Below are 57,671 nucleotides of genomic sequence, written 5' to 3'. Positions count from 1 at the left end.
GCACCGTAGTCCGTGAGGGGTCAGGGACCGCGGAACGCGGCCGCCGTGCGGCGAGCGGAGGAACCGATTTTCTCTGTGCCGCTTGCGGCGCTGGTAAAATTGGAGGGGCCGCGATGTCCTTGACGCCGGAGTGCGACCTGAAAGTCGCACGAATCTCTGTTTCGAGAGGAGAACACGTGATGTGAACTTTACGAAACCGACCGTTCCATCGGTCGTTCCCTACCCGAACATGCGAAGTTGGCAACGACTCCGTGTGGAGCTTCGGGGACAACGTAACCACCGGGTGACCGGTCCACCGAACCGTGAGGCGAAGTGGAAACTGCCAGCACAAAGGCGGTGAGGTGCAAGGGACGAGCAATGACGACCAACACAAGTGAACTTCCGATAAACGCCGTAACAAGGAACAAGCCAAATGTGCTGATAGGCTTGAACCAAAAGGTGTGCAGCAAGGTGTGGTCCTTTCAGGTTGGACCTCCATGGACGGAAAGCTGCCGGCGAAAAGGAAGGGTCCGACTGGCTCTGAGATTCATGCGGAACAGGGTAAGCCCATAGCGCTGCCGGTAACGGCAGGCGAACCGTAAGGAACGCTGTTGGTGTTGTGGGTAAAGGAAGGCGGAGAAAGCAAAGGCCCGGCTGTAGTAGTCGGGATACGGGCTGCAACATTGCCCGACACGAAAGTGGGCAGACTTCCGCCCGGTCATTCATGGCGAGAGAACATGACTAATTGCTGGACGAGGAAAAGCAGATGACGGCAATCGATGCGAAAGCAGCGAATGCCGGTGCGTCCTCGCACGAAGGGCAGATGTGGGATCAGACAGACTGGTCGCAGATTGAAGCAACCGTGAAGCGACTTCAAGTGCGTATCGCCAAGGCCACTCGCGAAGGCCGATGGGGTAAGGTAAAAGCCTTGCAACGTCTGCTGACCCGCTCGCACAGCGGCAAGATGCTGGCTGTGAAGCGGGTGACGGAGAATCGCGGGAAGAAAACGCCGGGAGTGGACGGAGAAATCTGGACAACCCCGGTGGCCAGATGGAAGGGAGTAATGTCGCTGCGGCACCACGGCTACCGTACGATGCCGTTGCGACGCGTTTATATTCCCAAGAGTAACGGCAAGAAGCGCCCACTCGGGATACCCCGTATGCTGTGCCGCGCAATGCAAGCCTTATGGAAGCTTGCGCTGGAACCAGTGACGGAGACCTTGGCGGACCCGAATTCCTACGGATTTCGGCCCAAACGCTCGACAGCCGACGCCATCGAGCAGTGCTTCATCACGTTGGCAAGACGAAAGTCCGCCACGTGGATTCTAGAGGGCGATATCAAAAGCTGTTTCGATGAAATCAGCCATGATTACATCCTCGAGCATATGCCTATGGACAAGGCGATCCTGCGGAACTGGCTTCAAGCCGGATACATTGAAGAGGGAACTCTGTTCGAGACGCGGGCGGGAACCCCGCAAGGGGGCGTGATTTCGCCCACAATCGCGAACAGAGTGTTGGATGGGCTTGAGGCCGCAGTCGATGCAAGCGTGGGATCGTCGAAATCCACGTACCGAAAAGCCAAACCCCACGTCATCCGTTATGCCGACGACTTTATTGTAACCAGTGCGTCGAAAGAGGTGCTGGAACACAAGGTCTTGCCGGCGATCAGGAAATACCTGGCTGTTCGCGGACTGGAACTCTCGGACGAGAAAACCAGAATCACGAACTGAGGCATGCTTCCTGCTGCGAGAGGATCGTGACCCGACTGGGCGGAGACCGTGTGCGGACTCCGGTCGCAGCACGACTAGAGCCGTGCGCGCCGGCGCCTCGCCCGGGCCCGACTCTTCACGGAAATGAATCGGTCGCAATTGTTCGATTCATATATGTCGTTGGACGTGTCAGGGGTAGGCCGCGATGATGTCAACATGATCGCACAGCCTTACCAGCTCTACATCGAACGCACTGACGCGGCGAAGAACATGGCTCGCTTCTATGCCCTGCAGATTTCCATGTCGCTGTTCGGTGAAACCTGCCTGATACGTCGCTGGGGGAGGATCGGGACATCGGGGCAAATGATGATCCATCATTTCGGGCGGGAGGAAGAGGCCGTCAGACTGTTCCTCGATCTGACACGACAAAAGAGAGCCCGTGGCTATCGACCGAGGACTATTGCCCAGCGGCCGTCAGCTGACCGACGATGACGCCCGCGGCGCAACAATGCAGGGCCGCCAAAGCGGCCCCGGCGCGTCATTTGCGGCGGTTCCAGTCGGTCTCGAACGAAACGTCGATCTCGACTAACAAGGGGATCTTGATCGAAAGCTTCAGACCGAGCTTTCCCTTGCGGAAGAAATGACAGATTACCTTGCCGAGATTGCGGAGCCGGCGGCTGTGGCTGCGAGGAACTGGGCGAGTTGTCGCATGGTGGGTTCTCCTTTCGGATTGCTGATATCGTGGGGATCGACTGCAGACCTCGAAGGAGGGCCGCACCGGGACGGTCGAAGCGGGAGCGGAGAACCTGGAGCCGCCTGAATTTTGAGAGGGCGAGGAGCAGCCTGCGGCGGGGAAAATTCTGGCTGCGCATGGTTGCGTCATGACGAAGGGGATGCATCATCCCCAGATGCAGATAACAGCCTGTCGAAGGAGAGACGCGACGGCTCGGTCAGCCTCTATGGCAAGTGCTTGAATTGGGGCAGGGAAGAAGCCGCCTCAGAAGGGCGGCTCGGCCTCGATCGCACCGACCTGTTCGGCCAGGTGCACGGCGAGCTCGGCCTGGGCAAGGGCAAGGTCGAGCTCGGTCTCGATCTGGCGGCGCTCGGCTGCGTCGCATGTGTTCTTCAGCTCGGCACGTAGTTCTTCGATGTGCTGTTCGATCGTCATGGTCTCATCTCCGTGAGTTCGTGAAAGACGAGCCTGCAGGGCGGGACGGGGTGGCGGGGTCAGGGATCGCGAATGCGACCGCCGGAGGCGGCGGGTGGGGGAGCCGATTTCGTGTTGGCGCTTACCAAGCGGCGGTGCGAAATTGGGGGTAACCGCTCGTCCTTGACGCTGCCATCCCGGCCCGGCATCATCGGCGATCTGAGCGGCTATCCCCATTTCCGTATCGCACCAAAAAGCCGGTACCGGGCTCGACGCGTGGTTCCGGCTTGACATTTTGGTTGAAGAGGCCCCGCCCGATGGGCGTAGAGGTGAAGGTGCCGATGGTAGCCATTGTCATGTTCCTTTCGTTGTTCGGGCCGCGCCCTTCGCGGCCTCGATGGCTGTCGCAAAGACCGGGGACGATCGGACCGCACCTGTCGAGGCCGGAATGAAATGGAGGGCGGCCGGGAGGAACTTTGTTGCTGCGCGAGGAATGGCGGCAAAGCCGTCAGGGGAAGAAAGTTTCGGATGGCTGTTGCGGGAGGAGAGGCGGAGCCGCTCTCCGGTCAGACATGCCTCATCGAGCCCGCGGATGGAGCGCCGCTAACGTCAGGCAAGGGGACGTGGCAATGGCCGCCGCACACAGTTGGGCCGTAGCTCCGATCTCGGCACATCGGCGGACCGATCACTCCGGCTTTAAGTCAGGCCGTACCAGGTCCCACGACCGGCTCCATGAAGGGTCAGATGTCCCTGCTCGGTCAACGCCCGAAGATGATCCTTGACGGTGTTGCGGCTTGCGCCTGTGGCCTTGGCCGCGTCCATCACCGTGACGCGCCCGCGTTCACGCGCCAGTTCGAGGATCGCGACCGACAACTCCGGCAGGTCGCCCAGCAGGATGTGTTCACGCTCGATCTTGCGCTCGAGCCGCTGCTTCTGGCGCTGCAGGCTCCGGAGGAAAAACTCGACCCACGGATTCCAGTCCTGTTGATCTGTTCTGATCGTGCCCTGCGTTCGACGAAGCGCAAGGTAATAGGCTTCCTTGTTCTGCTCGACAACGCTTTCGAGAGAGCTGTAGGGCACGTAGGAATAGCCAGCCCGAAGGAGGAGCAGAGTGGTCAAGGCTCGCGACAGGCGGCCATTGCCATCCTGGAAAGGATGGATTTCCAGAAAGACCACCACGAAGACAGCGACAATGAGCAGAGGGTGGAAGGTGCCATCCTTCTCCTGGGCCTGTTGCCAGGCCACTAGGTCCGACATTCGCCCCGGCGTGTCGAAGGGGGAAGCTGTCGCGAAGACGACGCCCAGGCTTCGTCCATCTTCGTCGAAGGCCTCGACATTGTTGGCAAGGGTTTTCCAGTTTCCCCTGTGTCGCTCATCCTTGGTCGAGTGAGCAAGCAGATCCCGATGGAGTTGGCGGATGTGATTTTCGTCAAGCGGGATCGCGTCGAAGGCGGAGAAGATTGTTTCCATCACCTCGGCATAACCTGCGACCTCCTGTTCGTCTCGGCTGGTGAACGAGCCGATACGGAGGTTCGAGAGCAGCCTTTCGACTTCGCGGTCGCTTAGTTTTGCGCCTTCGATACGGGTCGACGAGCCGATGCTTTCGATCGTCGCCACCCGCCGCAAACTGGACAACCGGTCGGGCGCGATGCGGCCGAGCGCTCGCCACGCACCTTTGAATTCGTCGATCTCGGCGATCAACGACAGGATCTCAGGCGTGATACGCAATTTCGCAAGATCAAGGACCGTCATCCATTATCCCATCCGTTTCCATCCAAATGGGATATGGCACATCGAGATCCATTTTTCCATCCATTTTCATCCAATATGAACTAATGGACGGCGGAAGTCACAACGAAGAGGCCCCGCCCGATGGGCGGAGCCTCGATGAACTCAGTCGCGATTGGGGCGAGACCAGATCAACTGATAACCGTCCTCGCCTTCGACCTCAGCCAGCGTTGCGTAGATCGGAGCCGGGAAGCTCGGGTCGTCCAGCTTGACCGAGAGGTAGTCGCGGTCCGTTTGTTCCGAGCGCTTCTGCCAGGCGGCGCCGAGCTCAACGTTATGCGGTGCACCGCATAATGTCGATTATGCAGAGAGCGGGATTTTGCGGAGTGTTGGTCGCTGAAGCCTGCTTTTGCCGGTGTTTTCGGTGGATTTTACTCCGCATAATTCCGGAGGGTTGAGGAGTGGCGCCCCGCTTTGAGCGGAGCGCCGTGGTGCTGGTCAGCGTGACCAGATGAGCTTGTGCTCGCCCTTGTCGCCCTGGACGAGTGAGGCGTAGACGGGCGCCGTGAAGGACGGATCGTCGAGCTTGAGCGAGAGGTATTCGGCGCCCGTTTCCCGGGCGGTCCGGCTCCAGCCGGCTCCGAACTCGACACCCGTTGCTGTGACCCGGAAGTCCGGGGCGCGATCGTTGTCGCGGTCGCAGGGTTTGATGGATGCCTTGACGTTGAGGGTGAGGGTCTTGATGGTGCCGTTGTAGGCGCCGGTTTCGTCGCGGGTGAAGGTGCCGATCTGAGCCATTGTCGTTTCTCCTGAGAGTTGTTCGAAGCCGCCCGATGCGGCCTCGATGGCGGTCAAGAGGCGACGGGTTGGCCTGCTGCATCCAAAGGACCACAGCGCCAGCGGAGGACGGCGGTAGCCGAGCTTGTTGCTTCGCGAGGAATGGCCGCTTGCGGTCAGGGGAAGAAGGTCGGCGAAGCCGTTGCAGGCCAAGGCCGGACCGGCGCCAGACCAGCCGAGATGAGAGGCCGTATCGGGGCTTCGCGGCATTGTCGGCCGAGAACGACGTGGATGATCAGAGCCACATCAGCATGAACACCGCTGTCGCAGTGTCATTGCCCCTACCGATGTCATTGCCCTCATGGTCCGGGCCGACGACACCAAACCCGCTCGATATGGTGCGGGCCATGTCAAGCAGGATGCCGGTGGAACAAGCGTCTCACGCGGTGCGCCGAAGCCGCCTCAGATCTGTAACCGATCCGATCACGCCGGTGTTTCCAAGTCCGAGAGTAGCGATGCGATCAAAGCATCCGGTGCCTTGAACCGTCCGCGTCGCAGTTCTGGCGGGACGACCGCCTCGACCGCTTCCAGCTTTTCGGTAGGATCCATGCGCAGGTAGACCTCCGTTGTACGAATGTCGGTGTGACCCAGCCACAGGGCGACCTTCCGGATGTCATGGGTAGCCTGTAGCATTATGACTGCGCAGCTATGTCGAAGCTGGTGCGGCGAGACGTTCTGATCACGCAGCGAAGTGCAGGTTTCCGCCGCCTTGCGGACATGCTTGTCGAGAATATACTCGAATCCCGCACGCGTCATCGCATCCCCTTGTGCGTTGACGAAGAGTTCCGGCACTCGGACCAAGCCCCTGATGCTCAGCCAGGCGCGAAGGTCCCGAGCCGTGTCCTTCCACAGCGGTAGGCAGCGCTCCTTACGGCCCTTGCCTTGAACCATTACGGTCGCGCCGTGTCGAAGTGACAGGTTTTCTGCGAGAACGCCGACCAGTTCGGAGACCCGCAAGCCTGCTCCGAAGCAGAGGTGCATCATGGCCCGGTCGCGCACGCCAAAGCGTGTCGCAAGATCGGGGACGTTGAGGATTGCTCGCATTTCCTCCATTGTCAGGTGACGGATGAGCTTCTGGTCGTGGCGCTTGGCCGGGATCGCATGGACCCGGCCGATCTGCTCCAGGGCGGAGGGCACCTTGTGCTCCACATAGCGCATGAACGTCTTGATGGCAGCAAGCCGGACATTGCGCGTGGACGCGCTATTGCCGCGATCGTGTTCAATGTAACCAAGGAAAGCGACGATCATCGGCGCGTCGAGGTCCTCAATCGTCAGCAAAGACGGACGGGTGCCCAGCCGTTTCGCCGCATAGTCGAACAATAGTTTGAAGCAGTACGCATAGGTCTCGCAGGTTTGCGGACTGTAACCCCTTTGGCGGGGCATATAGTCACGCAGAAAGCTGGTGATGAGTGGAGCGAGCTTCGTCATACGTCGCCCTCCCCAACCAGCTTTTCCGCGGCCGCTGCGATGTCGACCATCATTTCTGGCGTCGCCTGAAGATACCAGTATGTATTGTGGATACTGACATGACCCAAGTAGGTCGATAGGGCGACGAAGTGCTTGGCAATCGTGCCGCGTTCGGCGCCGCATTGTTCCAGGACACGGGTTGCGAAGGTATGTCGAAGATCATGGATGCGCGGCTGCCGACTTCGATCCGGCGCGATGCCCGCTCGTCGCAGGATGCAGCGGAATGCATAGTTCACCGTCGATGGGTAAAGCTGTCGGTGCTTGACGGATGGGAAGAGCCAATCGCTCTCGCCTGCAAGCTGGCATCGCGCGTCAAGATAGCCTTTGAGCGCCTCGACGACGGTCGCGTGCAGCGGCACTAACCGGCTTTTACGGAACTTGGTTTCGCGAATGTGCAACACGCCGTCATGCAGAATGTCATCAACCCTGAGCGCAAGAGCCTCGGAGACACGCAGTCCAGTGGATGCAATCAACCCAAAAAGCATGACGTAGAGTTCGCGACGCAGCGGATTGGGCCTTTGGCGCCTTAGGTGACCGGTAGTATCGAGAATCCGGGCTATCTCGTCCGCTGTATAGATGTAGGGAACCGGCCTATTGGTGATCCGCTTGATATCTGGGGGCGGTATCTCGTGGCGAGGGTCTTCCGCCTGCAGGAAGCGAGCAAACAGGATAATGGCTGTCAGGCGATGCGCCATGGCGTTTGGGCTTTTGGCCGCCATGGGCAACCACGTAAGAGCTGTTGCAGTGCGAATGTGGCTCTCGCCGCGTTCCGCTGCAAAGCGCGCGAACGCGAGAAGATGCCGCTCGGCCTGGACAAGCTTATAACCTAGCGCCCGGCGTAGACTGATATAGCGGTTGACGTCGGCACTCAGCATGGCAGCCTCCCGCCCCATGGTTGCGCGATCTCGGACAAGAGGCCGATGTCTACCTTGGCGTAGAGCGCGGTCGTTGATGGAGAACGGTGACGCAACACGGCTCCAACGCCGGCAAGGCTTGCGCCGTTACGCAGCATCGCAGTCGCCGCCGAGTGCCGGAGCACATGCGCCCCTCGATGGATACTTTCAATCCCCGCTCTGTCGAGCCCGCGGCGCACGATACATTTCACGGCAATTCGGCTGAGTGGCCTGATCGGTGCAATATCCGTCAGGAACACTCGAGTCGTCGCAATGCGCGGCCTTGCCCGCTCGATATAAGCTAAAATGGCATCGCCAACGTCTTGAGGTAGCGGGAGCCGTTCCTCCCGCCGGGCCTTGCCGACAAGCGTTATTCGGCCATTTTTCCAATCAATGTCACGGAAAGTGAGATTAGCGGCTTCGCTGGCCCTGAGGCCCAGCCGACCCAAGAGTAGTATGACAGCGCGGTCGCGTAACCGGCTTTCGCCGCCACAAGCGGCAAGGAGGCGGTCGATATCACTTTGACCAAGGAAACGCGGTGTCGTCGCCAATTGCCAGCTCGCAAAGCTCGGAACTGCATAATCCCGGCCAGCGGGGCATTGCCCGTTCGCCACAAGATATTTGAGGTAGGCGCGCGTTGCGACAGTGATACCCTGAGCCCGAGCGCGGCCATGCGGTTTCGCGCGATCAAGCACGAAGCCACGGATCGCGGCCGCTGTATAAACCTCTGGATCAGTGCCGAGCGACACCAGAAGGTCGATCAAGATTGGCTGATAGGTATCGAGTGTGGAATCCTTGATGCCACGCTGCTCTCTCATCCAGCATCGGAACGCGGCAAGCGCCGGCCAGGTCTCTTCCAGCGACGGGTGCAGTTCTGGAGGCAGAAGGTTCTTCTCGTGCAGATAAGAGAGGAACAGCCCGGCCGCACCCTGCGGAGCACGCGCTTTTTTGCTACCTCGGAACACCGACGCCGATGCGGCGAAGCCAACAGCGAGCGTGTCGATCTCGAAGCCCGTCGCTCGCACCCAGTCACTCCATAGCGCCAACAGGCGCACCACCTCCACGATCGTTGCAGGCGAATAATTCCGCTGGGATAACCACTCCTTGAACCCATCGACATGCGGCTGTAGCCAGTTGATCCGAACATTAATACTGCGGCGATGTCTGTACTTTCGCTTTGTCACTATTACCTCCAGTTGCTTGTCGGCGCCGGAGAAGTCCGGCGTGTTGAACAAATCGGAGGTTTAAAATCCATTCCAGCAGTCGGTATGCAGCTCATCCGTTATCGGCACGGCGAGTTTGGCCTCACAGGCCGACGTGTCTTGCTGCTGGTCCTCAAGATGATGACAATGACATCGGTAGGAGCAATGACACTGCGACAGCGGTGTTCATGCTGATGTGGCTCTGATCATCCACGTCGTTCTCGGCCGACAATGCCGCGAAGCCCCGATACGGCCTCTCATCTCGGCTGGTCTGGCGCCGGTCCGGCCTTGGCCTGCAACGGCTTCGCCGACCTTCTTCCCCTGACCGCAAGCGGCCATTCCTCGCGAAGCAACAAGCTCGGCTACCGCCGTCCTCCGCTGGCGCTGTGGTCCTTTGGATGCAGCAGGCCAACCCGTCGCCTCTTGACCGCCATCGAGGCCGCATCGGGCGGCTTCGAACAACTCTCAGGAGAAACGACAATGGCTCAGATCGGCACCTTCACCCGCGACGAAACCGGCGCCTACAACGGCACCATCAAGACCCTCACCCTCAACGTCAAGGCATCCATCAAACCCTGCGACCGCGACAACGATCGCGCCCCGGACTTCCGGGTCACAGCAACGGGTGTCGAGTTCGGAGCCGGCTGGAGCCGGACCGCCCGGGAAACGGGCGCCGAATACCTCTCGCTCAAGCTCGACGATCCGTCCTTCACGGCGCCCGTCTACGCCTCACTCGTCCAGGGCGACAAGGGCGAGCACAAGCTCATCTGGTCACGCTGACCAGCACCACGGCGCTCCGCTCAAAGCGGGGCGCCCTCATTCGATCACATAGCCCAGCGCGCGATAACCCACGCGTCGCTTTGCGGCCATCCGGGCCAGAACGGGAACGGTGCTATCGACATAATCGACGACCAAGACGTCTCTCTTACCATCATGCTGGCGATGCAGACGACCGACATACTGCGCCAGAGTTCCCTTCCAGGCGATCGGCATGGTCAGGAACAATGTGTCGAGCCGGGCGTCATCGAAGCCTTCCCCGATATAGCGCCCTATCGCAAGTATCAGGCGCTCATCATCGTCTGCGACATTCAACGCCGTGTTGGCTTGCTTGCGATCCTTCGCCGACATGCCACCGCGCAGCACCACCAGATTTTTCACGAACGGCTCGAACTTCTGCTGGAGATAATCGAGGTGATCCTTCCGCTCCGTTAGCAAGATGGGCGAACGTCTGGCCTCGAGAGATTTCAGCACGTCATCGAATATCAGGTCATTTCGGCCTTGGTCCTGCGCAAGGGCCGCATAGATCGCTGGCATTGACGGGCGCTCTGCCGAGACGAGTGACGCTGGCAACTCAAACTTCGTCGAACGGTCGCGGGCACGGTGGCGAATACCACGCTCGGCAGCTTGAACTCTTGCATCGACCCGATGGCGAACGGGGCCGCATCGCATGAAGATGATCGGATGATGACCGTCCTTTCGGGCGACCGTCGCTGACAGGCCGACGACATATCGCGCCTTGGATCTGCGAGCGACAAGTTCAAAACTTGCAGCGGACAGATGGTGGCACTCGTCGACAATCAGATGACCGTAATTGCCCACGATGTCATCGACCTCGCCATTGCGAACCAGGCTTTGGATCAGCGCCACATCGACGATCCCTGTCGGCTTCCTTTTCCCGCCACCGATGATGCCGATCTGCTTTGGGTCGATGCTCAGGAAGGAACTCAGACGCTCTACCCATTGGGTGAGAAGCTCTCTGCGGTGAACAAGAACCAGCGTGTTGCGGCTCCGATGCGCTATGAGTGCAGCTGCGACAACTGTCTTACCGAAGGCAGTCGTGGCGGCGAGCACGCCGTTATCGTTGGCGACAAGAGCATCAAAGGCCCGCGATTGTGGCCGTCGCAGTTCCCCTTGGAACGAGACGCCGGCGGGTAGAGCCTCTCCATCTTCGCGGAGATCCTCCAGAATGGCGGTCGCGCCATGGCTCTTGATGAGCTCAATTGCTTCGTCGAAGCAGCCTCGTGGCAGCGCGACATGGCGTGGATGAAGCTCGGCACAGGAGATGATCCGCGGCTTGCCGAATGTCGGCAATCGCATTGCTTGCGCACGATAAAATTCCGGGTTCTGGAATGCTGCCAGGCGCACGAACTGCGCAATCAGTGCGGACGGAAGCCCGGTCCTATCGATGTAAACCTGGTCGGCGATCACGACCTTGATACTTTGCGGGATCGCAGCCTCAATTCGCCGCGGCTCGCTCCGACGTGACGGCAACATCTTCCACGGCTCATCGGCATGTTCGTCATCGACTGGCATCCGGACGCCCAAGACCCGCCCCGACAATTCGGCTTCGTCCGCGATCCTGAAGACTTCGTCCGCCGACAACCTGGGTAAAGACGACAGGTATGCCCACTGGTCATCGTAGGGTTGCAGGCCGCCATCGACAAAAACGCTGTTTCCATTTTCGCGGGCTTTCCTTTGCAGGGGAAGCGCTATCAGATTGCCGAAGCCGCCAAGTGGCATGGTATCCTGGTTGGGAAAGAAACGGTCATAAGACGTGAAGCCGATCTCGGGGCGGTTCTCCATCGTCTCTGTGATCAGTGCGGCCCCCAGTTGCCGGGCGACCTTCGCGGGAACGGGTTCGGAGAAGAATATCCAGACATGGCCGCCGTTTCCCGACCTCGACCGTTCGAGGGCCGCGGCAATTCCTTTTGCACGACAGGTGGCGAGCAGGGCTCTAGTATCGTCCGCCCAGCTTTCTTTGTCGAAGTCAGCAGCAAGGAACCAGCATGTTTCATCTTGCAGCAATGGATATACGCCGGCAACAAAGTCGCTTGAACGGGCATCGCCGCCACGAAGGTGCTTTTCGATGATATCCTCAGAATACGGGATGAACGCCTGATGCGGGCAGTCGCCGCATTTCACCTTCGGCTTTCCGCAGATTCCTTTCGCCCACTCGTTGGAACAGGATGGCGAATAGCCGGTGCGTCCATCCTTTCTATTTTCCCATCGCACCGGAAAGACATCGGGGCGCCCGGCAAACAGCTGCCGGAATAACTCCACCTTCTCCATCGACGGTGAGCTGTTGGTAACAGGGGCATCGGCGAAGGCTGGCTTCTCGGCGGCAATCTGGCTATCGGAAATCATCTGTTGCTCAAACGCTTCCAGCTCACGCTCAAGCGCCATCCGCTCGTCATTCAGATCGGCTAACCGCCGTCGAATGCGCGCAATGTTCTCCCAAGCATCATTCTTTTCCGCCAACTTTGCAGCTTTCGCCTAAATGATCCCGCGGACCAGCATAGGCCAAAGACGTCCGTATTTTAAGACGCACTATCTATCTCAGCGGCACAGAAGGCTCCGGAATTATGCGGAGTAAAATCCACCGCAAACACCGGCAAAAGCAGGTTTCAGCGACCAACACTCCGCAAAATCCCGCTCTCTGCATAATCGACGTTGCCGGCGTAGATGCGGAAGTGCGGGCCCTTGTCGGAGGGGTTCTCGATGCGGGCGATACGGGCCTTGACGTTGAGGGCCAGCGTGCGGATCGAGCCGGAGAAGCCGTTTTCGGTGGAGGTGAAGGTGCCGATGGTAGCCATGTCCAAGTTCCTTTTGCTGTTTCGGGCCGCTCCATTGCGGCCTCGATGGCTGTCGCAAGGACCGGGGACGATCGGACCGCACCCAAGGGGCCGAAATGAAATGGAGGGCGGCCGGGAGGAACTTTGTTGCTGCGCGAGGAATGGCGGCAAAGCCGTCAGGGGAAGAAAGTTTCGGATGGCCGTTGCGGGAGGACGATCGAGGCGGAGCCGCTCTCCGGTCGGACATGCCTCATCGAGCCCGCACATGGAGCGCCGATAACGTCAGGCAAAGGGACGTGGCAATGGTTCCTATCGAGGGCCAATCGCAACGGTCGAAGGCGGTGCAGCAGCCAACCAAATCGGCAAACGCCCAGAAACTCTGGTCGGCAGCACCAGTGCTATGCGGAGATGGAGGCAGGAAATCCGTAGCTATTGTCGGAAAGCTCGGAGCTCACGGTCATGTCGAGAGAGTTGTCTGCACGACGAAAGACTTCATAGGCGAGCCGCCGCGCACGACGGCGGGTTACAGAAGCTATGACGGCACGCACAAACGGCGGCTTCGCTTCGTCATACGGGCGCGCGAGCTCGGCTTCTCGCTCAATGAAATCCGCGAACTGCTGCGCCTCATCGACGAGCGCAACCGGCCTTGTGCCGAGGCACGCGACGTCGCTGCCGTTCACCTTGCCGACGTCCGGGCGACGATCGCCGACCTGAGGGGCATGGAGCGCGTTCTCAAATCCGTCGTTGCCCAATGCGGCGACGGCACGCCCCCGGAGTGTCCGCTGATCGAGACGCTGTTCCAGGAGCGGGCTGTCAACTGATCGAGCTAGGGCGCCTATGCGGCGCCCCGGACCTCGTGCTGACGAGCAACGGTCTGCTGCACGTGCATCCAGTCGGCGATCTGCTGCGCCTTGCTCGCGGCGCTGAAGATGGCGCGCTTGTCGGAGCGCAGCACCTCGAGCCAGGAGGCGATGTAGCGGGCATGGTCGGGCCGGGGCTCGACGCTGAGGCCCAAGTCTGCGCAGATCATCGCGCTCAGGAGCTCGACGGTGCATTCCTCCATCGCATAGGCGGCCGAGCCGAACCGTCCGGAGAGATCGCGGTCGAGGCGGTGGCTGGCGCCGGAAGCGTGGCCGCATTCGTGAAGCAGCACGGCATAATAGGCGACGGCGTCACGGAAGCAGGCGAAATCGGGCATCTGCACGTTATCCGTGGACGGGCGGTAACAGGCCTGCGAGCCGCCGTGCCGAATGTCGATGCCGAGGGCGGTACAGAAGCGTTCGGCCCGCTCGATTCGCTCGACCTCGGGCAGCACCGGCATTGCGGGCGGCGTGTAGCCGTCGACCTGCGCGCAGTTGAACACGGTATAGCCGCGAGCGAACATGCGGCGGCCGGGCTCGTCGCGATCCGCGTCGCCGTCCTGGGCGTCCGCCTCGCCGCGATCGGTGGTCTTCCAGAACACGACAAGGTGACCGCGTTCGCCCTTGCGAACCTGGGCGCCTAGCGCCTGCCATTGGCGGTAGGTGCCCCAGATGCCGGCGGGATAGCCGGCCGCGTGCGCCGCAGCCCAGAGCGAGACGATGTTGACACCGCGATAAGCCTTGCTGGCGGCGACGTTGACGGGTGTGGTGATGGCCGATCCGTCGTGATGCCAGGGCATCCGGTAGTCGCCGGCGCCGGCCTCAATGGCGGCGATGATCTGGCTGGTGACGCGCTCGTAGATATCGGTCGGTGTCTGGCGGTTGTGATCAGTGGTCATGGGTACCTCCTTCAGCTCGCCCTCTCCGTCGAGGGCGAGGCGGCAGGGGCAGACGCGGGAGGCCGGCCCGTCACACCCTGTTCTCGGTGCTGGTGCGGAACAGGGTTGATGGGCTGGCAGCGTCTGCCACACCCGAGCCCTGCCTCGACGGGCGAACTGAAGGAGGCGCAGACCATGATCGCGCGCGCGGAACGGGCCGATGTCTTGCGGTGATGCAGGCATTGGGACAAATGGTCGGCTGGCAAAGCGCTGTCAGCGGGCCTTTGGCATCGGTTGCCTGCTTCAGGCAGGCGGCAGTGCCGGGATCGAAGAAGCTATCGGCCAGCACCCCGACATGCAATGTTCGCGCGAGGCTCGCGAGCATTGTGCGGAGCCGGGCACGGTCCGCAATCATCGCCGGAAGCGGGCCGAGTTCTGCCGATATGCCGTCGAGCGTCTTGGCTATGCGCGTTGCGGCGGGTCCGGACAGCTTGGCGCCGGCCTGAGGCTCATCGAAATAAGTCATCGAGTTAGCCGAGGCTGCTCTGGTTCTCGACGTCCGCACGGAAGCCGGATCGGCTGGAGCCGGCATAGCCGTCGAAGGCGGCGATGGAGACATGTTTATACTGAATCATGCCGGCGATTGTGCCGAAGGGATGCGCGACTGCGAGGTGCAGGCAATGCAGCGCGGGTGCCTTTCCGTGACGCGCAGTGAAGATGGGATGATCATGCGTCATCGCGTTCGATCGGTCGCCTACAAGGGTATGTCAAACCAAGGTGAGCCGGCCGAGTGGATTACGATCGAGCCTGTCGCCAAAGCTATCGACGTTCTGGAACGCCTGTCATTTCGGGTAGCATCTGCCCGTGGCCTCACGACGCTCTGGCCGGTTCTTATCGCAAGGCCCGTTTGCAAGGATCACCTCTCGGCCGAGATCGTTCGTCAGCTCAACCGTTTCCGCGACCATCGCAACGACCTGTTCGGCACAACGGACACACCGGCAGTTCCGAACGGACCAGGTGATCGGCCCTGGCGGATCACGACGAGGCAGTTCAGACGCACGATCGCATGGCACATTGCCAACCGTCAGGTCGCGGGAGAGCTGGAAGGCGTGGGTCTGAGCGAGCGAAAGATCGTACGACATATGAGAGGCTCCATTCGGAGCGGGCCAATTCCCGCTCGATGGCTCCTCAAAGGGGGCCTAGCGACGGGCGCGATCACCGCGAGGCGAAGCCGAAGCGGCCGCAGCTTGCTATCGGACCCTTTACGGGTTGAACGTGGAAGATCCGGCGCTGGGCCAGGACGCCATCACAGACAAGCGGGATTGACTTGCTTCGTCTGGAACGCAGATTCTGCGCACGGCTTTCACGCTTGTGCCATTCGTTTCCCGCCGCTCTCGGCAGCAAGGTCGGTTCCGTTTTAGAGCCGACGGCAAGAGCGCCTGAAGAAATCGATCGGTCGGACTCACTGAGGTCGGCTTTCTGGAGCGCCTCCTTTATCGATTTTGCCTTCAGTGCGACCAACGTACTTTGCACGCAGCTCTCGATATCAGCGACGCTTTTGCCCTCAATCGAAGCGATTTCAGCAATGGTCCTGCCTCGAGCAATCCACCGAAGGCAGGCCTTTTCGAGCGGCGGGAGCGTCCGTTCCTTCATGGCGAAAATCGCGTCCAGTTGGGCCGTTGGCGACGATGCCCCCGAGAAAAGTGGCTGCCGCCGAGACCTGTGCGACGGCAGCCAAGGTGCCCCGGGAGGAGTCTGGGAGATCAATATCTCGTCTTCAGTACTCGGAGTTATGTTATAACATCTCGCATAATAGGAATTATGGAACGGGCAGGCGATTTGAGAGCCGTTGCTTTTTACGCCCAAACCTCGTTTTCCTAGATTGTGCAAAACCTCGCCCATATAAACGAGATCATTTGTTCGTCTCCGCGAAGTCTGGAGCGGACTTCGCGCTGGAAATATAGCAGCGTAGCCCAATTGTCTGCGCAACAGTCCTCGCGGAATGAATTGAGATTTTGCGACACTCTGAGGTAATGCCGATGATTTCCAAGCGACCGGCCATCGAAGCCGACAAGCCTTTTCTCGTATGGCTAAAGGAGGTTGGTATGCGAGAATACGCCGTTGCACTCTGGGGCTCCTGGTCGCCTGATCTGGACGTGCGGAACTCTATCGATGGCTGCCAGATCATCGTCGAGGACGGCCATGATGTCGGCTGCGTTACCGTTGAGAAGCATAGTGACCACCTATGGCTCGAGGAATTATTCATAGAGCCCGCATCTCAGCGGCGAGGAATTGGTTCGAAAATTCTCTGGGGCGTTATAGCGGATGCGGAGAGCGGTGAAATTCCGCTCCGCTTGAGCGTCCTGACCAATAATCCGGCCTTGGATTTCTATCTGCGGCATGGCTTTCGAATTCATCAAGAGTCGGCAGAGAGGCAAGTAATTTGAGCCGGATTCACTTGCCCCTACTAAACAATCGGAAATCCTAGGGTAACGATCTCGGCATTTCGTAGCAATCGGTTACACGTTTCAAACGTAATATTCCCGCAGGATTTTCATCGTGCGATCAGAGCGGCTGGCTATGACAAATGAAACGCCATATCCGTTTACCCGATACCGCAGGCAAAATAGTATGGCTGCAATGCCCATCGTGTGTCACGGCAATCATCTTGGTCAGCAACTGAGATCCCAGGGGCACGACATCCGACTGATGTCCCCCGAATATGTGCGCCCCTATATCAAGGCCCCAGAAAAACGATGATCGTGATGCGGAGGGAATAGCAGAAGCAGCCACGCGGCCAACTATGCGATTCGTTGAGGTCAAGGAAGAAGAGCAGTTGGATATGCAGAACCTTCATCGCGCTCGTGATCGGGTTGTTGGAGAGCGAACTGCTCTGAACCAATTGCGGGCAATTCTCTTGGAGCGCGGGATTATCGTTCCTCAAGGCCGCCGTCATAGGCTGGAGAACTGGCTTCACTTGGCAATGAACCGATCGCAAACCTCCCGTTTGCGTCATCGATTCAGATTCATCAGCTTTTGGGAATCCCGAGAGTCAGATTCATTGAGGGTTGGTATTAGGAAGGGTGTGACCAGTAGTAAGGCCCTACATCACGGCCTGCTCCCATCTAATGGGTTACCAATGAAATCCTACCGGCGTTCGCCCATCCATTTTGTTGAAACTCTTCTTATCTGAACGGGGCTTTTTATTGCGAGGAATGAACAATGAATAAAACGGTTTACCGCGGTAAGCTCGACTATATCGTAAATGGCAAGGACGTTGTCACCAAAGAATATGAGGTAGGCGCTCATTCCCTTGCGGACGCCATTGCTGCGGTCGAGGAGTATCTGAGCGCCACTCCTCCTCCTTCACTATGGGTGCGGATATCAATGGACGGAGTCGAAATAGATTTCCGTCAGTTAGAGAGTTCAGCAACCCTGCCGCCTAAGATGGGGCCATTTCATTAGATCGTGCTGGCGCTTCCACCTCTTCTCCCTTCGGAGAACGCTGCGACATGAGAAGGGTGCAAATCGAGGGAGCGCTCCTTTCACCTATCGATGCGTACGTCCATATCGCGCTTCCGAGCAATTCGCTGCGGCGGCCGAACATCAGGGCCGGCCGATCGGCTGCCGGGTCTCCTCGTCGACGACAAATATGTCGCCTTCGTATGGTCCACCGTAAGCGGTTAGCTGACGGCGTCTGACCTGAAGTTCCAGGGCAAGAGGGCTTCGATTTCGGATGCGGGCCAGCCTTGAGCGATGCGGGTCAAGGTCTGCGAGAGCCAGTCGAGCGGATCGACGCCATTCATTTTGCAGGTTTATGCCGACCGGCGAACTATGCCGAATGCTTCTTCTGGCGTCGACGGCACACCGCACGTTCCCGGCCTGTTCGGCCGGGAACCGTTGGTTGACTCTCGGCATAGTTCTGATGCTCAGAGGGCATTCAGGAATTCCAGAAGCCGGTCGTTTGGTCGAAATCGCTCGGCCTTAGCGCGTTCGTATGGCTTCAGCTTTGCGAGTGCAGATTCTTTCAGTTCGAGGTGCGCATGAAGATAGGTCAGCGTCGTTTCCATCGCTTCGTGGCCCAACCACAGGGCAATGACCGAGCAGTCGACGCCCGCCTGCAGCAACTCCATGGCAGCGGAGTGGGTTCTGTCGCAAGCTTCTCAGCGAATTTGCAACCTGATTGATCATGGCATAGATTCTGGTTGAATATGAGCAGGCATGTCGAGTTTCCCCGATCATGATCGATTTCAAAGGAGAAAGACGTGATTTTATACGCGGTATTTTTCTACGTGAGATATGCGGTCTCCTATCGTGATCTGGAAGAGATTATGGCCGAGCGCGGCGTTGCTGTTGACCACGCGACGCTGAACAGATGGGTGGTGAAATATTCGCCCCTGATTGCCTGCCAGGCCCAGCGCCGCAAATCCGCAACCAGCAGCTCCTGGCGGATGGACGAGACCTATATCCAGGTCAAAGGCAAGTGGACCTATTTCTATCGCGCTGTCGACAAATTCGGCAAAACCCTTGATTTCATGCTGTCTGAGCACCGCGATGAGGCCGCGGCCAGCGCTTTCTTCGCCCGCACGATCAAGAGCAATGGCTGGCCCGAAAAGGTGGTCCTCGACAAGAGCGGCGCGAACCTGGCAGGATTGCAAAACATCAACCGGCTGCTGCTGTTGTATGGATGGTTCTGGCTGATCGAGATCCTGCAGGTCAAATATCTCAACAACATGATTGAGCAGGACCACCGGTTTATCAGGAAGCTGACCCGACCCATGAAAGGCTTCAAATCTTTCCGATCTGCGTCAGCGACACTGGACGGCATCGAAGTGGCCCACATGATCCGCAAGCGGCAATTTTCAACATATGGCCAATCGGCATTTCAGCAATTCGCCGCACTCGCGGCATAACTGTGTCCAGCGATAACCGTCTCTGCGACCTTTCCAAAAACTTGCAACAGAACCTGCGAAATTTGTCGTCAGCGTCTCAAGGTCGGTCGCAGCGACGGCGGCCAGCAGGGCGTCGCGGTTATGGAAATGCTTGTAGGGGGCATTGTGCGATACGCCGGCCGCATGACCGACGGCCCGCAGGACGACGGCCTGTTCGCCGCCGTCATCCAACAGGTTCGCCGCGGCCTGAATGAGCGTATCATGGGTGCTCATTTCAGGCAGTCGGGTTCTTCGTCCGGGCTGACGCCCGCCAGCGTCTTCGAATCGCGCCAGAGCGCCTGAGCCAGTTCCTCGTCGTACGACATCGTGGCGGAACGTGTCTCGCCGAGGACGCCGTCCTTCCATTGATAATAGCGCCCGGACCCGAAATCCTTCCCGGTGGCGAGATCGGCAAGCGCGTGGCCGGACTGGGTCAGATCGCCGAGGGTCAGACCCATCCGCCGCATCAGCCAACGAACCGGCGGCGATCCGATCAACGCCCGCGCCGGTCCCGGCAGATCCCTTAGCAACCCGGTTTCCGCGATGGCGCCCGGATCGTAGGCGATAGACGAAATACTGAGGCCCGCAACCTTCAGCCGCCGGTCAAGCTCGTAGGCATGTAGCACGGTACAGAGCTTCGAGGTCGTGTAGCGCGTGCCTCCAGGGAGCGGTTTGCCTCCGTCCAGTCCCGTCTTCGCCAAAGCGAACGCATCCGGCCTTACCGCGCGGCCGATAAACTTGCCGTCTGCCGTATCGGGATCGTGCGTCCCGCTGGCGGTGAACACCACGCGGCCATCCCCTTCGAGGCTATCGATCAACAGCTGCACCAGCAGGAAATGGCCGAGATAATTGGTGGCGAAAGTCAGTTCGAAACCGTCTTCGGTGTAGGTGGCGTCGCCGCGGAACGTCGCTCCGGCATTGCACAGGATTGCCTGTAGTCCGCTGATCGAGCCGCTTTCGATCATTTGGCGGCACTGCGCGGCCCCCTTGCGAACCGACACGAGAGACGAGACGTCCATTTCGACGATCGCCACCTTCACGCCCGCGCCCGAGCGGATCGACGATGCAGCCAGTTCGAGGTGCGTGGGATTTCTGCCGGCCAGAACGAGGTCGATTCCCTGTGCGGCCAGTTGCCTGACGCATTTCAAGCCGATACCGCTGTGCCCGCCGGTGATCAAAATCGTCGACATTTTCCAGCCCTGTGGTTGATGCCGTCAACAAATACAGGCGGAGGTTGACGGCGTCAACCTAGCGAGCAGTGTCTTATTGGGTGTCACTTACTATATTAGTTGGTCGACGACCGCCGTCTGGGCCGATGGCCGACTGCCATCTATGAGGGGACCCAGTTTGCCAGCGGCATCAAGGAGGTCATCGCGCGGATCCTGCGGATCGATCCCGGCCTGGTGGATGTGAGAGCCCGACGGTAGGCACAGCATCCGGCATGGGGCGGATGCTGACGGAGGGATGACCGGCGCGCGCTATGTCTCCGATCAACAGCAATCCCGCCGAGGGACTTTTCCCCCCGACTATCATGTCGACGCAGCCGCCGGGGCATATGCGAGCACCGCACGAACATCCGCGCATGCTTCGCTTTCGAATGCTCCGTGGATGAATTGGCGCACAGCCTCGGCGCTGATCCCGTCGTGTTCCGCACCGCCAATGACACGCGTGCCGATCCCCCAGATTGGCCAGCCGCTTTCATCCCGCTACCTCAATGAATGCTTGTCGAGAGGCGCGGAGCGCTTTGGCTGGGTACGACGGACACCCGAGCCAGGCTCGTTGTGAGGAGCAGACGGCGCCTTGATCGGATGGGGTGTGGTGAGCGGCATCTAACCGGCCTTGTTGACGGCGACGGTGGCCAAGCTTCGCATCGGCGCCGACGGCACGACTCGCTTCGTGACAACGCACCATGAGTTTGGCAAGGGCATGAGGACCGCGCTCGGCGCTGTGCTGCTCGATGGACTGGAAATCGACCCGGCGCGGGGGTCCTGGGGAACCTTCAGCGTGGTGCCGATCGCGGCGCTGGCAGTCGAGCGAATGCGGGCGGCGCTGTCGAACTGCTCGGTGGCAGGCAGGGGTCGGGCAACATCCATCGGCAACTCGCGGCTGTGCGCCGCCCCTATCTGAGCGTCGACGTGTCGCAACTCGGGCCCAGCCAGGAAGCCGCGGCACTCGAAAGGTTGCGCAGGGGACAGTATGCAATCACGGGCGCGGCCTTCCCCTAATTTACATCGATGAGCTACATCGCCCATTTCGTCGAGGTCCGGGTGGAACCGACCACAAGTGCGAGCGACGATCGTCGTGTGTCCGGGCCGAGACTGGCAGCGAACACGAAGAAGTGTTGCACCGCTGCAGTAATAGGCAGAGTTTTCATAGTAATAGTCATGGTCGGAAATCCCTGAAGCTATAATCGTACCCGTAGCAATCATGGAGGCTAGACATGCGACCGACGTCCGACGATCAAGACGGCCCTTTGAGATTGGCCGCCCAAGATTCTGAGTTTTCTCGGCGTCGATTTTTGCAACTGTCAGCAATCGGTGCGTCTGCCGGTTTAGTCTCAGGTCCCGTATTCGGTGAGGACAGCGGTCAGCTGCCGGCTGACACTTCGGCTTGGACCGCTGCCAATATTCCTGACCAGCGCGGGCGCAGGGTATTGGTGACGGGTGGGAATGGTTACCCACAGGAAGACCGAAGCGGTCTGGGGTATCACGTTGCGCTCGGTCTGGCCCGTGCCGGCGCCGACGTGACGATTGCATCACGCAACAGGGAGCTGGGCGAGGAAGCGGTGCGCAGGATCGGCGCGGCTGTGCCCGGCGCCGCCATCCACTTTGAAACGCTCGATCTCGCGAACCTCGCATCGGTCAGGCAGTTTGCGGACAGCATGAGCGCGCCTGGCCAGAGCCTCGACCTCCTGGTCAACAATGCTGGCGTCATGGGGCGCCTGAGCAGAGAGGCGAGCATCGACGGGTTCGAACGGGTTTTTGCCACCAACACGCTTGGACACTTCACGCTGACCGCCTTGCTGCTGCCGATGTTGCAGAAGGGACGCGATCCGCGGATCGTCTGGGTTGGCAGCTCGCGCATGTCCGCCGCTATTCCGTTCGACGACCTACAGCAGGAACAGAAGTACGATTACGCTGCAGCATACGACAATACCAAGCTCGCTAATCTCACGCTGGCCTTGGATATCGAGCGTCGAAGCAAGTCGGCTGGTTGGGGCGTTGCGAGCCTCGCCGCACATCCGGGTGTCGCGCGAACCAGCCTCATCCCGAACGGACCCGGCCTTAACAGCCGCGAAGGCGAGCGCTTCAGGACGATGGGTGAGATGTTCCAGCCGGCGGAGCGGGGCGCACTTTCTTTGCTTTATGCGGCGACGTCACCGCAGGCCGTTGGTGGGGGCTATTACGGCCCTAAGGAAGGGGTTAAAGGTCCGCCGGCAGAAGCGCCGGTTCCGCCCGCCGCCCAGGACCGTCAGGCGGCGACCACGCTGTGGACCACATTGGAGCTACTGGGAAAAGTCTCGTTCGGCTAGGCCGGCAAACGCGAAGAGAGCTTTACCTCGCCCCGCCCATCAGATCTGCCGCGTGAGAGCGCGTGGGATGTAAAATCGGTGAAGTAGACCCACCATCCTTGGTAAGCGATGCATACACCCCATCTGGTGATGGCAGGTCAACGGGTTTATCCGTGACAGAGCGATCCAGGAATTAGCTCGGGTGTGAACTTCTATGTCTGCTACTGTGTCTGATCATAGAACCTTCCATATGATTGAGGCCGTCGCCGGCCCATTGGAAGGAGCTCCGCGACAAGTGCGGCGACATTGGTCGAATGACTTCAAGGCACAGGCTGTGGCCGAGACGGTGCAGCCTGGAGCGAGCGTCTCGGCAGTAGCACGGCGACTTGGTGTTGATCCGTCACAGTTGTTCACGTGGCGTCGCATTGCCCGGCAGAAAGCCATGTCTTTGCCGTCGAAAGCCGAGAAGGGGCAGCAAGCTGCCCAAGCATTCCCATCTTCCGCAGTCGACATCATCATCGGTGATGCGGTAATCCGCACGGGTGCCGAGATCGATGAGGCTCATCTTGCTCGGGTGATCCGTGCGGTGCGCTCCGCATGATCCCGGCCGGTGCGAAGGTGTTTCTGGCAAGCCACCCCGTGGACTTTCGCAAAGGTCCAGATAGCCTTCTGTCGCTGGTGCGCGATGCCGGTAATGATCCGTTCAACGGCTCGCTTTATGTCTTCCGTGCAAAAAGAGCAGACAGAATTAAGATCGCCTGGTGGGATGGTTCCGGTGTTTGCCTGTATTCGAAGCGGCTGGAAAAAAATCAGTTCGTTTGGCCGAAGATCGGCCATGCCAGGGTGCAGCTCAACCACGCACAATTGATGGCGTTGATCGACGGCATGGACTGGAAACGCGTCCGTACCGTTGCTGTGAAACGGCCGGAACTTGTTGGGTAAAAGCCCTGCGGCAGAGTGAATCAGGCGGCTAAAACTGCGGGAAATCGTCGGCAAAATGTGCTCTATTTGCAGGCATGACACCAGCCGATCTGCAGCTTCCCGATGACGTTGATGCGCTGAAAGCCATGATCCTGGCGATGGCTGAGAAGGCTGCGCGCGCGGACGCTCTGGAGAGTGAAGTCGCTGATCTCAAGGCTCGCAATGCGGACGCCGACGAGCAGATCGCCAAGCTGAAGCAGGTCCTCAAAGCCTTCGACCGTTACCGCTATGGAAGACGCTCGGAGAAGCAGAGCAAGAACATCGACGCGGATCTCGACGAGCAGGGTGCGTTTGTCTTCGAGGAGATCGAGACCGGCATTGCCGCCATCCAGGCATTAGTCGAAAAAGGAAGAGGTGCAGGCGCTGCGAAACGTGCGCCGCGTCCACGCAAGGGCTTCCCGCCGCATCTGGAACGTATCCATGTGGTGATCGAGCCGGACGAGCTTCCTGAGCATGCCGGCAAACCGAAGATCCTGATCGGTGAAGATACCTCCGAGCGGCTGGATGTCATCCCACCGAAGTTCCGGGTGATCGTCACCCACCGTCCGAAGTATGCCTTCAAAGACGAGGACGGGGTCATCCAGGCCTTGGCACCGGCGCACATCGTCGAGAGCGGCATCCCAACGGAAGCGCTGCTCGCCTATATCGCGGTCTCGAAATACGGCGATGGCTTGCCGCTTTATCGGCAGGAGGCAATCTTCCTGCGCGACCATGTCGAAGTCGATCGCGGCATCATGGCACGGTGGATGGGCAAGCTCGGGTTCGAGCTCGAGATCCTTGCGGACTACACCTTCAACCAGATCAAACAAGGCGAGCGAATATTCGCCGACGAAACGACATTGCCGACGCTGGTGCCAGGATCGGGATCGGCCAAAACCGCGTATCTATGGGCGTATGCCAGGGACGATCGGCCATTCGGCGGAAGTGGTCCGCCGATGGTGGCCTATCGTTTTGAAGACAGTCGATCCGGCGATTGTGTCGCTCGGCATCTCGACGGCTATCGTGGCATCCTGCAGATAGATGGCTACACTGCTTACAACCGCGTCGCCCGACCTGACCGGGGAAACGACGGCGCGCTATTGGCTGGGTGTTGGGCGCACAGTCGCCGCCGGTTTTACGAACTCCATACGAGCGACAGTTCCAAAGTGGCAACGGCGACGATCGAAAAGATGGGCGCGCTGTGGGCGATCGAGGAAAAGGTGCGTGGACAAAGCCCTGATCGGCGTGTTGCCGCCCGCCAGGAGGCGTCCATGGTCGTGGTTGCCGATCTCTACAAGCTGTGGCAAGACACGCTGCCTCGCATCTCTGGGAAATCCAAGCTCGCCGAGGCCATCCGCTACGCCATCAACCGGCGTGAAGCCTTCGAACAGTTCCTTCACGATGGACGGATCGAGATAGACTCCAACATCGTTGAACGGGCTATCAGACCCCAAGCAATCGTTCGGAAAAATAGTCTATTCGCGGGTAACGCCGGCGGCGGCCGGACGTGGGCGACCATCTCAACCCTTATTCAGTCCGCCAAAATGAACGATGTTGATCCGCTCGCTTGGCTAACGCAAACACTCCAACGCATTGCGGCCGGATGGCCGGCCAGCGATATCGACGCTCTCATGCCCTGGAACTTTCAAAAGTAACGGTCTCAGTTCACCGCTTACCATCCTTGTGAAGAATCAGGTGATAAAACAGGAAGCCATTATTTCAAGAGAACTATAGTCTGAACTGCGGAGCGAACTCAACGCACCGCAGTTTGTGATGGCGGCTTACGTTTCCCGCCTGTATGGTAGATCACCAGGGCTCGACCTCTTCCCGTCCGAGGAAACCACCTGTTACGCCAGGCTTTGGAAGCAGCGCCGCCAGGACTGAAGCTTCGGCTCCTTCCTCTACGGTTTGCGCTCGCTCGCCCCCGCCGTTAAGATCTGTTGCGGGGGTGAAGCCCGGCGCCACCGAGTCACCTTGATGCCGCTGTCCGCCAGCTCCTTCGCCAAAAGAACGGTTGCCATGTTGAGAGCCGCCTTCGACCTGTTATAGCCGATCATCTGAACGCCCGCGAATTCCCAGGCGGGATCGCTGTTTCTCGTCAGGGAGCCAAGCCCGCTCAAAACGTTGACGATCCGCGCCGAGCGCGCCTTCTTGAGGAGTGGCAGCAGGGCCTGAGTGACTTCCAGCGCGCCGAAGAAGTTGACTTCGAAGAGGCGGCGGACCTCAGAAAGATCCGCTTTGCCCACCGGGCCGTCTAACGGTGATCCCGTGCCGGCGTTGTTCACAAGAGTATCGAGTTTGCCGAAGCTGCTTTCGATTTGGTGCGCACTGGCACGGATCGTTGTGCGGTCCGTGACGTCCAGTTGAAGGAAGCGGGCATCAATAGCCTCTGCTTGCAGCCGGCCAGTCGCTGCCTCGCCAAGGGAGCCATTGCGGTGCACTCAGCAGTACGATATATCCCTGGTGGCCGATCCCCTTGTTGGCTCCAGTGATCAAGGCAACGCCTTTTGTTGAATCGGTCATAGAGTTTCCTTACCGAGATAATTGGCCTCTTCGATTGACGGGGAGGCATAGGGTTGGCTGGCCAACTGCTGTCATCGGACCGGGACCAGCAAAGTAATTGTAAGGTCGTTCATGGGATTCTTATTGAGGTTTCAGCGCTTACTTAACTACCTTCGTCCGGAATGTTTAGAACTTGTCCGCAGGCTTTACAATGTACTGCGTCAGCATCGTGTCGTAGAAGTCCACATTCGTCACAGGAGAAGGAAACCTTACTGGGTCGGACTACGGCTTGTGCAAGTCGAACAAAAAGCGAAACACCTAGTATCATCGCTACGATCGAAGTTAATTTCCCCAGTGTCCCTGGTAGAGTGATGTCGCCAAATCCGGTGGTAGTTACAGTCGCGACGGTAAAATACAATGCATTTATAAACCCGCCAGCCCCCGTTTGATAAAAGAATGTTGTATATACAAATCCGGTGGTTAGAAATAGAAGCGTAAGTAGGTTTATACAAGCTCGTATAACGTCTTCCCGGGCGTTCAAACCAAAATGATATATCATCAGCTTAAATACATTGCTCTGGCTTAACGACCAAATACGAAATGCCCGAAGGAAGGCGAAGCTGGAGAAGGTTTCCGGGAAAAGGAGCGTCGAAAGAACGAGAACATCCACCCACGTTGTCGGACGTACTATCCAAGCGCGAACAGTCGACGAAATTGAAGCGCGTATGATGAGGTCTAATGCCAGTAAAACTGCTAGAATGTAGTCAAAAAGCATATAGCTGGGGTTGCTGATGTAGGGCCCAACAATAAAAAAGAATATGATCGACAAATCGATAAGGCCCAAGACGCACTGGAAACGAACTGCGCGGGGACTGGCGCCAAGATAAAGCGACCTTAGGCGACATCTGAGAGCGCCGATTGAGCGCCAGATAGAATTTTCGTGGCTCCAAAAATACCTGCCGTCTGTAGCTTTTGGTCTAGCGGGGAGATCAGCGCACACGACCCGTCCCCATCTCAAGGAAAGAAGACGGGTTACGCCAGAACATCAGCTTCCACCGCCGCTGATACAAACTCATCGCGCCCCCGGGTGGTAACGCCGCATTCGCCTGATGCCTCGATGCATGCCTTCTTAGCAGCAAGATATCTGATACCCCTTTCGGGGGGCCAGCGAAATTCGAGTGCTTGTAAAGCCTTCTCAGGTCCATCAATTAGTTCAATACTCCCGTACCCTATCCGCATGTACACGGGGTTGCACCCCCAACTCACAGCATCGTTCTTGCCTATAAGACGCCCTATCGGCCTCATGCCTTTAGGAGGCTTCTCCCAGCTAACCGACAAACTATTACCTCCTGGCAATTTGCTATTATCATCGTCGGAAATTTAATAATATTATCGAGATTTTTCTACGAAAATTCGCCCAAAGGGAGTTTCATTTGCAATCTTCATTACCCTATCTAGGGCACGTCCTGCTTAATCCGGTTCATATCCAGCGGCCTTGAAGTAGTTGGCATATTCGGCTGGCGAGGACTGGTCGAGAACGGTGGCGACTCGCCCCACAAAGCTTTGATAGTTCGCCCGGCCTTGGCTCGCAGAAGCGCCTTGAGTTCGAGAAAGCGATTTCGATGGGGTTGAAGTCTGGACCGCACCGCTCGATTGTATCCCGAACGCCGGCGATCTTGTGGGGCTGGCAAATTGTCCGTCACGACGATGTCACCCGATGCCAATGCTTCCTTGTAGGCCTTCGAGCCATCAAGCTTTGGTAGGAAAGCATCCCATTTGGCCCCCATGAGGTTGGGATCGAGCAGCACTTTCTCGTACTGTTCGTTAACGACCTGATGGTACCGCGCCATCCAAACATGTGATTGTTGGCCACGTTGAAGATTGTCGGCACATTGAACAGGGGTTTGCCGTCCACCTTCCCAGTGGGCCGAGGCGTCCGCATCGTGCCACCAGCCGCCGGATCATGGCAGCTGGCGCATGACATTTGGTTGTCGGATGAGAGTATGGGGTCGAAGAACAGGCTCTGTCCAAGTGCCACTTTGCCCGCATCGAGACGATCGATTTCAGGCAACGGCGCAACGGGTTCGTTGCGATCAAAACCAAGCGAAGGTTCAGACAGAGCAAAACACAGTCCCATCGCCACAGCAAGGGAACGGCGGGACGGCTTCATTGTAGCCGCACCCGCGCCCCTTCGACATTGACATCGGCATCGAAAATATAACCGGCGCCGCGTTCCGTGCGAATGTATTTCGGGCTGGATACGCTCTGTTCCAGCTTGCGTCTCAACCGCAGGATCAACACATCGACGCTCCGATCATAGATCTCCTGGTCATAGATGCGCGTCGCCAGAAGCAGCTGCTCGCGCGAGAGGATCTGCCGCGGCGCGTTGAGGAATGCCATCAGCAGATTGAATTCGCCGGCCGTCAGCTTGATGTTTTCGCCGGACGGATCGGTCAGGCGACGATGCCGCGTGTTCACGCGCCAGCCGTCGAACGTGAAGATCTTGTTGGGTGCGGATCCCTTCCGCTCGGGCTTCTCGCGCATCGCGACCTTGACGCGAGCCAAAAACTCCGTAAGGCCGAAAGGCTTGGTGATGTAGTCGCTAGCACCGAGCTCGAAACCGATCACCTTGTCCGTTTCGTCAAGGCGATCGCCACTGATGATGATGATGGGAATATCCGATTTGCTGCTGAGGTTACGCACGATCTGCAGACCGTCCTCCTGGCCAAGGTTCAGATCGACGATGACCAGATCGGCTTCTTCCGCCGACATCTGCCGCGTCAGCTGGCGGCTGTTTTCAACCGCTTTCGCTTGGAAAGCATTCTGCGAGAGATAGTCGACCAGCAAATTTCTCATCGAGCTGTCATCGTCAACAACAAGGATGTTCTTCATGGCTAACTCCTTAAACATGCGCAGATTTGACTGCAGGGAGACAGCTGGGAGGTTATGGAGTGACCCGATGTGCGGCAACGTTCATGCGGCGCATGGCGCGATAACGTAAACGAATGATGATCATGCGCACGAAGCGTAAAAACCCCACAGAATCGATAACCTCAACGTATGACTGTGAAAATTGCTAGGGCTACTACTAAGCACCGCCAAAGGGCGTCTCCCAGGCAAGACGATGAGATTTCAATTGTAAGACCTAAACGCCTGCAATTTCCTCGACAAGGCTTACAAGTTACGATCCATGCCAACGTCTGAAAGGCATTCTGAGTCCCCCAATTGCTCCCGTGGTGACTCGAATACTGCCGGCCCCCGACCGTACCGCGACTGCGGGAATTTGACCGGTGACGGCCGTGTCGCCAGGGCGGACAGCGGTCTGGACTGGCGGGAAGATGAATGTCCGGTGTGTATCAGTTGTGTGGGAAACGGCGGACACGAAAACTTACAGCTTCGTTTTCCGATCCAGGCCAGTTTATCGGTATCGAGATACCGTTGGCGAGTGGCGTATTGCGGCGAAGCTATCCGAATTCCTCATTGCCGTCGTGGCGATACACCTTGTCGACTACGGTCAAGACAGTTCCATGGGGTGTATCTCCAACTGGCTGTTCGACAATATAGTGGAGGGATTCAAATGCGCGATCGTCGGGCCGGCAGGCAGGCAGCGGTATCACGCCGATGATCTCGATGTTTCACTGGCTGGTCGATACGGGGTTGGACGCCGATGTTGTGTTCATTACCAATGTGCGCACGCCAGACGATATCATCTCCCGTCAGGAGCTTCTGCATATAAGCGCGCGGCTGTCCAGCAAGCTGAAGCTGGCGATCGTGCCCGCTGCTGCATCGCCGGCTCGACCGTGGCACGGACCGACAGGCAAGCTCTACGAGATGCTCGTGAGGACTTTCGCTCGCGATTTCAACGAGCGGGAAACTGTCTGTGGGCTGCCGGGCTACACGGCGGTTGCTAAGGCCCTGCTGGCGGATATGGGTTCCCCATGGAGAAATATAACGATGAAAGCTTTGGCGGCGCACCGCCGGCTGCGTCCCCACCCGCAGCAACCAAAGGTTCATCGGCAGCTATCGCGGCGGCACCATCTGTGGCCATAGGCACCCCGCTCCCGAAAGCCCGAAGGGGCTGCGTCTCCGGGGCAGTCGAGGCCTGCGGCAACCAGACCTTTCGCCGTCATTGTCGCGTGTTGTCGCAAATTTCACGGCTTCCCCACAGCGCAAGTGTCACTTCGGGACGGCTTTGCGCTCACCGGCGTCGCCAATCCCCTGCCCCGCGCGCGTCGTGCCCGCAGCGGCGACCTCTCGCGCCGTATGTCAGCTGACCGGAATTGATGAGATTCTGCTGTGGTTTCCTGGTCATAGATCGGCACGGCGGCCCCCCGAATTCCGGCACCACGATTGTCAACGCGGGACGTCGGAAGCGTTTCGATTGGATCGAGAGTTCGTGCTGTTGCGGTAACGACAATCTGGCCCAATTCTCAAGGAGCCGCAGGCGAAGCTTTGCGTACCGGCGATAACAGCAATGACAAAACCGACCCGACATGTATTCCGGCGGTATCCTTCTCCATTGCCCATCGACTGAGTATCTCCCCTCCCCTGCGCGCTGCCCAATAATCGCCGAGAACACTGACCCAGCGGGTGTCGCAGCTGAACAGCGCCATACGGTGTCGCTCACACCAAAAGGAAAACGGGAACGACCAGGTTCTGAGCCGTGGCGGTCGTTGCATGCCGTGCGAGCATGCAGGGCAAATCTCTCCTGCTTTCCACCGAAGCAGGCTGCGATAGCGCGATGGCAAAGCATGAAAAATCATAGCGAATAGACGTTCCACCGAATTGCTTGTCGCCACGGCGATGTACTCCAGATCGCGCGGCACGGGTTCCCTCTCCAGCTCCAGCGCGGGTCGATCCCAGCCGACATGCGCTTGCAGCTCATCCAGGGAAACAGGATAGACGTCGGCGACCCGCTCCAGCCAGGAGCTCAACCGCTCTTCTGGCAAGGGCGGTGGCACGATCGGGAGCGGCGCCCGCCCCTCCCCCCCTCTCATGGCTCAGGCCGTAGCGAAGGGTGGCTGTGTAGCAACGCGGTGGAAGCGACAGGCCTTCCGTCAGGCAGAGGCGAGCGATACCGTTGAGAGATTTTAACCCCGCCCTCCGGAGGAACGGGTATTGCGCCTAGGCCTCAGGTCGTACCGCCTGCAGTTAGCGGACGGTTCTGCGATACTTGCCTGGGCTTGATCCGGGTCAATCGCGACGGCAGAGGATATCTCGCTGCGACTGAGCTGCTGCGAAATCTCTGCTCCGCCCTCTGCAGCATTTCCTCTAAATTGAGTCTCCTGGCCCACATAATCTGCTACCCCAGAGCGGCGGGGAGAGTTCAATTTCCTTCTTTTGACATCTCCATTATCATCATCCGATGAGCTTCCCCTTTTGCGCTTCGCGTGCAGCTGGGGTCGCTCAGCCGCCTCGGCTTCGAGCCGTAGTGAGACGAAGCCAGGCGCTATGCCGGTCATACCTCTAAGGAATTTTTGCGTATGTAAATCGACCCGGGCTATCTCTTCGGGATACCCTCGGTCAGACATCGCATGCTCCTGGTTGCCACCCAACAACATTCCGTATCTCCGTCGGTCATTTACTTGTTGTGCGCTCAGCCCTGTCATCGTGCTAAGATAGCGCATCGTGGACTTATCGATCCCTACCAATTCGCCGGCACGTAAGGGGTCGAAGTCGTCACTCGGTTCGATACTCGCCTGCAGCGATCGCCCGTGATCATCGGGACTGTCAAAAGGTTCGATGCTGCGCCGTACTGGTCTACCTTGGGAACTAGAACCGGCATCCCAATCGACGCTTCCCTCTGGCGATCTTCGGTAAAGGTCGGATCCGCGACTAGGCTCCCTTGATCCTGGATAGGGATCGGAACTCCCACTCATCCCGATATCGTCGTGCATCGATCCAAGCTCCACCTCCGCCAAGCTATCCCCGCCAAGGCTGAACGGGTCGCTTGGGCTGATCGGGCTGATCGGGCCGCTTGCTGATGTGTAAGAGGAAGCATGCAAGCTTGGCGTCGAGATATTGTCGATGTCACGAAGCTCGGGATAGTTAAAGTATGTTGGAATCGGTCCTGTTGATTGTAGTGGGGAGGGTGAAGAAGCCCCATCATCTTGACCAAGATGACCCGCAAGTAGGCGACGCTCGTTGAGAGACAGAGGATGATCATCATCCACTACCACCACCTCCTCGCTGGCAATCTCAGAGTCTAGCGTTTCTGAGCGCGCTTCGTCCGTGGTGCCTGAAGGAGAGCCTATATGTTGGTGCCGGTCGGGTGCATAGTTGCGAAGCACACCCGACATATGGCGGAGGTAGTGGCGGGTGAAGGGATCTATCCGCCTCGCATCTGCGTTGATTAGCTCGGTGGCCTGCGCGTATTGAGCAGAAAGTTCGTTTGGCGTGATATGCCACTCATCGACCGGCGCATATTCTACGCGTACACCGGTCATGTGTAGGATATAGCTCCCCACGTCAGGATAGATAGGAATGCCGTTTTCCGCGTTTAATGCCACGTTTCGCGTCCCGTGCTCACGATCGATCTGCCCAATACTTAAGTCTTCTACAGGGCGAAACGTTCGCTCGCCGCCGCTAACTGCTTCGACTGCGTTTTCTGTTGCTTCACCGTTTGAACGAGCCATGTCACCTTAACCAGTTATGAACTTCGTACAAGGTTGCCAGATGACAGTCTCAGGTTCGAGCGGAGTTTCGAGAAAGTTACATATGCAGTCTTAAACTCAGCGTCTGGTTCGTAAGCGTCCGGTTAGGCCATTTCCGGAGGAAGTTTGAGGTTTATAGCGCGACGATCAGGATAAGACGCGTATTGCCTCACCCGAGAGTGTTCCCCTCCGGACCGGGACAGCGCACCATGGTCATCCCAGTCGGAGCATCGACACTATCGGTAACATTTTGTTTGAGACAATGCGCGCTTGATAATGACACGTCAGTTCGATGAGCACCGGGTTGGTTTGTTGGAAGCAAAGGCGCGATCACCGCCCATTGCTGGTCATCAAGCCAGAATTCTCCTGCCATGCTCCAAAGCTCGGTTTATCGGAAGCAGTAAGTCATAGAGAAGCAATTCGATCAATCGCTTGATTGGGGTTTGACCCTAGTCTAAGTCTAGTCATATGCTTCCATCCGTTACCAATACTCTCCTAAATCAGCTTTACCTTGTCACGTCCCGGTATTTTTTGTTATAAAAGCGTCAAGAAACTGGAGCATGCCCTCGATAAGCTGTATCTCCTCACTATCACTCAGCGTATTGGCGCAATGGCAATTTGCAATTTCCTGACGAACTTGATAATAGAGACTATCAATATCTGGCGGTTCGCGATTTAGCCAGCGTTCTATCGTCCGCCTTGCCAGTAAATCTAGAACAATCTTTTGGCAGAAATCATCCAGTCCTGATGAATTAGACATGTTGGCGGCTGCACGGCTGGGATTCGCAGTTGTGTCTGAACTTCAAGAGAGCACCTGATATTGAGCGAGAAGCATGGTCAAAACATAGGAGCGAAATTGCAATCTTAGACTTTAAAACTGTTTCATTCGTAGCGTTGGGGAGCGACGTGCGCATTTCTATGGCGGGCGTTTTTGGAACAAATCAACAGGCTGACGCCCAGATCCCTGAACTTGAAAACCGGATTAAACGATTGAACGCGTTATCGCTCAGGAAAGAACTTTTGCCGACAAGGCAGTGCGTTTACGCTCAATTCCCGATCTCGAACCGGTCTCCGCAGCCATGTTAAATCCCGGGAATTGGGCAAAATGACCTCCGGTGAGGCGCCGCGATGAGGCCTTGCTCCCGCGCCCTACGTTAGCGGAACGATGCGAGGCAAGCGGACGGTCGCGGGAAGACGGAGAGCGGCGAAAGTCTTTACGCCGCTCTGGCAGCATGTCCTCACTTGTCTGCGCCGCGGAATGAACGATGGTGGGAGAATAACCGAAATTCCGAGCCTCACCTCGTCCTGACGCGCGGTGAATCGCACGCCCGCTCAAATTCCATCCAGGAAAAACTTACAGCCCTCGGTTCACAGCCTGGCCCCGTATGCAATCCGGGCAGAGGCCACAGACCGTTTTTCTTAGCCTTCTCGATGTAGTCCTCGATTGGAGGCCGGTGTGTTCCGTCCTCCGAGAACAGGCGCCACGCGTTGCTCTGCGCCTCTTCGTCGTTTAGCTGCTCATCTGTAAGCCGCTGCCCATTTTCCTCAAATTATAGCAAATTTTTTCTCTTAAGCTCAAATTCATTTGTTCGAGCTCCCTATGCCACAACCATTCGCCGAACGACACGCCCATACCCAACGGCACGACATCCCTGTTCGCCGCGCTCGACGTTGCGACCGGCGCGGTGATCGGGCAGTGCTACAAACGTCACCGGGCGAGCGAAGGGATTGCCATCTTGATGCCGGATTCTCCAGCGTCAGGCTGAAGGCGACCGGTCTGCCGCGATCATCGGCCAGACAATGGATCTTGCTTGTTCTTCCGCCGTGCGACGTACCGATCACTTGTGCCCAAGCCCCCTTTTGAGCCTGGTGCAGAGCGATGCGCCTTGATGTGTGTGCTGTCGATGGAAAGCTCCTGCGGAACCGGACCTTTGGCAGTCATCTTCTCGAAGATGCGATGCCAGATACGCCGTCATGCCCAGCGGTGATAGCGGTTCTAGACGGTTTTTGCAGGGCCATATTCCCAGGGACGTCGCGCCAGCGGCAACCGACCTTCAAGACATGAGAAAGAATGCTGGAGATGATACGTCGGTCATCCACGCGCAGCGCCGCCGGCGGGTTTTGTCGGGCGAAATGAGAAACTGGCGGGAACAAGACGCTCGCACGCGTCGGCGAGATCGAGAACAAGATTGCCGGCCATGACGCTGCGACGCCTCAACCATCGCCGATGTCGACACCAGAGATGGCATCCCTAGCGGGGAACCTTCGTGCCGTCTGGGGAGCGCCATCGACCGATGGCAAGCTCAAGAAACACACCGTGCGCACGGTCATTCATGAAGTGATCGCCGAGCTCAACGACGTACCTCCGAGATCGTCCTCGCAATCCACTGGGTTGGCGGTGTCCATACGCAACTGCGCCTCCCGAAGCGGCATCGCGGCCAAAGAAACGCTGCGCCCGACGACTTCATCGAGGCGGTACGGCAGCTTGCCCTCATTGCCAATGATGATGTGATTGCCGGCGTCCTCAATCGCAACGGACTTTCAACAGGCAACGGCAATCACTGGACCCGTGAACGCATCACGGCACTTAGATCATACCGCAAGATTCCAGTCTTCCGCCCGCAGCCATCGAGCCTTGGCATAATCTGGGCAATGCCGCACGATTCCTCGGCGTCTCCCCCAAGACTTTAAGGCTGCCGCTGGAGCCGGCGAGATCGAGGGCCTTCATCCCTTGCCTGAAGGTCCGTGGATCTTCAGCCGGTCAAAAATCTCACCCAGCAAGCCCAGCAGATCGCTGATCGCGCCCGACAAAACCCGAAATACCCTGCGAGATCGCAAAATCAGTTTCCAGCACAACGGTAGCTGGTGAAGAGGGGCTCGTTGAGATGGCGTACTCGTGACATCGGTTCCCGAGACGCCAATGCTTTCCTATCGGTGGTCAAACCAGGAGGGTCGGAACCCATCGCGGCCGATGGACTGGGCGCCGGCCGTATCAGCGGACCACGCCGTCGCGGTCTCTTTCCTCCCGTGGTCCTTCAAACCCGTTTAAATCCTGGCGGTTTTCCTGGCCTCTCGCGTCCTGCGACCCACCCCCACGTAAAGATGCGCGGCTGTTGACCGCGCTGGCCGACATTTCGCCGAGCGCCTGCGGATACTGCGACGCCGGCTGGATGGCGCGCCGACGTCGACCAGCCGCTCCACTCTCGTTTTCGTCTCCGAATGCTTCTTCACTGCTTCGAATTCGAGCGCCGGGCTGATGCGGCGGATCAGCAAGCGCTGGCGCCAGCGTGTTTCGAGGCAAGCGTCTCAGCCGCCCCCTTGAATTCCTATGAGTCGCGGCAGGTACCGCAGAACCAATGTCACCATCAGGCTGCACCAACGGACGCCGCAGGCCCTCTGGGCGGTCAGTATGCGGCTCCGTGGGGTCGGTTCGGCGGCCTCTACCGGTTATCGCTCTTAAAGCCGACACCTCCTGCTGCAGAGCGGCGACACCCGCCTCCGTTGATCTCAAGGCTGAACTGAGTCCCTCGTTGCGACGCAGGAGATCTCCATTCTCGGCTTTCAAAGAGGCGATTTCGAGCATGTGATCAGCTGCCTTCTGGTCTGCCCTGGAAGCTAGGTCGACCAGAAGCCTGACAGCTTCATCGCGACCAGCATGTTTGAAGAGGCTCGTATACGCCGCAATGCGCGCCGCGTCCGTGGCAGATCGTGTATCAAGGTCGTGCGGCATGAACAATTCCTATCCTGAACGCAACCGAACGGATTTTCGGTTTTTCGACGGCATCGACTTGCACCCGGCAATGGATCAGGCGCTTGCCTCCTTGTCAGCACCACTGCGCCTGCGTGCCGCAAAAGAGCGAGGAGAGATGAGCGCGCATCGGGCTCAGCGAGGAATACCACTTTCGTACGATGATATCCTGCCAAAAGGAGCGGCTACCTGGAAGGCCAGTCGTCATGGGCTCGCCCCCAAAGAAGGAAGAGGCGAGTCCTTGGCCGCACGTGCTGCAGGAGATGTTGCCTTCCAATCTGCAGCATTTAATGCGGTCGGTGGCTTCAACTACCAGAGCGATAAAAAAGTTCCTCTACCAGTGTGCAATGGAGGGCGCGCCACTTCAAAACAACCGAACAATGCGGCAAAATTGCCGATGACGCTGGCCATCGACCCCTGCTGGAGGGGCTCAACCGAATCTGCCGGCATCACTGCGACAAACCTCGCCGCGTCAATTCACGACCTGCACATCTTCATTCCGAAGGTCGTCGATGGCATCAATCGCCTCCTCGGCGGACCAGCCTGCACGGAGCGCGGCGGCAACCAGGCGCACTTCGGCTTCCTGCTGAAGTTTCAGATAAAGCCCTTCGAGCGCCTCTCTTGCTGTGACGACATGTTCATCGTGGAGCGGAATAGCTGGAATTCTATCTAGCCGAGGCAATTTTCATCTCCCCTGTTAACGATGGTTCTTCTCGGGGTGTTGCCATTCGAGTTGCTCGAAGGCGATGTTCGTCGTCGATGACATTCTTCGCGGTCGGCGTCTCCGCTTCGCACGGTCCATGCGTTCTTGCTGGAGCACTTGCCATTCTCATGTTGATGCGCCCGGACTGCAGCTAGAGTTTGCGCTAGATGCGTCAACCCCGAATGTCAGCGCGCGAGCCCAATCCATGCGAGTCCCTTCCGACATTCCTGTCTTTCGTAAGATTTTCTGCTGCAGGTCGCCGGCGGCAATGCAAGCAAGTTCGTTGTAGAGGGCAAAGCCCGGCTTATACGGGTAAGAGACCGTGGACTGCCGACGCAGCAACGATGTAGAGGGCACGTGAGATCTTTCCCATGTACGACACGGGCTGGAGAGGCAGCCACCTCGATGCCGCCCAGTTCGACGCCCTTAGCATTGGGGGCCGCATCAGCCTCCCCCGCAGTGCCCGCTCGACATCCATGAAAATCAAAAGTATTAAAATCGCGTGCCGGAGACGTAGCGAGAGGAAGATTGGAAGAACGCAGGCCACCGGCACACTATTATTAAATTAAATATGATTTACAGATATCACATTCATTTAAAAACCGATATTATATATTTTTACCTTTCAGATAATATTGTAATATCACCACCGGAATCACTACAAATGTCATGCGATCCGATGATTATCAATATAAACGAGTATCCGATTTTTGCAAAACGCAATTCGCTACAGTTGTAATTAGCCGTAAATTGGCGTTCCCGGTGATTTTGTCACCGCCGATTCATCCTTGAGAAGGCAGGTAAGATGGGGCGCGCAAGGGGACTAGGACTCGCACCGCACTGACGACAGCTTATGCGGCGGGGCTGCGCGCCTCGGAAGCTGTCCATCTCAAGGTCCGCGACATTGATGGCGAACGCGGCATCATCCGCGTCGAGCATGGCAAGGGCGGCAAGGATCGCAACGTCATGCTGTCAGCGCAATTGCTAACGATTTTGCGGGTCTGTTGGCGGCTGCGAGACCCGAGGTCTGGCTGTTTCCGGGGCGGGACGAGACCAAGCCCATCGATGTCCAGGTTCTGTATTCTGCCTGCCGTTCGGCGTGTGTCGCGGCCAGCATCGACAAAAGGGTGACGGCGCATACGCTGCGGCAAAGCTTTGCCACCCATTTTCTCGAAAGAGGAACCGACATTCGCACCATCCAGGTTCTGCTCGGCCACAACAACCTGTCGACCACAGCGCGCTACACGAAGGTTTCCGACACCCTGATCCGCAGTGCCGAAGCTCGCCACGATCATGGATGACGCTGAACACGATGTGCTCGCCTATCTGACCTTCCCAAAAGAGCATCGAGCCAAGTTGCACTCGACGAATCCGATTGAGCGTCTCAACGGCGAAATCAAACGCCGTACCGAGGTCGGCGGCATCTTTACAAACGATGAAGCCATCGTCCGTCTCGTCGGGCTCGCGTTGCTCATGGAGGCGAACGACGAGTGGACCGTTCAGCGGGGGAGATACCTATCCCTTGAGACCATGGCTCAAATGATCCGCAATCAGCCTGCCCGCTGTGGCTCGCTGATAGTCGCTCCGACCTGGGGCGGAAAGCACGGCAATCAGCCGAGACCTAGACCACACCACATAGCGTAATCGCTCAGGGCCTAGCCTATCGGGCGGCGGCTCTCCACACTGTCCTTTGTTGATCGAGGCCGGTGTGCCGAAGCTATGAGGAGAACCGCCATGCAGTATTATGCCGGACTGGATGTCAGCCAGCAAACGACCTCAATCTGCATCGTTGATGACGAGGGCAAGATTGTTGCCGAACGGAAGGTAGCGTCGTGCCCAGACGCGATTGGTGAAGCGCTTGAGCCGTTCACGGTAACGCGTGCAGGACTGGAAACCGGTCCCCTGTCGGTCTGGCTATGGAATGGATTGAAGGAACGCGGCGTTCCCATCGTCTGCATGGATGCTCGCCATGCCAATGCGGCCTTAAAGTATGATGCCTGCCAAGACGGACCGCAACGACGCCATCGGCCTGGCACAGATCGTTCGTACGGGTTGGTGCAAGAGAGTTCATGTCAAGTCGACGGCAAGCCACGAAGCTCGGGCGCTCCTTGCCACTCGTAGCCAATTTGTGCGAACCCGCTGCGACCTGGAGAACCAGATCAGAGGTGTCCTTCGCACCTTTGGTATCCTATTTGGCAAACGGATTGGTGGTTTCGCCAAGCGTGCCGAGGAAATCATCGACGGCGAGCTCCATGCGTCGCCGACAATCCAGGCTGTCGTGGAAGCATTGATGCGGGCACGTGCCAACATCATTGAGCAGATCCATCATCTCGAGGCGAAGGTTCGCTCGATAGCGCGGCAGAACAATATCGTCAGACGGCTGATGTCGGTCCCTGGTGTTGGAGTTATCACTGCGCTCGGCTTCGCCGCAACCATTGATGACCCGACACGATTCAAACGATCATCCAGCGCCGGAGCCCATCTTGGGCTGATACCTCGCATCTACGCCTCCGGTGAGACGATGAGATCAGGGCGCGTGTCTAAACGGGGCGATGACTTCCTTCGACGCAGCCTCTATGAGGCAGCCAATGCGCTGCTGACACGTATTCCACAGTTCTCCGCTTTGAAGAGTTGGGGATTGCGCATCGCCCGGCGTGGCGGCTATCGAAAAGCTAAGGTGGCCGTCGCCCGAAAGCTCGCCGTGATCCCTCACGCGATGTGGATATCCGGGGAACCTTCCGCTGGTCATCGCAAGAGCCGAGTGAGCTCGCATGATTTACGCCGGTATCCATGGATAAATGAGATCAGCGAGATCGTCCGGTCAGGACGATGGCGCGGTCAAAACCGATTCCAGGAATGCGATGCTGCCTGATACAGGCAACCGCGAACACCACATTGGTCGACCGAGCCTATCCAACGCCATGATGAGGCGGACAAAGTGCCGACCTCGAAGAGAACCATGAGCCTGACCTGTGACGCCCTCGGCGATCAACTTGACAACCGCGATTAGAGAACTTTCCCGGACATGCTCTTCCTCGGTCAGTCTCTGAGTGTCTGAATCAGAATGACCGCCGTGTTTTCAGAAACGGGGCGACGGCAGACCCTCACGAACGGCGTACCTTGGCAGGTTCCACAATGCCGGAAGCGATCATGCTGCGAACACCGGCGTGTATGCTGTTCCGGTGCCATCTCTCGTGCCAGATCATCGAGATCTGATAGGTTGGCATCATGCCTTTGTTAGGCACAAAGGTTTCGAGGCCATAGCGCGCGGCGAGAAACTGCGCGGACGCTGCGGGCAGGACCAGAACGGCTTCGGTTTCCTGCACAAGTCTCGCAGCGGTATGGATGTCCGGTACTGTCAGCGTCTCGCGGCCGCGTGGCCGAAGCGCTTCCAGGCTGTCGTAAGCTTCGCCGAAACCCGTGTTGTACGTGCTGCCGATGCGCAGCGAAAGAAAACGCCCGAGATCGGCATAGGCCGTCTTGCCATTCGCCGCCGCGTGCCCCCTACGCCCCATGCAGACGGTCTGGACAGGCGGTAAGGCGCGACAGTAGAAGCCGGCCGGCGTATCGTCGGTGTTTCCGAGGGCGAGATCCGCCCCGCCGTTCTCAAGTTGCGTTATGACATTTGAGAGACCTACCATCGGCATGAAAACGGTAGTCGGCGATACTTCGCGGAAATATCCGCTGAGATTGCTGACCAACAGCAGCGCGAGGTGATCCGGCATTGCGACCGCGAACCGCTCGGGGGCCTGGATACGCCCTCCAAAGATTTTGGAAATATTGCCGAGAGCAGCTTCGACTTTCGGCGCCAAAACCCGGGCCAACGGTGTCAGTTCGAAAGTCCGATTGCTACGGATCAGCAGATCATCGCCGAACATTTCGCGCAGTCGCGTCAGCGCGCGGCTCGTTGCCGGCTGACTCAAGCGAAGTTCGTTTCCCGCATGTGTCAGGTTTCGAAAGCGCAACAGCGCATTCAGGACAAGAAGCAGGTTGAGATCAAAGCCCCCGAGATCAAAATTCTGATCCGGATTCTCAAGTTCGATGGCAAGATTTGCCGCCATCGACCTTACTCTTCCGCTCCGAGCGGCCGAAATAACCTGAAGTGCGCCTGATCGTGCTCAACAATTGACCTAGCCACTGCGCCTATATCGCCGATCACCCGACATCGCGACAAGGCGGCTCCTTCCGCTAACCAGTACATGGAGACTTCATGCTGTGTGATTGCAAGAGGCGGCAAGAGCGCCGCAAGATGTAGTGTTCGCGTGAGCCAGCCGGCAATTGAACGCGGCACGGTAAGCGCAAGCCTGCTTTCAGAAACCATAAGGGCTGCCGACATGATATCCTGCACTTCGAACAATTGCGTGCGACGGCGTCCGTATCTCATCAGCGCGTCAGCAACCTGAGGATAGGTCTCAGCTCCATTCTCAATCAGATGAATATGCGTCAGATCGAGGAACGCCTCTTCGCTCGGCCTAATTCCGCCTAGGTGATGACGCTCGAACGCGACTAGGGTCAGAAACTCCTCGGTAAATACCAGTTCGTGTTCGATATCGTCGCAAGCCTCGTTTAAGGTGCCAAGCATGTATTCGACAGCGTGCGCGCGTAGCTGTCCAAGGCCCTCCTGTGGAGTCTTGTGGGTATTGACCTTCAAGGGCCCGTTTTCACAGGCAGGCGACTTCAGAAGAAGCGGCAGCAGTGCAGGCGTCAAACCTGCGTTGATGCTCAACCGCACGCCCTGGTTAGCCTGCCTAGAGGATAGCACCTCCCGTATGTGGGCCATTGCGACCGGGACAGTTTCCGCAAGCCGCTCACCCCGACTCGTCAACTTGGAGCCGGTCGAACTGCGAACAAGCAGATCGTCGCCGAGAACCTCGCGTAACCGGGCCAGAGCTCGGCTAACCGCCGGCTGGGCCTGACCCAGCCTTCGCGCAGCATGGGTTACATTTCGCGACAAAAGAAGCGCTTCCAGGACTATGAGAAGATTGAGATCGACACCGCTTAAATTCATCTCGGGTGAAGTTTGATCATCATTCGCTGCAGACGGAATACTGACGCTTTCCGAATTGCCTTGTGTCTCCATTGTATCATTCACCTTCTCATGCTCTCAATCGATAACTATGAAAAACGGCCAACTCTCAATTGATCGGAGTGATCCAGCAGAACTTCATCTTGATTTCGTCACAATTCCGGCAATCCGCAGCACAATCCTCCGATTATAGTCTCCGGGGAGAATCAATCGATGGAATTCCTCATTGCCTTGACAATAAAGGCAACGGCAGCAGCCAAAATACTTGACCCGTAGCTTTTTAAGACAACAGAGCTCCCTCCCGCTTGCAGCGCAATGGACAAAAGACGAATGCTCAAATGCCGCGATATTCTTCCCAGACATCTCGGCAAGGCGATGCTGATCCGCCTTAGGTTATTTGCTCAGTGCCAGCACCCGAAATGCCTAAAGCTGCAGATTTTCTGCCCAATCCTACGTTGAGCAACCCATGGCATGTGGTGGGAGCCGGGCCGCGCCGCTCAACTGATTATTTGCGACTGGAGCGGCGTCTTCGCGTTTCACGTCGGGACTGTAGGGCGGGAGATAGAGCAGCCTGCCAGCCGCTTCGATGGCCTGGCGGACATCATCGGCTTTGTGAGCCGGCAGGTTATCCAGATGACAGTATCCCCCGAAACTGAGCGTCGGCACGAGAACCTGTTCGATGTAGGCCAAGAATGCCGCACCGTTCATCGGGCCGTCGAGGACCATCGGTGCCGTCATGCCGGAAAGCCTGAGCGCGCCTGTAAAAGGTCGTGGTTTTCCAGTGTCCGTGGGGAACGGCTGACCGGCAGCGTTGTCCGCATAGGGATCGCCCGCGCAGTCAAGCCATCTTCGTGGAAAGACCGTTCAGCGGGCAATCGATTCACTGGATAGATTGCTTATCCACTTCACCATCGATGAAGATCAGCCTTTCGGATTGGAGGGCGAGTTGGCCATCGAACCAGGCGCGGCGGCGTTGCAGGACATCCGGCCAGTCTTGCTCCAATGCATGTGCGGTCGTTTTTGGTCCAGCCCCGCTTGCGAAGCCACACGTCAAGAGCACTACGGCCGATCGATATGGATTTATCCTTGCTCGAGCGCAGAACCATCTCGTTGAGCGTGATGTCCTACTCCACATCGATCAGGCCGGTGATAAATGCCTCATGCGCGTCCAGCCTGGAGCCCAACCGTCGGCCTTGTTTGCCTGCGGTCAATTGACCCTGCCGCGCATTGGCGATCCAGGCAATGGCCGCCGAAATCCCAATCCCAAACCGCGCCGCCGCCGAGCGTGCAGACATCCCATCTGCAGAGGCCGCCAGAACACGGCTGCGAAGATCATCGCTTACTGCACGTGACATCCCTATCTCCCTGATTCGAAGGCAGGGAATCACGGCAAACAGCGGCTGTCATCCAATTCAGATTCCGGGTTCAGCGGACGCGCGCGCCCTAGGTGAAAAAATCAGTGCACCTTAAAACGAGATATTCAATATTCACGCTACCAGAGCTCGATGACCTCATCATTTTCTGCAAGCCTCACCTGGGCTTGATCGTCCGCAGCCTGATGGAGAGCGAACTGATACGCAGCAGATCTAGAAATGAAGATACCTCCGACATGCTCCAGATGATCCCTGACGACCCAGCAGCCGCGGCAATCCTGCCCTACAATAAACCGTGCGCGGTCGTCTGCCCTCCTAGGCACAAACAGACTCCGGGCGTCATGCATCCCCATGGGACAGCACCTCCTCGTACTTGGAAGTAGACTGCCGGCGCGCGCGCCCGGTAACTCCGCTCAGATCTATCCGAGCGGCCGTCGATCTGCCGCTGCGGGCCAAGGCTTCCGCGTGCAGGTCGTCAGCAGCGATACGCGCCACCTCATTGCAGAACGGAAGTCCGGAGTGGTACGGGTAGAGACCGTGGATGACAGGCGATGCAAGCATATAGAGACCTGGCGTAGGCATCCCCTTTTCTGAACGTGGTCGCAGCCTTTCATCGACATCGATACCGCTTAGCATAAGCTCGTCTGCCTTGTCGTTTGGCGTATTCGTCCCTAGCCTTGCTTGTCTGACTGCACCTTCATTTACCAATGTCCTGAACGGAAAGTTGCTGACATCAATCGGCTTTTGGCCCCGGCAGTCGATTATGAGATCGTAGGGAAGCCTTTTGATGCCGCAATCGGCCGGATCGCTGAACAGGATGGAAGCCACGCCTCCGGTTACTTCGATGTTGAGGTCATCACCGGTGCGCACCAGATCGAGGTGTCCCGCCGCGTGCAATGCCAATAGATACTCGCATGACTGCTGCGGAAGCACGGCGACAAGATACGTGACAAGCGGCATAAAACTCTTTTCCAGACGAATTCGGTCTGTACGGTTGAGATACCGTGTGTAAAAATTCAACGTGTAGGTGACGTCATCAAGGATTTCTCGCCAAAAAATCGGAAAGCTTTCACGGCTTGAAGCTATTGAATTCAGATAATCTTCCCTCAACAGGTCAAATGGCTTATCGACACGCCGACGATCTTCGATAAATGCGACAAACTTTTCCAGATTCATTGATTCAATTTTTTCGAGAAATTCCGGCGACTTGGCTTTCAAAACAGCCTTCAAAACATTCTCGAATATGTAATCCAGAGAAAGAAATCCGCGATTTTCTGCCATGTGTGTGCGAATTTCCGGTTCACCGACATAGGAATGCATTTCGAAGCGTGGGAACTCGAAATGATAACGCACGGGCGGAAGCATTCCCCGCCGGGAGTGCATGACGATTTTCAATGCAGCCGCGTCAGAATTTGGAACATAGTTCAGCCGACCATCGAAATCCCGGCGGAAAGTGCCGCTATTTCTTGCCATAGTCAGGCAAGCATCGACAGCCGAAAGCGAAGATCCGATGAGACCGACCCTGCGGGCGCCGGTATTTTCAAGATTACCAACTGGCCAGGGAGATGATAGAATGCGCGCCGACCGAGCAAGTCCGGCAGAACTATTGTGCGCTGGAAAGGAGTGACCTGTCGCCATAACGGCATAGTCGAAGTAAAGCATATCATGTTGCTGTGACCCTGCCTTGCGATAGACGACGTTGACGCCATCGCCCACAGTTGCAAGATCGGTCACCAGCGTATCTCGCGCGCAGGTGATCGCCATGCCAATCTTCTTCGCGCTGTGGAGTAACGACTTGAACTGACCTTCGAGATATTTTCCGAGCAAATGCCGTGTCGGGATAAAAGCTGGTCCGATCAAACGCCTGTCCGCCCCGTGCTTGAGAAGCCAGTTGTCGGATTGTCTTCTCAACCATTCATGCGGTGGCACCAGCAGATCAGGCACTTCTTCACAGGCGATATTGGCCAAATTTTCGCGTCCGACGAGCGATGCTTCATAAGGCATGCCCACACCAGCACGTCTTGAAGCACCAAAAAACATTACGTTAAGACCGGTAGAGCGATTTTCAACGATGTGCTTCAGAAAATAAAGTGATGTCGGCCCATCACCTATCACAGCCACTGACGTCACAGCTTTTCGTGTGTTATTCGAAATAGAATCACATACATTCATAATAAATCCGTTTATAATTATTATAATTTCGAATGAATATCGGATTTCATATTATGTTATTCGGCTGCCTGCATATTGCTGGTAGATAAAACATTATCTCTAAATTCATTCTGAACTAGGGTTTGCAAACCGAGTGCTTCGAGAACATCAATGAAAGGTCGCGGCGGCAGTTCCTCGACGTTGACCATCTTCTTCACATCCCAGATGCCGTTGGCGATCAACAAGGCCGCGGCAACCGGCGGAACGCCGGCCGTATATGAAATTGCCTGGGAACCAATTTCTTCATAGGCCTTCTGATGGTCGGCGACATTGTAGATCAGAACGGTCTTTTCTTGGTTGTCCTTGATCCCCTTGACATAACTGCCAATGCAGGTCTTGCCCTCATAGTCGGGCGCCAGCGATGCTGGGTCAGGCAAGCAGGCCTTTACGACCTTAAGAGGCACGACTTCCTGTCCTTCGGCGGTTACCACCGGAAGCTCGGACAGCAAGCCAAGATTTTTAAGCACACCGAAAACTTTCATATAGTGGTCGCTGAAACCCATCCAGAACCTGACGTCGGCGCCTTTGAAATTCTGGGATAGCGAATGAACCTCGTCATGGCTGCAGAGGTAGGCCTTACGATTGCCGACCACAGGCAAATCAAACTCCTGGCTGATCTCGAACATCTTGTTAATGCGCCAATCGCCCTCCTGCCAGGATTGGACCACACCGATAAGTTCTCTGAAATTGATTTCAGGGTCGAAATTGGTCGCGAAATATCTGCCGTGGCTGCCTGCATTTACATCGACGATGTCGATGTCCGTGACGACATCGAGATACTCTTCCTGTGCCAGGCGCACGTAGGCGTTAACGACACCTGGGTCGAAGCCCGCCCCGAGGACCGCGGTGATGCCCGCATTTTCGCATTCCGCGCGGCGTTTCCATTCGAAATTCGCATACCATGGGGCGATCTCGCATATCTTGCCAGGTTCTTCGTGAAGTGCAGTATCGATATAGGCCGCACCAGTTTCAATACACGCCGTCAACACCGCCATGTTAAGGAAAGCCGTTCCGACATTGATGACGATTTCCGATCCCGTTGCCCGGATGAGTGCTACTGTTGCCGATACGTCCAGAGCATTCAGCGCATGCGCCTCGAGCACGCCCGGCTGCTTGAGCGACCGCTTTTCCAAAATGGACGCGATGATTGCTTCACATTTCGACAGAGTGCGTGAGGCAATATGGATATTACCGAGGACGTCATTGTTTTGAGCGCATTTGTGTGCGACGACCTGAGCGACACCACCCGCGCCGATGATTAAAACATTCTTTTTCATATCAAAATCATTCCTTCTATAAGATTTTCATGAAAGGCTGGTTTCGTAGTCTTCATAAGTGAATGCTCGAACGGTTCGGACTTGGCCGTCGAGCTCGCGGATGGCGATGGCAGGCATTGTCAGGCCGTTGAACCAGTTTTTCTTCACCATCGTGTAGCCGGCAGCATCCCGGAGAGAAATGCGGTCGCCAATGCCAAGGGGTTGCGGAAACCGGAACTCGCCAAAGACATCGCCCGCCAGGCAAGATCTGCCGCAAACCGTGTAAGCATGGTCGCCGCTGTCGGGCGCCATCTCCGCGTGTTGCCTGTATATTAGGAGGTCCAGCATATGTGCTTCGGTAGAGGCGTCGATGACTGCAAATTTCTTGTCGGTCTCAACAACATCGACAACCGTCGTTTCCAACGTCGCCGACTGTGTAACCGCAGCTTCGCCCGGCTCCAGATAAACCTGGACCCCGTGGACATCGGCGAAAGCCTTGAGACGATCTGAGAATGCGTCGATCGGATATCCGTCGCCCGTAAAGTGAATGCCGCCTCCGAGGCTGACCCAGTCGACGCGCCTGAACAGGGGGCCGAACCGAGATTCGATCACCCCAAGCATCCGGTCAAACAAGTCGAAGTCAGCATTATCGCAGTTGTTATGAATCATAAGCCCGCTGACGTTTTCGAGGTTCACCTCAATCTTCTCGATATCCATTTCACCAAGACGGGAAAACGGTTGCGCGGGATCGGCTATCGCAAAGTTCGATGAGCTGATCCCGGGATTGAGCCGTAAACCACATGGTAGCCCCAACACCCTGCCAGAAAAGCGCTCTAGTTGGCTTATTGAGTTGAAAATGACCTTGTCTGCGTGCGCGACGACCGCATCGATCTCGCCGTCAGCATACGCAACCGAATAAGCATGCGTCTCTTTTCCAAACCGCTGTCGACCAAGCCGCACTTCGTTCAAGGACGACGATGTCGTACCATCCATGTAGTCGCGCATTAGATCAAAGACTGACCATGTCGCAAAACATTTCAGGGCAAGCAGGGCTTTCACGCCGGACTTTTCCCTTACAGTCGCGATCGTATCGAGATTGCGGCGGAGGCGGGACTTGTCGATCAGATAGCAGGGTGTATCGAACATGTTCATTCCATTGTGTGGCGCGGATATTCCCGTGACGACAACCGACGTCACGCACCGGTTCCAGCCCGGCACCAAAAGAGCCATAGGTGTACGCTGCGCCTCCATTAGAGTGACCATACCTGGATGGTCGAAACCTGTGTGCCGGCGGTTGGCAGGATGAGAGGGAACGATTCATCATTTTCCACCAGCACACAGGTATTAAATAATTCTAAGTATTTATCCGTAGTAAAAATATTAACTATTGAATAACTTGAGTTATTTACGACATTTTTTTATATAATAACCATACAATCCATTTACATTACAGGTAAACAATATTTTTTGTTTTTCGAATTTGCAAATCGTTTATAACTACATTTGTAATTAACGATGAAAACAAAGTTTCACCGGCAAGTACACGTTACTCCGAAGGGAAACTTCTAAACCCCGCCCGCCGTCGAGCCTGTGTAGACCATGTCATCGAAGAGTTGGGCGTATCCGAACAACGGGCATGCGGGGTCCACCGGCGGGCCGCTTCGCGCAGCTTTGATCGAGTGCTTCGGCTTTCTCTTCAAGATAGGCGACATCGACCGGAATGGCGACGGGAACCCGGGTCTCGGCCTTGATGATGGCGAACGTCTGTTGCGAGATCATATGTTCGTTAAGTGCGCCGTAGGTACGCGAGCCCTTGATCCGTATCTCGCCGGCAGAAATCCGGTTCTTAATTCCACGACAAGAAAGAGCTCAAGCATCTGCGCTCAACGCCTTTGTCGTCATCCAGGGCGTCGGAGACGTGCCGTTTCCGGCACAAATATACGAACCGGTGCTCGATGCATTTGCAGACGGCCGCGCTCACCGCGGCAGCTCCTGGCCGAAGCGTTGGTGCCTCGGTGACCTTGGGACATGTGACCGAAGCGCCATCTTTGCTGGTCGGCGCCGGTCACCTCCAGCCCTGCCTGCGGGAACTTGGTGAAGCGGAGCGCTCAGAGGATCGTTTCGAGCAGGTTTTCCTGCTGGCGATAAGGGAGGGTCAGGTCGAGCCCGCGCAGTGGGCGGACTACGTGTGGTCCGTGCCTTCACCGCAGGGTCAAAGACTGCTGAAAAATGGAAGGACGCTCGATCTTCCAGAGGAGAACGTTGCTGAGCTTAATCGGCGCGCTCAAGATTTCTCCACTCTGCGCTTGCCGGTCTGTCGAAACCTCGGAATAATCCTCTAAATTATTCGGAATTCCTTCAATCCGAGCTATTGGGCACGACAACGTTGCCGCTCTTCCGAAAGTCCGCTTTGCGGATCCAAGTCAGTCAGCTGCCGCGCACATCGTCTCCGTCTGTATTGAGATCGCTCTTGTGGCTATGATCTTTGAGATCGACGAGACAGGATCGCGACCGAGCTTCGCGGCGGTCTGGACCGCCACCCGGCACAGCTTCGGCAAATCGACGCCGGTTCGGATGCCCATGCCCTCCAGCATGAACACCAGTTCCTCGGTCGCCACGTTTCCGGTCGCTCCCTTTGCATAAGGGCATCCGCCGAGTCCGCCCACCGAAGCGTCGAACACGGTCACTCCCGCTTCCAGGCAGGCCAGAATGTTGGCGAGCGCCTGGCCATAGGTATTGTGCTCGTGAAGCGCGATCGCGCCAATCGGCACCTCTTCCTCCACCGCCCTTACCATGGCCACAGCCGCTCTCGGCGTCCCCACCCCAATCGTGTCACCCAGGGAGATTTCGTAGCAGCCGATGTCGTAAAGGCGGCTCGCCACACTGACGACGGATGAAAGCGGAATTTCCCCCTCATAAGGGCAGCCGAGGACGCAGGACACATAGCCGCGCACACGCATGCCAGCTTTGCGGGCACCATCGAGCACGGCTCTGAAACGTTCGAAGCTTTCATCGATGGAGCAGTTGATGTTCTTCTGGGAAAAACTCTCAGATGCCGAAGCGAAAATCGCTATCTCCTCGGCGCCTGCATCGCGCGCGGCTTCAAAACCCTTCAGGTTCGGCACGAGCATCGGCAGGTTTATCCCTTTTCGTTGGCCAAGCGACACAAAAACATCTCCAGATCCCGCCATCTGCGGCACCCATTTCGGCGACACGAAGCTGCCCGCTTCGATCGTGCGCAGACCGGCATCGATCAGGCCTTCGATCATCTGCACGCGATCCTCCACGCTGAGTGGGCGCGACTCGTTCTGCAGTCCGTCACGCGGGCCAACCTCTACAAGGCGAATACTATTCATTGGGGCCTCCACTTCTCATGCTGTTTTTGATTTCTTCGCGCAGAAAGGCGCAGAAGCGCGGATCGGCACCATAGGCGACGTTGACTCTCATCGCCGGTGGGACAAAAACGTCACGATCCGCATAGAACACGCTTGCCGGCGCTATGAAAATGTTGGCTTCCGCGGCGCGACGGCAGAAGGCGGTTTCGTCCAGAGCAAGTGGAAGCGGAACCCAGATGTAGAAGCCTGGCACCTTAGGAAGTTTCACTTCGAGGCCCACGTCGGAAAGAGCTTGCGCGGTCGCCTTGGCGCCATCTTCTATCCAGTTTCTCAGCCGCCTCAGGTTCTTGAGGTATTGCCCGCTTTCGATCATCTCGAGAACGACCCGCTCGACATGCAACGACGTTGCGACCATCGTGATCATCTTCAAATCGACGAGACTGCGGATCGTGTCGGGAGCGCCTGCGACGTAGCCGCAACGCAAGCTCGCCGACAACGTTTTAGAGAACGATCCGACATAGAGAACGCGCTGCTGCTGGCCGAAAGCGGCAAGCCGCGGCAGGGCCGGAGCGAGAAGATCGGCGAAGATGTCGTCCTCGACAAGGCGGAAGTCATGAACTTCGGCCATTTGCAGGAGCGTGAAGGCGTGCGCCGGTGACAGCGTACCGCCCGTCGGGTTATGCGCCTGGCTCTGCGTGAAGAATAGCTTCGGACGCTGGACAATCAGCTTCTGACGCAGATCTTCGAGGTCCGGACCGTCCTCAAGTCGGCGAATCCCGATGACGTTCGCCTTCGCGAGCCGTAGCTTCGCGTAGAGAGGATAGTAGCCCGGACTGTCGACGAAAACCGTGTCGCCAGCCTCGAGGAAATGGCGGATGATCAGGTCCAGACCGTGGTTGACACCGCTGGTTAGCATCACGCCGTCTGCCTCGGTCGTGATCGAGCGTTCCGCAAGCGACACCCGAAGCCACTCCCGTAGCGCAGCAAGCCCCCAGGAACTGCCATATCCGAAATCCACCTCGGCGGCGGTATTGCGGCTCGTGCGCAGAATGCGCCGCATATCCGCATCTTCGGTCCAGCTTGCTGGCGGCCGACCGTCACCGGGGCGCGTCTGGTAGTTCTGGTCGAGTTGCTCTCGCAGCAGCGACATAATGCTGGTGGCTTCCGTGACGTCCGGCCTTACCTTCGGCACCGGCGCCGGACGGTTCTCAGAGACGTAGTAACCCGATCCCTGCCGTGCGAAGGCAAGCCCGCGGGAGACAAGCCGGTCATAGGCTTCCGCCATGGTGTTCTTCGAGACGCCGAATTGCTCGGCCCCTCCCCTAACGGACGGAAGCTTCTGGCCAGCCTTATACAAGCCGGATGCGATCTGCCCACTCACTTGAGCGACGATGCTGTCCACTACTTTCATGGATCGTCCCACTTCTCACCTGGGACAGTGCCTGGAACAAACCGGTCAACTGTCCCTTGATTAGCCGACATATTGTGGGACAGTTAGCGACGACGCAAGCTTAGTGTTTTGGTTGGGAGTGAGCCATTGACAAAAAAGACAGTCACGTCGCGCATCGAGAATATGCGGAATCTGTCTCCTGCGGAGCGGTTGGAGCAGGTCGCGGCAGCTGCTCAGATAGATGATCAGGCACAAACCGTCCTTGGTGCGCCGGACGCCCTGCCTGTCGAACGCGCAAATGGCATGATCGAGAATGTCATCGGCACCTTCCAGCTCCCACTTGGCGTGGCGACCAACTTTCTGATCAACGGTCAGGACTACCTCGTGCCGATGGCCGTCGAGGAACCTTCCGTCGTTGCCGCGGCGTCCTATATGGCTCGCATCGTGCGCGGCTGCGGCGGGTTTCAGACATCGTCGACGGCACCAATCATGCGTGCGCAGGTTCAACTACTCGGGATAACGGATCCCTATGGCGCGCGGCTGGCCATCTTTGCCGCACGGGACGAAATCATATCGGCCGCGAATGCGAAGGACCCGGTCCTCGTCAAATTCGGGGGCGGATGCCGCGACATCGAGGTCCATGTTTTCCCGGCGACGTCCCGCGGCTCGATGGTCGTGCTCCATCTGCTGGTCGACGTCCGCGACGCTATGGGAGCGAATACCGTCAACACCATGGCGGAAGCGGTCGCACCGATCGTCGAGCGCATCACTGGCGGAGAAGTCCGGCTGCGCATCCTTTCCAATCTGGCGGACCTGCGTCTGGCGCGTGCCCATATCGAGGTGACCGAGGAAGCACTTGCCACCAGAGAGTTCTCCGGACGCCGGATGATCGAGGGCATTGTCGATGCTTACGAATTCGCCGCCGTCGATCCCTATCGCGCCGCCACCCACAATAAAGGGATCATGAATGGCGTCGATCCGGTTGTCGTGGCGACGGGCAACGACTGGCGGGCTATCGAAGCGGGTGCACATGCCTATGCCGCACGCTCGGGACGCTACACATCACTCTCGACGTGGGAAATCAGCGCCAAGGGAACGCTCGTCGGAACCATCGAAATGCCGATGACGCTTGGACTCGTCGGCGGAGCGACGAAGACGCATCCGGCGGCTCAGGCGGCACTACAGATCCTGAATGTCGGATCCGCGGTCGAGCTTGCCGAGGTGACCGTCGCAGTTGGACTTGCACAGAACATGGCAGCCCTTCGGGCGCTCGCCACCGAAGGCATCCAGCGCGGCCACATGGCGCTGCACGCCCGCAATATAGCAATCGGTGCCGGAGCCACGGGTAAGGAGATTGACACGGTCGCCCGCAGGCTTGCGGCGGATCATGACGTTCGCTCCGCGCGGGCTGAGGAAATACTTGCCGAATTGAGGAAATAACTGGAATTGGCGGTCCGCGAAGGAGGAGCTTCGCCCGTCGCCTGGCCACTTGGCCGGAACCTGGGAGGATATTGATGACAGATCAGAATGTTGCGCGTGCCGCGGGCGCGCATGGTCAGCTAGCCGAAGTGTGGGGAGACGTGGTCTCTCGCCCTCAGCTCGCCAAGGCCATGATCATGGGCGCCATATGGAGCCTGGCGGTGTATTTCGTCGCCCTTGCGACGGTCGCCCCCATGGCGGGTACGCCCGCCGTTGGCAAGGCGCTTGCCATGCTCGGGGGCATTGTCGGCTCCGTCGTCAGCGGAGCGATCTGCGCTCGCATCTTCCCGCCGAAGCGAACGGTGGTCGAGCAGGTTCAGACAGAGACCGCGTGGCAAGTCGAGGTGCTGGAACAGCTCGAGCAGGAGGGCGGCCCCATCGGCCGGGTGGAGGATCTTCCGCCTGTCGTGGTGCAGGAGATGCGCGAGGTCGGGCTCTACGACCTCTTCAAGAACTACGAAGATCGCCGCGGCGCAGGCAGGCAGGGGGAGTGACATGGACGGTCTGCTTTACGAAATAGTTCTCGCCCTCTCCCTCGGGCTGCTGGGCGCAATCCTGTTCTCCGCCATCGGCCTGATTTCGGGAACCGACGAGACGACGACCATCGCTCCGGTAACGCTTCTCGTCGTTCTTCTGGGAGCCCCGCCGGCGGCGGTATTTACCTTCTGGATGTGTGCGGCGATTTCCAAGCATATGACGCATGCAGTGCCGACTGCGCTTCTGGGCATTCCGGGGGACACCATGGCACTGCCACTTCTTCAGCAGGCCACCTCGCTTCGCAATCTGGGGGCACCGCATGTGGCGCTGCGCAAGATGCTGGCCGGGTCAGTGATTTCCGCGTTTATCGCCGTTCCGCTCGCAGTGCTGTTCGCCGTCATCCTGGCACCTTTCGGAACCTATATTACGGCGTCTGCTCCATGGCTCTTCATCGGTGCCGCACTCATCATCGCCTACTTCTCCGCTGGTCGTTGGGCCTCCGCGCTCGCGTTGATCCCTTTCACGCTTCTAATCGTCGCCCTGCAGGGGTTCACCGCTACGCACAATGTCAAGCTTGGAGTCAGTTATTTCCTTGGCATCGCAGTCGGTCCGCTCGTGGCAGAACTCTTCTCCGCAGCATCTCCGCTCGAGCGGAAACGCATGAACCGCAGCGTGTCGCGTCAGACGACGCTCGCGCCTGACGTCAAGAGCTGGGGCGGATATTTCCCAAACCCCTTCCGGGTGCTCGACAGGAGCCAGGTCGCGACGACGGCGGCAGCAGCCGCGATAACCAGCGCCACGTTCGTTTTCAGCCCCGTAGCCATTACCGTTATCGCAGGTGAAATCGTCGGAGCGCGCATCAAACAGGCGTATCATCGGCTGACGTCCGTCCTGGCCGTCCGAAACGGTGTCACGGAATCAACCTATATCGCCGAGGCCCTGATCCCGCTCATCGCATTCGGCCTGCCACTCAGCCCGGTTGCCGCAGGCCCCGCCGCGCCGCTCTTCAACGCTCCGCCCCGCTTCACGGTCGATACGGCGACCGGGGTCGTCAATAACCTGCACACGATGATGTCGGTTTCCGAGTTCCTGATCTGGGGCCTGATTTCAGTGGTCATCGCCGCGGCCATCGCCTACCCCTTCGCAATGAACCACGCCCGCAGCGCGGCAGCGTTCGTGGCCAAATACATCAGCCACGAAGCCATCATCGCGACCTTCGTTGGCCTCATCCTCGTCATCGGCCTCTGGGAGGGCGGTGTGCTCGCACTGCTTGTCATCGTTACCGTGGGCCTCCTCGGCGGTCTTCTCTATCGGGTGCTCGGCATGAACACCGGTGTGCAGTTCATGGGCTATTACGCCGCGATCCTGAGTGTTCCGGCAATCCTGAAGCTGATCGGCGGCTGATCCAGCCGGTCGGCTGCATCGAGGAAAGGGAGGAAAATGAAAAAAGTGCTGCGAATGCTGAGTTTGAGTGCGACGCCGATCCTGATCGGCGCTGCCGCTCAGGCCGCCGACGACGGAAATACGCTTCCGTCTCTCGAAATTCCGAAGAAGCTGCAGAGCGCGTTACCGCTGCCGATGGCGGAGACCGATCTGCCGTCGGTCTAGGCGAAGGAGTATTTCACGGCTTCCGACAAGGGACTGCAACTGGAATGCCCGACGTTTGATGCGCGGGGCGATCTGATGTTTCTGCGAAGTCTTCGGTGGAACAGTATTTCGCTTGACGCCGGACAAGCAGTTGTCAAGCGTCGTGCCGCTTCAAGATTCTCGATCGTTTAGTGAGATTCGGCGCGATGATCATCTCGACGCATCGTCTTCTACCTTCACCACTAGAATGCTTGCGGCCGAAAACCTCCATGCCCGAACTCGCAAACAACTTGCCTGGTCCAACATCGCCGCACGGCTGGCACACTATTGTCATGGAACCGAACGGACCAGATTGCGACGGTGCTAGTTTCGCGCGCGAGGTCTTTATGGAAGCTGCTGGGGAATCGCCCTTAGCCGCTATTTTTCGAACTCCGTCCGCCAAAAGGTGGCGATCGTCCAGTATGCTCCATTGCCAAGCATGAGGCTCCAAAGTTGAAGGCCGACCACTGGCGAGCAGTCGGCCCTTCAAACAGTTTTTGGCACTCGGCAATCAGGCAGCTATGTGTTGCTTCTCTTCCCTGTCCACGAACTCGATACGGAGCGTTTTGCCGAACACGGCCGCTGCCCTGCACAGGGTGTGCATCGAGATGCTCGTGTTCACCGGATCAAGCAAGCGATTCACCTGCGTCCGGCTCGTTTTCATCGCATCCGCGAATTCCGACTTTGACATTCCACGCTTGGCGATGTTCTGTTCCATTTGCCAAGCAATAACTCGTTTGATGGCGAGTTCATCAACTTCGTTAAGGATGCCCTCTTCTTCCAAGAAGCTCTCAAAGCTCGAACCAATTGGGCTAATCAGGTCATCTTCGCTCATTTTTTTCGCTCCTTTTTCTTCTTCAGTTGCTCAAGTCTTCGTTCGGATTCTCGTTTCCTATCCCGTGCAGTATCGACGTCGACTTTCGGTGGCACCTGGTCTTTCTTTATGATCCCGTGTAAAAGGATCATTCGCGATCCTTCCATGTAGAAGAACACCCTTGCGATTTTATCACTGAGACTGGTTCTAACCTCCCAAAGGCCGTCGCCAAAGCTATCGCAAGTTGGCATCCCCAAAGGCCATCCATACTCAGTCGTTCGAACATCGGTCGATATCGCTTTGCGCTCGTCAAACGTCATGGTTTTAAGCCATTCTCGAACAGGTTCCTTGCCTCTCGGCGTCTGATAGAATTCCGCGACGATTGTCTTCTTGGGCCGATCGACTACTTTCTTCATAACGAGGTGTACCAAAAATGGTTCATCGGAACAAGCCTTTTCTTTTGCAATCCGTACAAAGCAGTGGGAAGCTGCCGTTGAGATGAACTTTGATTCACGCCAGCGCACTCCGGCGGCAGGCCGATCGGTTCAGGTCGTCCATCATTCACTCTTTCGAAGCTTGAGCCGTACCCGGCGACGCCCGTGTGGCGACTGGTGGCTGCAGCTTCTTTCCCGCTGGCTGCCCGGTGACTTTTGCCGCTTTGCCGCCTGCTCCGGCAGAAAACGAAGAGGTAGTGTCCTTATGAGGATGAGAGGTCAACTGCCACGTGCAGTTCCGGAATGGGAACCTGTCCAAGGGAAGAAAATTGCCTGTATCTCTTCGGCGCCATGTCCGCAGGCAATGAGCGGCATTTGCGGAAATCCTGGTGCGTACCCGCAGCGCTGACCGGAGATAACCTGTCCGCCGCACTCCTCGATGACCAGGAGTCCTGCGGCGTGGTCCCACGGCTTCGCCATGGGCGAGAGGATGAAGTCGACGGAGCCGAGGGCCATCATGCGATATTCATGGCATGAACAGCGCAAAGCGGAGACGCGGTTGATTTTCTGGAAACAGGCGGCGATGCCGGCCTGCTGCTCTTTTGGAAACAGGAACAGCGGCACAACCCCATGACTTTCACCGAGCGGTTTGCGGGACGGTCCAGGGCAGCGGACTGGCGCCTTCCCCGGCCGGCAATACCAAGCCCCCCTGCCGCGCTCGGCCACGATCCAGTCATCCATTACCGGATCGTAGAGTAGGCCGAAGACCGTCTCGCCGCGGATCGTGACGGCTAGTATGACGCCGAACACGGCCAGTCCGTTTGCGAAATTCCAGGTGCCATCCACAGGATCGACGATGACTGCCATTTCAGCGGTTGCCAGTTCATCGAGGAGGCCGGGCGTCTCGAACGCGGCTTCCTCTCCCACGACCAGCGCCGCGGGCAGAAGAACTCGGACAGCATCGGTAATTG

At 57.8% G+C, this 57,671-nt stretch carries 48 protein-coding genes and 15 pseudogenes (1 of these 63 running past the window's edge); 26 read left to right on the top strand and 37 right to left on the bottom strand.

The genetic code is table 11. The features are described from left to right. Positions 1-745: 745 nt before the first annotated feature. Both AM571_RS22385 and AM571_RS22380 read left to right on the top strand, forming a co-directional pair. A pseudogene (locus AM571_RS22385) lies at positions 746-1,705 on the top strand (reverse transcriptase domain-containing protein); the annotation flags it as partial. 198 nt (positions 1,706-1,903) lie between these two features. After that, positions 1,904-2,179: a WGR domain-containing protein gene (locus tag AM571_RS22380; protein ID WP_074063710.1), complete on the top strand. Its 276-nt coding sequence runs from the start codon at positions 1,904-1,906 to the stop codon at positions 2,177-2,179. A gap of 505 nt (positions 2,180-2,684) precedes the next feature. On the opposite strand, the gene AM571_RS37045 is transcribed toward AM571_RS22380, so the two are convergent. The 7 genes and pseudogenes from AM571_RS37045 to AM571_RS22350 form a co-directional block, all read right to left on the bottom strand. Beyond that, complete coding sequence (locus tag AM571_RS37045; RefSeq protein WP_196776349.1) at positions 2,685-2,855, bottom strand: hypothetical protein; 171 nt, start codon at positions 2,853-2,855, stop codon at positions 2,685-2,687. Positions 2,856-3,530: 675 nt separating this feature from the next. Next, positions 3,531-4,586, bottom strand: coding sequence for a Fic family protein (locus AM571_RS22375; RefSeq protein WP_074063648.1), 1,056 nt, complete (start codon positions 4,584-4,586; stop codon positions 3,531-3,533). A 141-nt stretch (positions 4,587-4,727) separates the two neighbouring features. Beyond that, positions 4,728-4,898, bottom strand: a pseudogene (locus tag AM571_RS22370) (DUF736 domain-containing protein); the annotation flags it as partial. A gap of 162 nt (positions 4,899-5,060) precedes the next feature. Beyond that, on the bottom strand, positions 5,061-5,360 hold the full coding sequence (locus AM571_RS22365) for a DUF736 domain-containing protein (protein WP_024318408.1): 300 nt from the start codon (positions 5,358-5,360) through the stop codon (positions 5,061-5,063). Between the two features lie 462 nt (positions 5,361-5,822). Next, a complete protein-coding gene (locus tag AM571_RS22360) occupies positions 5,823-6,827 on the bottom strand; it encodes a tyrosine-type recombinase/integrase (RefSeq protein WP_074063647.1) in 1,005 nt (334 codons plus the stop codon). Then, a complete protein-coding gene (locus AM571_RS22355) occupies positions 6,824-7,741 on the bottom strand; it encodes a tyrosine-type recombinase/integrase (protein ID WP_074063646.1) in 918 nt (305 codons plus the stop codon). The genes AM571_RS22360 and AM571_RS22355 overlap by 4 nt, the downstream gene beginning before the upstream one ends. Then, positions 7,735-8,943: a tyrosine-type recombinase/integrase gene (locus AM571_RS22350; protein WP_074063709.1), complete on the bottom strand. Its 1,209-nt coding sequence runs from the start codon at positions 8,941-8,943 to the stop codon at positions 7,735-7,737. The genes AM571_RS22355 and AM571_RS22350 overlap by 7 nt, the downstream gene beginning before the upstream one ends. Before the next feature lie 498 nt (positions 8,944-9,441). On the opposite strand from AM571_RS22350, the gene AM571_RS22345 reads away from it, so the two are divergent. Then, the gene (locus AM571_RS22345) at positions 9,442-9,741 is read left to right on the top strand and encodes a DUF736 domain-containing protein (RefSeq protein WP_024318408.1); all 300 of its coding nucleotides are present in this window, start codon (positions 9,442-9,444) and stop codon (positions 9,739-9,741) included. Between the two features lie 36 nt (positions 9,742-9,777). Here the strand turns inward: AM571_RS22345 and AM571_RS22340 are convergent, their stop codons facing one another. After that, positions 9,778-12,144 carry a TOTE conflict system archaeo-eukaryotic primase domain-containing protein gene (locus AM571_RS22340; RefSeq protein ID WP_420493385.1) on the bottom strand — a complete coding sequence of 789 codons (2,367 nt, stop codon included), beginning with the start codon at positions 12,142-12,144 and terminating at the stop codon, positions 9,778-9,780. A gap of 233 nt (positions 12,145-12,377) precedes the next feature. Continuing rightward, positions 12,378-12,554, bottom strand: a pseudogene (locus AM571_RS22335) (DUF736 family protein); the annotation flags it as partial. A 281-nt stretch (positions 12,555-12,835) separates the two neighbouring features. Here AM571_RS22335 and AM571_RS22325 point away from each other — a divergent pair. Then, on the top strand, positions 12,836-13,354 hold the full coding sequence (locus AM571_RS22325) for a MerR family DNA-binding protein (protein WP_237358582.1): 519 nt from the start codon (positions 12,836-12,838) through the stop codon (positions 13,352-13,354). Positions 13,355-13,368: 14 nt separating this feature from the next. Here the strand turns inward: AM571_RS22325 and AM571_RS22320 are convergent, their stop codons facing one another. Together AM571_RS22320 and AM571_RS22315 are read right to left on the bottom strand one after the other, a co-directional pair. Next, a complete protein-coding gene (locus AM571_RS22320) occupies positions 13,369-14,292 on the bottom strand; it encodes an ArdC family protein (RefSeq protein ID WP_074063644.1) in 924 nt (307 codons plus the stop codon). A 193-nt stretch (positions 14,293-14,485) separates the two neighbouring features. After that, positions 14,486-14,927: pseudogene (locus AM571_RS22315) on the bottom strand (integrase); the annotation flags it as partial. Between AM571_RS22315 and AM571_RS37570 the strand changes: the two are divergent. The 4 genes and pseudogenes from AM571_RS37570 to AM571_RS22290 form a co-directional block, all read left to right on the top strand. Then, positions 14,925-15,356: pseudogene (locus tag AM571_RS37570) on the top strand (integrase); the annotation flags it as partial. The pseudogenes AM571_RS22315 and AM571_RS37570 overlap by 3 nt on opposite strands. 954 nt (positions 15,357-16,310) lie before the next feature. Further along, on the top strand, positions 16,311-16,718 hold the full coding sequence (locus AM571_RS22300) for a GNAT family N-acetyltransferase (protein WP_196776348.1): 408 nt from the start codon (positions 16,311-16,313) through the stop codon (positions 16,716-16,718). Between the two features lie 184 nt (positions 16,719-16,902). Beyond that, positions 16,903-17,224: pseudogene (locus AM571_RS22295) on the top strand (IS110 family transposase); the annotation flags it as partial. 269 nt (positions 17,225-17,493) lie between these two features. Further along, the gene (locus AM571_RS22290) at positions 17,494-17,736 is read left to right on the top strand and encodes a hypothetical protein (RefSeq protein WP_074063641.1); all 243 of its coding nucleotides are present in this window, start codon (positions 17,494-17,496) and stop codon (positions 17,734-17,736) included. Positions 17,737-17,954: 218 nt separating this feature from the next. On the opposite strand, the pseudogene AM571_RS22285 reads toward AM571_RS22290, so the two are convergent. Then, positions 17,955-18,086 (bottom strand): annotated as a pseudogene (locus AM571_RS22285) (transposase domain-containing protein); the annotation flags it as partial. A gap of 114 nt (positions 18,087-18,200) precedes the next feature. After that, positions 18,201-18,416, bottom strand: a pseudogene (locus AM571_RS22280) (integrase); the annotation flags it as partial. A gap of 102 nt (positions 18,417-18,518) precedes the next feature. Between AM571_RS22280 and AM571_RS22275 the strand changes: the two are divergent. Next, positions 18,519-19,184 (top strand): IS6 family transposase, encoded by a 666-nt coding sequence (locus tag AM571_RS22275; protein WP_155774524.1) that lies wholly within the window; start codon positions 18,519-18,521, stop codon positions 19,182-19,184. On the opposite strand, the gene AM571_RS38210 is transcribed toward AM571_RS22275, so the two are convergent. Further along, on the bottom strand, positions 19,134-19,436 hold the full coding sequence (locus AM571_RS38210) for a TetR/AcrR family transcriptional regulator (RefSeq protein WP_074063640.1): 303 nt from the start codon (positions 19,434-19,436) through the stop codon (positions 19,134-19,136). The two genes, AM571_RS22275 and AM571_RS38210, sit on opposite strands and share 51 nt — an antisense overlap. Continuing rightward, entirely contained in the window at positions 19,433-20,392 is a 960-nt protein-coding gene (locus tag AM571_RS22265) for an SDR family NAD(P)-dependent oxidoreductase (protein ID WP_081377189.1), read from the bottom strand. Before AM571_RS22265 ends, AM571_RS38210 begins: the two co-directional genes overlap by 4 nt. Positions 20,393-21,056: 664 nt before the next feature. Here AM571_RS22265 and AM571_RS22260 point away from each other — a divergent pair. The 6 genes and pseudogenes from AM571_RS22260 (at position 21,057) to tnpC (ending at position 25,328) form a co-directional block, all read left to right on the top strand. Continuing rightward, a complete protein-coding gene (locus AM571_RS22260) occupies positions 21,057-21,329 on the top strand; it encodes a hypothetical protein (protein ID WP_155774523.1) in 273 nt (90 codons plus the stop codon). 313 nt (positions 21,330-21,642) lie between these two features. Next, positions 21,643-22,734 (top strand): SDR family NAD(P)-dependent oxidoreductase, encoded by a 1,092-nt coding sequence (locus tag AM571_RS22255; RefSeq protein ID WP_074063637.1) that lies wholly within the window; start codon positions 21,643-21,645, stop codon positions 22,732-22,734. Between the two features lie 193 nt (positions 22,735-22,927). Beyond that, a pseudogene (locus AM571_RS38465) lies at positions 22,928-23,113 on the top strand (transposase); the annotation flags it as partial. A gap of 42 nt (positions 23,114-23,155) precedes the next feature. Beyond that, positions 23,156-23,314 carry a hypothetical protein gene (locus tag AM571_RS38460; protein WP_237358504.1) on the top strand — a complete coding sequence of 53 codons (159 nt, stop codon included), beginning with the start codon at positions 23,156-23,158 and terminating at the stop codon, positions 23,312-23,314. Continuing rightward, a complete protein-coding gene (tnpB, locus tag AM571_RS22245) occupies positions 23,311-23,655 on the top strand; it encodes an IS66 family insertion sequence element accessory protein TnpB (protein ID WP_074062277.1) in 345 nt (114 codons plus the stop codon). Before AM571_RS38460 ends, tnpB begins: the two co-directional genes overlap by 4 nt. Positions 23,656-23,729: 74 nt before the next feature. After that, positions 23,730-25,328, top strand: a complete 1,599-nt coding sequence (gene tnpC, locus AM571_RS22240) for an IS66 family transposase (RefSeq protein ID WP_074062276.1) — start codon at positions 23,730-23,732, stop codon at positions 25,326-25,328. A gap of 246 nt (positions 25,329-25,574) precedes the next feature. Here the strand turns inward: tnpC and AM571_RS22235 are convergent, their stop codons facing one another. From AM571_RS22235 to AM571_RS22215, 6 genes and pseudogenes are all read right to left on the bottom strand, one after another. Further along, positions 25,575-26,114 carry an SDR family NAD(P)-dependent oxidoreductase gene (locus AM571_RS22235; protein ID WP_237358581.1) on the bottom strand — a complete coding sequence of 180 codons (540 nt, stop codon included), beginning with the start codon at positions 26,112-26,114 and terminating at the stop codon, positions 25,575-25,577. 224 nt (positions 26,115-26,338) lie between these two features. After that, the gene (locus AM571_RS22230; RefSeq protein ID WP_074063707.1) at positions 26,339-27,106 is read right to left on the bottom strand and encodes a potassium channel family protein; all 768 of its coding nucleotides are present in this window, start codon (positions 27,104-27,106) and stop codon (positions 26,339-26,341) included. 101 nt (positions 27,107-27,207) lie between these two features. Then, positions 27,208-27,414 (bottom strand): DUF982 domain-containing protein, encoded by a 207-nt coding sequence (locus AM571_RS22225; protein WP_237358600.1) that lies wholly within the window; start codon positions 27,412-27,414, stop codon positions 27,208-27,210. A gap of 231 nt (positions 27,415-27,645) precedes the next feature. After that, positions 27,646-27,899, bottom strand: a pseudogene (locus tag AM571_RS36505) (IS630 family transposase); the annotation flags it as partial. After that, on the bottom strand, positions 27,875-28,159 hold the full coding sequence (locus AM571_RS38455) for a cytochrome c peroxidase (RefSeq protein ID WP_420493389.1): 285 nt from the start codon (positions 28,157-28,159) through the stop codon (positions 27,875-27,877). The pseudogene AM571_RS36505 and the gene AM571_RS38455, both read right to left, overlap by 25 nt. Before the next feature lie 182 nt (positions 28,160-28,341). Next, positions 28,342-29,067: a response regulator gene (locus AM571_RS22215; protein WP_074063572.1), complete on the bottom strand. Its 726-nt coding sequence runs from the start codon at positions 29,065-29,067 to the stop codon at positions 28,342-28,344. Positions 29,068-29,787: 720 nt separating this feature from the next. Here AM571_RS22215 and AM571_RS22210 point away from each other — a divergent pair. Next, entirely contained in the window at positions 29,788-30,225 is a 438-nt protein-coding gene (locus tag AM571_RS22210) for a hypothetical protein (RefSeq protein ID WP_257788702.1), read from the top strand. Positions 30,226-30,605: 380 nt separating this feature from the next. Here AM571_RS22210 and AM571_RS22205 read toward each other — a convergent pair whose 3' ends face one another. The 4 genes and pseudogenes from AM571_RS22205 to AM571_RS37555 form a co-directional block, all read right to left on the bottom strand. Continuing rightward, positions 30,606-31,172: a TniQ family protein gene (locus tag AM571_RS22205; protein WP_074063633.1), complete on the bottom strand. Its 567-nt coding sequence runs from the start codon at positions 31,170-31,172 to the stop codon at positions 30,606-30,608. Between the two features lie 93 nt (positions 31,173-31,265). Beyond that, entirely contained in the window at positions 31,266-32,810 is a 1,545-nt protein-coding gene (locus tag AM571_RS36500; RefSeq protein WP_155774521.1) for a hypothetical protein, read from the bottom strand. A 532-nt stretch (positions 32,811-33,342) separates the two neighbouring features. Then, positions 33,343-33,588: a hypothetical protein gene (locus AM571_RS36495; RefSeq protein WP_155774520.1), complete on the bottom strand. Its 246-nt coding sequence runs from the start codon at positions 33,586-33,588 to the stop codon at positions 33,343-33,345. Positions 33,589-34,568: 980 nt separating this feature from the next. Further along, positions 34,569-34,943, bottom strand: a pseudogene (locus AM571_RS37555) (transposase); the annotation flags it as partial. Between the two features lie 1,613 nt (positions 34,944-36,556). Here AM571_RS37555 and AM571_RS38450 point away from each other — a divergent pair. The 5 genes and pseudogenes from AM571_RS38450 to AM571_RS38200 all read left to right on the top strand — a co-directional run bounded on the left by AM571_RS38450 (position 36,557) and on the right by AM571_RS38200 (position 40,151). Beyond that, complete coding sequence (locus AM571_RS38450; RefSeq protein WP_155774519.1) at positions 36,557-37,249, top strand: hypothetical protein; 693 nt, start codon at positions 36,557-36,559, stop codon at positions 37,247-37,249. 855 nt (positions 37,250-38,104) lie between these two features. Beyond that, positions 38,105-38,580 (top strand): annotated as a pseudogene (locus tag AM571_RS38120) (tyrosine-type recombinase/integrase); the annotation flags it as partial. Next, a pseudogene (locus AM571_RS22155) lies at positions 38,552-38,815 on the top strand (transposase); the annotation flags it as partial. The pseudogenes AM571_RS38120 and AM571_RS22155, both read left to right, overlap by 29 nt. 198 nt (positions 38,816-39,013) lie before the next feature. Next, positions 39,014-39,400, top strand: coding sequence for a hypothetical protein (locus tag AM571_RS38205; protein WP_335727733.1), 387 nt, complete (start codon positions 39,014-39,016; stop codon positions 39,398-39,400). After that, positions 39,303-40,151: an IS110 family transposase gene (locus AM571_RS38200; protein WP_335727731.1), complete on the top strand. Its 849-nt coding sequence runs from the start codon at positions 39,303-39,305 to the stop codon at positions 40,149-40,151. Before AM571_RS38205 ends, AM571_RS38200 begins: the two co-directional genes overlap by 98 nt. A gap of 232 nt (positions 40,152-40,383) precedes the next feature. Here the strand turns inward: AM571_RS38200 and AM571_RS22145 are convergent, their stop codons facing one another. From AM571_RS22145 to AM571_RS37040, 7 genes and pseudogenes are all read right to left on the bottom strand, one after another. After that, positions 40,384-41,340 carry a LysR family transcriptional regulator gene (locus AM571_RS22145; RefSeq protein WP_074063628.1) on the bottom strand — a complete coding sequence of 319 codons (957 nt, stop codon included), beginning with the start codon at positions 41,338-41,340 and terminating at the stop codon, positions 40,384-40,386. 5 nt (positions 41,341-41,345) lie between these two features. Further along, entirely contained in the window at positions 41,346-42,359 is a 1,014-nt protein-coding gene (locus AM571_RS22140; RefSeq protein WP_074063627.1) for a LysR family transcriptional regulator, read from the bottom strand. 486 nt (positions 42,360-42,845) lie between these two features. Then, positions 42,846-43,660: pseudogene (locus AM571_RS36480) on the bottom strand (IS630 family transposase); the annotation flags it as partial. Positions 43,661-44,017: 357 nt separating this feature from the next. Next, positions 44,018-45,799: an FAD/NAD(P)-binding protein gene (locus tag AM571_RS22120; RefSeq protein ID WP_196776346.1), complete on the bottom strand. Its 1,782-nt coding sequence runs from the start codon at positions 45,797-45,799 to the stop codon at positions 44,018-44,020. 107 nt (positions 45,800-45,906) lie between these two features. Beyond that, positions 45,907-47,166 (bottom strand): saccharopine dehydrogenase family protein, encoded by a 1,260-nt coding sequence (locus AM571_RS22115; protein WP_074063624.1) that lies wholly within the window; start codon positions 47,164-47,166, stop codon positions 45,907-45,909. 27 nt (positions 47,167-47,193) lie between these two features. Further along, positions 47,194-48,291, bottom strand: a complete 1,098-nt coding sequence (locus AM571_RS22110) for a carboxynorspermidine decarboxylase (RefSeq protein ID WP_074063706.1) — start codon at positions 48,289-48,291, stop codon at positions 47,194-47,196. Between the two features lie 465 nt (positions 48,292-48,756). After that, positions 48,757-49,025, bottom strand: a pseudogene (locus AM571_RS37040) (hypothetical protein); the annotation flags it as partial. Positions 49,026-49,175: 150 nt separating this feature from the next. On the opposite strand from AM571_RS37040, the gene AM571_RS22100 reads away from it, so the two are divergent. Continuing rightward, positions 49,176-49,487 carry a hypothetical protein gene (locus tag AM571_RS22100; protein WP_155774518.1) on the top strand — a complete coding sequence of 104 codons (312 nt, stop codon included), beginning with the start codon at positions 49,176-49,178 and terminating at the stop codon, positions 49,485-49,487. 81 nt (positions 49,488-49,568) lie between these two features. Here AM571_RS22100 and AM571_RS22095 read toward each other — a convergent pair whose 3' ends face one another. After that, the gene (locus AM571_RS22095) at positions 49,569-50,501 is read right to left on the bottom strand and encodes a hydroxymethylglutaryl-CoA lyase (protein WP_074063622.1); all 933 of its coding nucleotides are present in this window, start codon (positions 50,499-50,501) and stop codon (positions 49,569-49,571) included. Continuing rightward, entirely contained in the window at positions 50,494-51,891 is a 1,398-nt protein-coding gene (locus tag AM571_RS22090) for a PLP-dependent aminotransferase family protein (protein WP_074063621.1), read from the bottom strand. The genes AM571_RS22095 and AM571_RS22090 overlap by 8 nt, the downstream gene beginning before the upstream one ends. 126 nt (positions 51,892-52,017) lie before the next feature. Here AM571_RS22090 and AM571_RS22085 point away from each other — a divergent pair, with 126 nt between their 5' ends. From AM571_RS22085 to AM571_RS36475, 4 genes are all read left to right on the top strand, one after another. After that, positions 52,018-53,310: a hydroxymethylglutaryl-CoA reductase, degradative gene (locus AM571_RS22085; protein ID WP_257788694.1), complete on the top strand. Its 1,293-nt coding sequence runs from the start codon at positions 52,018-52,020 to the stop codon at positions 53,308-53,310. 74 nt (positions 53,311-53,384) lie between these two features. Next, positions 53,385-53,843 carry a hypothetical protein gene (locus AM571_RS22080; RefSeq protein WP_074063619.1) on the top strand — a complete coding sequence of 153 codons (459 nt, stop codon included), beginning with the start codon at positions 53,385-53,387 and terminating at the stop codon, positions 53,841-53,843. A gap of 1 nt (position 53,844) precedes the next feature. Next, positions 53,845-55,230 carry a tripartite tricarboxylate transporter permease gene (locus AM571_RS22075; RefSeq protein WP_074063618.1) on the top strand — a complete coding sequence of 462 codons (1,386 nt, stop codon included), beginning with the start codon at positions 53,845-53,847 and terminating at the stop codon, positions 55,228-55,230. 36 nt (positions 55,231-55,266) lie between these two features. Further along, positions 55,267-55,434, top strand: coding sequence for a hypothetical protein (locus AM571_RS36475; protein WP_155774517.1), 168 nt, complete (start codon positions 55,267-55,269; stop codon positions 55,432-55,434). A gap of 529 nt (positions 55,435-55,963) precedes the next feature. Here AM571_RS36475 and AM571_RS22070 read toward each other — a convergent pair. From AM571_RS22070 to AM571_RS22060, 3 genes are all read right to left on the bottom strand, one after another. Then, complete coding sequence (locus AM571_RS22070; protein ID WP_074063617.1) at positions 55,964-56,287, bottom strand: XRE family transcriptional regulator; 324 nt, start codon at positions 56,285-56,287, stop codon at positions 55,964-55,966. After that, positions 56,284-56,682 (bottom strand): type II toxin-antitoxin system RelE/ParE family toxin, encoded by a 399-nt coding sequence (locus tag AM571_RS22065; RefSeq protein ID WP_074063616.1) that lies wholly within the window; start codon positions 56,680-56,682, stop codon positions 56,284-56,286. The genes AM571_RS22070 and AM571_RS22065 overlap by 4 nt, the downstream gene beginning before the upstream one ends. Positions 56,683-56,979: 297 nt before the next feature. Then, on the bottom strand, positions 56,980-57,671 hold the 3' portion of the coding sequence (locus AM571_RS22060; RefSeq protein ID WP_074063615.1) for an inositol monophosphatase family protein. 169 nt of this gene lie beyond the right edge of the window; the window shows 692 of its 861 coding nt (coding positions 170-861); the start codon falls outside the window, past its right edge; its stop codon occupies positions 56,980-56,982.

Source organism: Rhizobium etli 8C-3 (assembly GCF_001908375.1).
Taxonomy (GTDB): Bacteria; Pseudomonadota; Alphaproteobacteria; order Rhizobiales; family Rhizobiaceae; genus Rhizobium; species Rhizobium etli_B.
This window is presented reverse-complemented; position numbering and strand designations above follow the sequence as displayed.

Coding starts and splice junctions, on each gene's coding strand:
- AM571_RS22255 (WP_074063637.1), top strand. CDS start 21,643: ATGCGACCGACGTCCGACGATCAAGACGGCCCTTTGAGATTGGCCGCC.
- AM571_RS38205 (WP_335727733.1), top strand. CDS start 39,014: ATGCAGTATTATGCCGGACTGGATGTCAGCCAGCAAACGACCTCAATC.
- AM571_RS22300 (WP_196776348.1), top strand. CDS start 16,311: ATGATTTCCAAGCGACCGGCCATCGAAGCCGACAAGCCTTTTCTCGTA.
- AM571_RS22355 (WP_074063646.1), bottom strand. CDS start 7,741: ATGCTGAGTGCCGACGTCAACCGCTATATCAGTCTACGCCGGGCGCTA.
- AM571_RS38450 (WP_155774519.1), top strand. CDS start 36,557: ATGAACAATTCCTATCCTGAACGCAACCGAACGGATTTTCGGTTTTTC.
- AM571_RS22340 (WP_420493385.1), bottom strand. CDS start 12,144: ATGGCGCTTGAGCGTGAGCTGGAAGCGTTTGAGCAACAGATGATTTCC.
- AM571_RS38460 (WP_237358504.1), top strand. CDS start 23,156: ATGTCTTTGCCGTCGAAAGCCGAGAAGGGGCAGCAAGCTGCCCAAGCA.
- AM571_RS22205 (WP_074063633.1), bottom strand. CDS start 31,172: ATGAGAGGGGGGGAGGGGCGGGCGCCGCTCCCGATCGTGCCACCGCCC.
- AM571_RS22080 (WP_074063619.1), top strand. CDS start 53,385: ATGACAGATCAGAATGTTGCGCGTGCCGCGGGCGCGCATGGTCAGCTA.
- AM571_RS22140 (WP_074063627.1), bottom strand. CDS start 42,359: ATGGAGACACAAGGCAATTCGGAAAGCGTCAGTATTCCGTCTGCAGCG.
- AM571_RS22320 (WP_074063644.1), bottom strand. CDS start 14,292: ATGACCACTGATCACAACCGCCAGACACCGACCGATATCTACGAGCGC.
- AM571_RS22145 (WP_074063628.1), bottom strand. CDS start 41,340: ATGGCGGCAAATCTTGCCATCGAACTTGAGAATCCGGATCAGAATTTT.
- tnpB (WP_074062277.1), top strand. CDS start 23,311: ATGATCCCGGCCGGTGCGAAGGTGTTTCTGGCAAGCCACCCCGTGGAC.
- AM571_RS36495 (WP_155774520.1), bottom strand. CDS start 33,588: ATGTCTAATTCATCAGGACTGGATGATTTCTGCCAAAAGATTGTTCTA.
- AM571_RS36500 (WP_155774521.1), bottom strand. CDS start 32,810: ATGGCTCGTTCAAACGGTGAAGCAACAGAAAACGCAGTCGAAGCAGTT.
- AM571_RS38210 (WP_074063640.1), bottom strand. CDS start 19,436: ATGAGCACCCATGATACGCTCATTCAGGCCGCGGCGAACCTGTTGGAT.
- AM571_RS22215 (WP_074063572.1), bottom strand. CDS start 29,067: ATGAAGAACATCCTTGTTGTTGACGATGACAGCTCGATGAGAAATTTG.
- AM571_RS22375 (WP_074063648.1), bottom strand. CDS start 4,586: ATGACGGTCCTTGATCTTGCGAAATTGCGTATCACGCCTGAGATCCTG.
- tnpC (WP_074062276.1), top strand. CDS start 23,730: ATGACACCAGCCGATCTGCAGCTTCCCGATGACGTTGATGCGCTGAAA.
- AM571_RS38455 (WP_420493389.1), bottom strand. CDS start 28,159: ATGTCATGCGCCAGCTGCCATGATCCGGCGGCTGGTGGCACGATGCGG.
- AM571_RS22065 (WP_074063616.1), bottom strand. CDS start 56,682: ATGAAGAAAGTAGTCGATCGGCCCAAGAAGACAATCGTCGCGGAATTC.
- AM571_RS36475 (WP_155774517.1), top strand. CDS start 55,267: ATGAAAAAAGTGCTGCGAATGCTGAGTTTGAGTGCGACGCCGATCCTG.
- AM571_RS37045 (WP_196776349.1), bottom strand. CDS start 2,855: ATGACGATCGAACAGCACATCGAAGAACTACGTGCCGAGCTGAAGAAC.
- AM571_RS22345 (WP_024318408.1), top strand. CDS start 9,442: ATGGCTCAGATCGGCACCTTCACCCGCGACGAAACCGGCGCCTACAAC.
- AM571_RS22115 (WP_074063624.1), bottom strand. CDS start 47,166: ATGAAAAAGAATGTTTTAATCATCGGCGCGGGTGGTGTCGCTCAGGTC.
- AM571_RS22290 (WP_074063641.1), top strand. CDS start 17,494: ATGAATAAAACGGTTTACCGCGGTAAGCTCGACTATATCGTAAATGGC.
- AM571_RS22075 (WP_074063618.1), top strand. CDS start 53,845: ATGGACGGTCTGCTTTACGAAATAGTTCTCGCCCTCTCCCTCGGGCTG.
- AM571_RS22325 (WP_237358582.1), top strand. CDS start 12,836: ATGGTTCCTATCGAGGGCCAATCGCAACGGTCGAAGGCGGTGCAGCAG.
- AM571_RS22095 (WP_074063622.1), bottom strand. CDS start 50,501: ATGAATAGTATTCGCCTTGTAGAGGTTGGCCCGCGTGACGGACTGCAG.
- AM571_RS22070 (WP_074063617.1), bottom strand. CDS start 56,287: ATGAGCGAAGATGACCTGATTAGCCCAATTGGTTCGAGCTTTGAGAGC.
- AM571_RS22090 (WP_074063621.1), bottom strand. CDS start 51,891: ATGAAAGTAGTGGACAGCATCGTCGCTCAAGTGAGTGGGCAGATCGCA.
- AM571_RS22380 (WP_074063710.1), top strand. CDS start 1,904: ATGATCGCACAGCCTTACCAGCTCTACATCGAACGCACTGACGCGGCG.
- AM571_RS22265 (WP_081377189.1), bottom strand. CDS start 20,392: ATGTCGACGATTTTGATCACCGGCGGGCACAGCGGTATCGGCTTGAAA.
- AM571_RS22360 (WP_074063647.1), bottom strand. CDS start 6,827: ATGACGAAGCTCGCTCCACTCATCACCAGCTTTCTGCGTGACTATATG.
- AM571_RS22365 (WP_024318408.1), bottom strand. CDS start 5,360: ATGGCTCAGATCGGCACCTTCACCCGCGACGAAACCGGCGCCTACAAC.
- AM571_RS22225 (WP_237358600.1), bottom strand. CDS start 27,414: ATGCGGATAGGGTACGGGAGTATTGAACTAATTGATGGACCTGAGAAG.
- AM571_RS22110 (WP_074063706.1), bottom strand. CDS start 48,291: ATGTTCGATACACCCTGCTATCTGATCGACAAGTCCCGCCTCCGCCGC.